This is a genomic window from Cryobacterium psychrotolerans (genome assembly GCF_900101115.1).
Lineage (GTDB): Bacteria > Actinomycetota > Actinomycetes > Actinomycetales > Microbacteriaceae > Cryobacterium > Cryobacterium psychrotolerans.
In genome coordinates this window covers 1-57,671 of record NZ_FNFU01000002.1, presented here as the reverse complement: position 1 = coordinate 57,671, position 57,671 = coordinate 1, and the positions used below count along the sequence as shown (strand labels likewise).

The following is a 57,671-nucleotide window of genomic DNA, read 5'->3' as shown; positions in this document are numbered from 1 at the left end:
GCGATCACCGTCTCCACTCCCAGGCGCCGGGGATACATGCCTCGGTACAGGCTCACGAGCTCGCGCACCGTGAAATCCTCGTCGAATCCCGCCTCCTGGAGCACGATTCCGATCCGTTCCCGGAAGTCCCGCCCGCCGGTCTGCGGATCGAAGCCCAGCACCCGAACGGTGCCGCCGTCGGGGCGGCGGTGTCCCTCCATGATTTCCACGGCTGTGGTCTTGCCGGCACCGTTCGGACCGAGAAGAGCGAAGATCTCGCCCTGTTCGATCGTGAACGACAAGTCATCGACCACCGTCACCCCGCCATACTGCTTCCGAAGACCGTCGACCTTGACCGCAAGCACGGCACCACTCCTCTGCGCTGACCCCTGTGTGCCCGATGTTAAACCCGGCGCCGGGGGGTCGATAGGTCTGGTTCCGCGGGCCTAGCGAAGACCGACAGTCGGGATTAAAATGATATCGAGAGCCCCGGCGGCAAAGGAGATGAGAATCGACTATGTGTGACCCGGGGCTCTCCTCATGCCTCCCGGCCTGAGCCTCAGCAGGATGCCTGGGGCTCAGCACGGATCTCCCACATGTGGATCACACACGCCTGGATCACACACGCATGGATTGCACACCCATGGATCCCGGCACACCGTCCCGATCTCTCGTCACGCGCAGCGCACGAGGCGAATGAGGGACTTCACGTAGTGACCACATTGACCCCCATGCAGGGGCCTGTCAAGGTGCCAATCGGGCTCAATATTTTGCCCCCTGTTTGGGGGTGCGCGCCTTCCGCACATCCGGCTAGCCTTGCGTTGCGTCGTACCCGAACGGCGCGAGCGCCCCGGCCACCCATCCCAGGCGCTCACCTTCTTCGAAGGAAAAATTGTGACTTTTGCGAACCCGAAATTGGCCTCTGCACACAACCGACGCATTGCGTCCGTCACGGCACTGGTGGTGGCGGTGACCGGCGTCCTGACGGTCGCCGAGGCGCCACCGGCCAGCGCAGACCCCGGCGGCATCGTAATCTCTGAGCTCAACTATCACGCCGGCTCCGACCTCGACACCGACGACTACCTGGAGTTGACCAACACGTCGACCACCGGAATCGACCTGTCGGGCTGGTCCTTCAGCGCCGGCATCACGGCGATACTCGCTGCGGGCAGCACCGTCCCGGCCGGCGGACGCTACGTCGTGGCCAAGGATGCGGTGCAGTTCCAGGCCACCTACGGCTTCGCCCCCGACGCGGTGTATGGCGGCAACCTGAGCAACGGCGGGGAAACGGTCACCCTCGTCGACGGCGCACTGGCCACGATCGACACCGTTACCTACGCCGATGTGGCCCCCTGGCCCTCGACCCCGGACGGCACCGGCCCTTCGCTCGAGCTGCGGGACCTCCTCTCTGAGAACACCATCGCCGCAGCCTGGGGCGCAAGCCTGGTCGCCGGCGGCACGCCCGGCGCCCTCAACTCGATCAACGGCACCGGACCGGCACCGGTCGTGACGGAGCTGGCGGCCACCCCGGCCCGGCCCGCCGCGAACCAGGCAGTCGTCGTCTCGGCCCGGCTCCAGGTCGGCTCCACCGCCTCGCTCACCTACAAGGTCATGTTCGGGAGCGACGTCGCCGTCGACTTCCTGGACAACGCGGCGAGCCCCGGGGGCGCCGGCGACGGCGTCTACGCGGCCACGATCCCCGGCCAGACCGCCGGCAAGCTGATCCGCTACCGCGTCGACGCCGCCTCCGGAGGCAAGGCCTACTCGGCCCCGGCGACGGGTGACTCCGTCCGCTACCGCGGGGTGGTCGTCCTGAACTCGGGCGTGACCAGCCAGCTGCCGGTGATCGAGTGGTTCATGGAGGATTCCGTTTACAACAACATCCTCGCCAACCACCGCCAGGACGATTTCCAGGGCGCGGCCGTCTGGGCCTACAACGGCCAGGTCATCGACGGCGTGCTGATGAACATCCGCGGAAACACCTCGCGCACCGCGGCGAAGGTCAACTGGAAGGTCGAGCTGCCCAAGGGGTACGACTTCAACCTCGGCGGCCAGCTGCCCTATCCCCTCGACGAGTTCGCGCTGCAGAACTACTCCGACAACTTCGCCGATGTCGGCTGGGCCACCGTCAATGCGGCCGGAGCGCGCGGCCTGAACATCATCCCGGTGCGCACGCAGCGCAACGGCTCCTTCTGGAGCCTCGGACGGATCATGGAGACCGAAGACGGCTCTTGGCGCGACGCCCAGGGCGTCGACAATTGGGCCATCTACAAGGGCGACGGCGGCAGCCTCTCCCGGACGTCGTCTCCGGCGGCCCTCGAGGCGTCCCTCTGGCTCGACAAGAAAGCCCGCAAGGACGAGGACTTCTCCGACGCCTGGGCGCTGACCAATGCAGTGGATGCGTCGGCCTCCGCCGCGCAACAGGCGTGGATCTACCAGAACGTCAACATCCCCGAACTCGTCAACTACATGGCGATCAACTCGATCATCCGCCACTCGGACAGCGGCTGGTACAACTGGTTCATCGCCAGGGACACCGAAGGGACCGGGCGCTGGGAGATGTGGCACTGGGACCTGAACTGGATCTTCACCACTCCGGCGAGGGACGGCAAGGGTCTCTTCCTCACGCCGGACACGAGCAACAGGTTCACCCAGGCCATGCTCAAGTACCCGGAGATCCGCGCCATGTTCTTCCGGCGGCTTCGCACCCTGTCCGACCAGTTCCTGACGACCGGGAAATACGAAGCCCAGTGGGACGCGATCTCGTCCCGCACGACGCCGGACTGGAACCTGGACAGGACCAAGTGGGGCGGATACACCCCGTCCTCGGCCCGGAGCGCGTTCATCGCGGGCCTGGCAGACCGGCGCAACGCCATCAACAACAACACCGGCTCCGGCAAGCCCGTGCCCACGTCCCAGTCCAGCACCGCCAACGTCGTGATCAATGAGATCCAGTACCACCCGACCGGCACCGGCGGGGAGTACATCGAACTCGCCAACCCGGGCACGACGGCGGTCGATATCTCGGGCTGGACGATCAACGCCGTGGGCCTCACGATCCAGGCCGGCACCGTCATCCCGGCCGGCGGCCGCGTGGTCTTCGTGGCCAATGACGCGGCGTTCCGCCAGCGCTACACCGCCGCCAACCGGTTCGTCGGCGGTGAGTTCACCGGAACGCTCGACGACTCCGGCGAAGCCGTCGTGCTGGAGCAGGGTACCCGCGTGGTCGACTCCGTCAGTTACTCGAACGTGGCGCCGTGGCCGACCGCGGCCGACGGCACCGGGCCCTCGCTCGAGCTGGCGTCGCCCACGGCCGACAACTCGGTACCGTCCAACTGGCGGGCACTCTCGACCACAGGCGGCACGCCCGGCCTGGCCAACACCACGGGCGGAGGGCCGGTCAACGCCGCTCCGACCGCGGCGTTCACGACCACGGCCAACCTGCTCACGGTCACCGTCAGCGGGTCGGGTTCCTCCGATCCGGACGGCACCATCGCCTCGTACGCCTGGAACTTCGGCGATGGCGCGACTGCGGCCGGCGTGAGCGCCAGCCACACCTACGCCGCCGCCGGAACGTACACGGTGACCCTGACGGTGACGGACAACGCCGGCGCGATCGGCACAACCAGCAAGACCGTCACCGTCGCCACCTCGCCTCCGCCACCGCCGCCGGCAGGCGACGTCCTGGCCCAGGATTCGTTCACCCGAACCGTCACCGGCGGCCTCGGCTCGGCCGAGGTCGGTGGCGCCTGGACGACGACCAGCGGACCTGCCTACGCGGTGTCCAGCGGCGCCGCTCGGGTGACGTCGTCCGCGGGGAGCAAGCGGAACGCCTACCTAAGCGGCGTGTCCTCGACTGACACGGAGCTGCGCGCGACGGCCAGCTTCGCCAGGCCGACGACCAGCAGCATCTATGTCGGCCTCGTCGGTCGTCGCGTGGGAACCTCGGAATACGGGGCTCGCGTGGTCATCGGGTCGAGCGGGAGCGTGGTGCTGCAACTGCAGCGCGACACCGACACGATCCTGAACGCAGCGACGGTTGCCGGGCTCACCTTCGCCTCCGGCGACACCCTCCAGTTCCGCCTGCAGGTGGTGGGCACCTCGCCGACCACCCTCCGGGCAAAGGTCTGGAAGGTGGGAACGACAGAGCCCTCGACCTGGCAGGTGACGGCGACCGACGCGACCGCCGCACTCCAGGCAGCCGGCTCGGTCGGCCTGTACAGCTACCTCAGCCGGACCGCTCTCCCCACCCCGGTCGTCGTCTCCTATGACGACCTGTGGGCCGGTCCCACCGGGTAGCCCGGGACCTGATCCGGACATGTCGGCCGCTTTCGCCATCCAGCCCCTGCTGGCGAAAGCGGCCGATGCCGGTGCAGCCGGGCCGCCGGCGCCTAACCTGTGGCCGACGGCGCCAGGAAATCCTCGAAGTGCACGACCGGTGACGCGTCGGGAGCGGGCCTCGAGAAGAGGTACCCCTGGCCGAAGCGGCAACCCATGGCCTGCAACAGCTCCAGTTGGCCGGTCGTTTCGATGCCCTCGGCGACGACGTCCAGCTTCAACGAGTCCGCCAACCGCACGACGCCCTCCACGATCGCCCGATCGTGCGCGGAGGTTTCGATATCGCGCACGAACGTCACATCGATCTTCAACAGGTCGACATCGAATTCCCGGAGGTGGGTGAACGACGAGTAGCCCGTGCCGAAGTCGTCGATGGCCAGGCGCACACCGATGCCGCGGAGTTCCTGGAACGTCCGGGCGGCCGAGCCGATCGCTTCCATCACGGCGCTTTCGGTCAGCTCCAGCCAGAGTTGGTTCGGAGCCAGCCCGGAGCTGCTGAGCGCCCGCTTGACCACCGCACCGAAGTCGTCTCGCACGAACTGGTGCGGAGACACATTGACGCTGACAGCCATACCGCGCTCCAGTACGGTGGCCGCCAGGCACGCCTGGCTCAGGATCGTGCTCCCGATCTGCTTGATCAGGCCAACCTCCTCGGCGATTGGGATGAATTCGACCGGCATCACCAGCCCGCGATCGGGCCGACGCCAGCGCGCCAGCGCTTCGGTGGCCACGACCTTGCGCTCCCGCAGGTCCACGATCGGCTGGTACCAGGTCTCGATCTGCCCCAGTTCGACCGCACTGCGCAGGGCGATCTCGGTGTCCAGTCGCCGGTCGATCCGACCACGCAGATCGTCGTCGAAGACCTCGAACCGAGCGCGCCCGCGGTCCTTCGCCAGGTACATGGCCTGGTCCGCGTTCCGCAGCAACGACTCGGGGTCGTCGTGGCCGACGCCGAAGGCGATGCCGATGCTCGCATCCACGGATGCGACGTGATCGCCGATCCGGATCGGCCGGGCGATGGACTTCTGGAGCGCATCCGCAAGCTGGGCGACATCCCGGCTGCTTTCGACGTCGGGGCAGATGACGACGAATTCGTCGCCTCCGATGCGGGCAACCGTGTCCGACGTCCGAACACCGTGGCGCAGCCTCTCCGCGACCTTGGACAAGACCGCATCGCCGGCGTGGTGCCCGAGGCTGTCATTGACGACCTTGAACCGATCCAGGTCGATGAACAACACGGCGACTCCCCGTCCGTGGCGCGCCGCCTGGAGGAGCGCCTGGGCAAGCCGGTCCAGCAGGAGCAGTCGGTTGGGCAGGTTCGTCAGCGGGTCGTGGAAGGCGAGGTGCTCCACGCGGGCCTCGGCCAGTCGGCGGGCCGTGATGTCCTCCAGCTGGTACAGGAGACCCGCCACGTGTTCGCCTTCGTGGATTTCGGCGACGCTGACCTTCACCCAGGTCTCCTCGGCGTCGCTGCGCCGCATCCGTCGATCCCCGCACTGCCGCGAGCCCTCCAGCGGACCGGCCGGCAGGGCATCCGGGCCGACGGTTTCGAGCGCCATGAACACCGTCTCGATGGGCTGGTCAAGCACTCCGCTCGACCGGCCCGTCAAGTCGAAAAGGCGCCGGTTGGCTTCCAGCACCCGGCCGTCGAGCCCCACGATGGCCGTTCCCAGCGGCGACCAGGCGAAGGCCGCCTCGAACCGCGCCCGGGCCGCCGACGCCGACTCCTCCGCGGCACGCAGGGCGGTCACGTCCGTGACGCTGGCCAGATGCCCGGTCACGATTCCCTGGTCACGAATCGGCGTGGATGTGAACTGCACCGAATTGACCTGTCCGTCCTGGGTGCGAAAACGCACAGTGGCCGAATAGGCGGCGCCGACGGCGCTGCTCTCAGACCACTCGGCGCGTACCCGATCGAGGTCGTCGGGGTGCAGCGCCGACATCCAACCGTCACCCAGGGACGCTTCAAGGGTCAGTCCGCTCACGCGCAGCCACTGGTCGTTTGCGGTCAGCAGCCCTCCCGCGGCGTCGAGCTGCACGATGCCCACCGGCGCGAGCCGAACGAGCGCCTCGAGTGCGTCGGCGGTCTTCGCGAGCTCCTGGGTTCGGACCGCGACCGTGGTTTCGAGCATGTGGTTCGTCTCGGCCAGCCTGGTCAGCGCGCCTTCACGTTGCCGGTCGAGTTCGCGAAGCCTCAAGGCCGCTATCCAAGTCAACGCGGAGCCCAGAATGGTCATGCTCAGGACAAGGACGGCGAAGGCGAAGGGAGTGTCGAACCAGCCCATGCGCTGCGCGGTCAAGAAGAGCCAGCCGAGGGCGAACGGACCAAGGATGAAGAAGGGAATCGCCGGACGAACCAGCCTTCCGGCGCTACCGCCGTCCCTCGCCAGCCCGGCCAAACCCGCGGATGGATGTTGAAGCAGGGTCGCCGCTGACAATACTCCGAGCTCGAGGGCAGTGAGCAGGGCCATGCTGGTGTAGCCGCCAACGGTATACAGCGAAGAAACGCCGTAGACGTAGCCGAGAATCGCGATTTGACTCACACACAAGGCGACGACCGCGAGGACGAGCGCCAACGTGCTCCGGGCAAGCCGGCTCGAAAGGACCGAGCCGCCCAGCACGAACAGCGAGAAGGCCGTGGACGGCGCCATCCTCAGCGCATCTCCGTTCAGCTCGATTCCCGGCAGCAGAGTATCGACGCCGAGCGACGTTCCCAGGGCGTACTCGGCGAGCGACAAACCGCCGATGGCGAGCACAGCCACACCGAGGACCGCGGTGAGACGTGGGCGGTCGAAAGCGACCAGCGCAATCGAGAGGAGCACGAGCGCGAACGCCGCGGTCGGGGCCACCAACAGGACCCCGGGCACCATGCTCGAAAGCATCGCGCCTCCCGTGGTGTACCACCCGTACAGGATGGCAAGCCCCGCCGCGCCGGCCAGGGCCGCTCCGATACGCCCGACCAGCTGCATGTCTTTCCCTTCTTACCGAAGGGGGGCAGACGTGCCGACCGACGCTAGAAGGGTACAGCCCCGGCGCGCCGGATCCGGGGGTACGAACTTCTGCCGGAGCGTGTCGATCCGCGAATTCTCGTGATTGGCAATTCACATTCGTTAAACTTGACTGAACCCAACTGAGGAGACGGCCGTGGCACTGGATGACGAGCGCTTCGCTTCGCTCCTGCGCGACCTCGAAGCGGAGAGCGATGACCTTGTCGCCGTTGCCTCCGGGCTGCCTGCCCCGCAGTGGGCTCTCGGCACGCCCGCCGAGAGCTGGAGCGTCCACGACCAGGTCGTGCACCTCGCCTACTTCGGCGATCTGGCGACGCTGGGCTTCACCGATCCGCACGCGTTCAGGGCGTCCACCGAAGCGCTCCGCGCTACCGGACCGGACTGGGTCGACCAGGTCAATGAACAGCGCAGGGCCCTCCCCCCTGAGGCGACGCTGCGCTGGTTCGCGGACAGCCGTGCCACGCTCGGCCGCGTGCTCGCCAAGGTCGGCCCGGGTGCGCGCACTGCGTGGTTCGGCCCCTCGATGAGCGCCGCCTCGTGCGCCACCGCCCGGCTCATGGAAACGTGGGCGCACGGCCAGGACATCTATGACGCGCTCGGGCTGGAGCATCCGCTCACCGATCGCGTGCGTCACGTGTGCCACCTCGGCGTGATCACCCGCGAATTCGCATTCACCCAGCGCGGCCTGCAGGCGCCGCGGGTGGCTGTGCGGCTCGAGCTCATCGCCCCGAGCGGAGAATGCTGGACCTGGGGTCCGGCCGATGCCGCGGACCGGGTCACCGGCACCGCCAACGACTTCGCGCTGGTGGTAACCCAGCGGCGACATCGCGCGGACACGTCCCTCCGCGCCACGCCGGGCACGGCGGAGGAGTGGCTCAGGGTCGCCCAGGCCTTCGCGGGAGCGGCCGGCACCGGCCGCTCGCCGGGCACGTTCCGCGGTCAGCACACCGGCCAATCCGCCGCGGACGAAGGCTGGCAATGACAGACCCCCGGCCCAAGTCGCCCAAGGGCGCCGACCGGCGCGAGCTGATCCTGCGCTCAGCCGCCGACCTCATGGCGGAGCGCGGCTATTCGGCGGTCAGCATGGCGCAGATCGGGGCCGCCGCGGGGATCGTCGGGTCAGGCGTCTACCGCCACTTCGACTCGAAGGCCACCATCCTCGGCGTGCTGCTCGAGCGCGTCATCGATGCGATGCACTCGGGCACGCGCGACATCATTGGCGCGACGGAGGACGGTCCGGACCGACTCGACGCGATGATCCGCAAGCAGACCGAAATCGTGGTCGAGAACCGGTCGTTGGTCGCCGTGTACCTGCGCGACTCCGGCAACCTGCCGGCCGACGACCTGCGCCGGCTCCGACTGCAGCAGCGCGAACTGATCGGCGAATGGATGCGTGTCTGCGCGGCGATCTCGCCCGGGTCGAGCGAGCCGGAACTGCGCATGGTCGTGCAGGGCGTGCTCGCCCTGATCAACTCGATCTGCACGTACGACAACCGGCTGCCCGCCGACCGCATCGTGGCCGCGATCACCGAAATGGCCAGTTCGGCGCTCAGGACGGGCGTTCCCGTTCCCTAAAACCGAAGCGCAGACATCCGCCGCAGGTTGAGTTGCGGAGAAAGTACCCTCAATTTCACAACGAAGGGTCGATCTCCGCGACTCAACCCGGGGGCGAGTCCAGGGTCAGCAGGGTCAGTAGGACTTCGGCAGTCCGAGGCTGTGCTGCGCGATGTAGTTGAGGATCATCTCGCGGCTCACCGGGGCGATGCGCAGCAGTCGCGCGAGACCCCAGTAGGGCAGGAGCCCGTATTCCTGGGCGAGGCCGTTGCCGCCCATGGTCTGGATGGCCGCGTCGATGGCGGCCAGGGCTGCCTCCGCCGCCGCGTACTTGGCCGTGTTCGACGCCTCGCCGGCCGGCAGGCCCTGGTCGTGCAGCCAGGCGGCCTTGCGCATCATCAGCGCGGCGAGCTCGGTCTCCATGCTTGCCTTGGCGAGGGGATGCGCCAGGCCCTGGTGGGTTCCGAGCGGAGCCCCCCAGACCTCGCGTTCGCTGGCGTACTTCGACGCCTGCGTGAGCGCGAATCGCGCGATGCCGATGCACAGCGCGGCGCCGGTGATGCGCTCGGGGTTGAGTCCGTGGAAGACCTGCTCGAAGCCCTTCCCCTCCTCGCCGACGAGGGCGTCGGCCCCGACGCGCACGTCATCGAAGAAGAGCGTGTACTGCTTCTCCGGAAGCATGACGTCCATCTCGATCCGCGTCTTGTCGAGCCCGGGCGTGCCGACAGGCACGATGAACAGCGACATAAGCGGTTTGCCGTCGTCCTTGCGGCCGGTGCGGGCGACCACGAGCACGGCGTCGGACTCGTCGACGCCGGAGATGTAGTACTTCGAGCCGGAGAGGACCCAGTCGTCGCCGTCGCGGCGAGCGGTGGTGGAGATCAAGTGCGTGTTAGAACCGGCATCCGGCTCGGTGATGGCGAACGCCATCTTCGACGTGCCGTCCGCAAGACCGGGCAGCCAGGCCTGGCGCTGGTCATCGGTTCCGAATTCCGTGATGACCTCGGCCGAGATGGCTGCCGAGACGAGGATCAGGAGGAGCGGGACACCCTGGGCGGCACTCTCCTCGGCGACGAGCGCGAGCTCGAGCATTCCGGCTCCGCCTCCGCCGAACGCTTCGGGGATGTTGACGCCGATGAGACCGGCCTCACCCAGCGCCTGCCAGACCTCGTCGCAGGGCTCGCGATTCTTGGAGTGCTCCGCGTAGTAGGCGCCGCCATACGGCTTGACGATGCTGGCGACCGCAGCCTTGAGGTCAGCATGCTCATCTGAGAGGGAAAAATCCACGTCGACTCCAATTGTGATTCTAAATTCACTTATCGGCAATACTACCTCAGGGAAGCTCGATCGCGGGCTACCGGTTCGTGAAGGCGGGTGGCCGCTTCTCGATGAAGGCGTTCATGCCCTCCTTCTGGTCGGCTGTCGCGAAGGTGGAGTGGAAGACCCGCCGCTCGAAGCGGATGCCCCCCTCGAGCAGCGTCTCGTAGGCCGCGTTGACGACCTCCTTGGCCATCATCGCCACCGGGAGCGACATGCCCGCGATGGTCGCCGCGGTCGCCATGGCCTCGTCGAGGAGATCGTCGGCGGGGATGATCCGCGACACCAGGCCGGCGCGCTCCGCTTCCACGGCGTCGATGGTGCGGCCGGTGAGTAGCATCTCCATCGCCTTCGCCTTGCCGACGGCACGCGTGAGCCGCTGGGAACCCCCGATGCCGGGAATGACGCCCAGCTTGATCTCGGGCTGGCCGAACTTCGCAGTGTCCGCGGCGAGGATGAAGTCGCACATCATCGCGAGTTCGCAACCGCCGCCGAGTGCGTGCCCCGCGACCGCGGCCACCACGGGTGTCCGCACGGCCGTGAAGCGGTCCCAGCCGGCGAACCAGTCGGCCAGGTACATCTCGACGAACGACTTCGTCGCCATCTCCTTGATGTCCGCCCCGGCCGCGAACGCCCGTGCCGACCCGGTGACCACGATGGCGCCGATCTCCGGGTCGCGGTCGAGCGCGGTCGCGGCGGCGACGACATCCTGCAGCATGCCGAGGTTGAGGGCGTTGAGCGCCTCCGGGCGGTTGAGCGTGATCAGGCCCACCCGGCCGCGGCGCTCGAGGATGATGTTGTCGTACTCGGTCATGCCGAGACCTCCAGGTTCGAGTTGTGACGAATTGTGTTGATGATGGCCGAGAAGTCGAGGCCGGCCCCGCCCTCGTCGGCGAAGCGGCGGTAGATCGAGGCTGCGAGCGGGCCGAGCTGGGCCGCGGTCCCTGTGGCTTCGAGCGCGTTCAGCGCGAGCCCGAGGTCCTTGGCCATGAGCGCGCCGGCAAACCCGGGCTGGTAGTCGCGATTGGCCGGACTTGTCGGGACCGGGCCGGGCACCGGGCAATTCGTGGTGAGCGCCCAGCACTGTCCGGATGCCGCGCTGGCGACATCGAAGAGCGCCTGGTGTGTGAGCCCCAGCTTCTCCCCCAGCACGAAGGCCTCACTCACGGCGATCATCGACACGCCGAGGATCAGGTTGTTGCAGATCTTCGCGGCCTGCCCCGCCCCTGAGCCGCCGCAGTGCACGATGCGCGCGCCCATCCGGGCGAGGATCGGCTCCGCCGCCTGGAAGTCCGCGTCGCCCGCGCCGACCATGAAGGTGAGTGTGCCGGCCTGGGCCCCACCGACGCCGCCGGAGACGGGGGCGTCGAGTGCGCGGTGGCCGGCGGCCTGCGCCAGCGCCTGTGCCGCGCGGGCGTCGTCCACGTCAATCGTGGAGGAATCGATGAAGAGCGTTCCCGGATCGGCCGCCGAGAGGAGCCCGTCCCGGTAGGCCGCCAGCACGTGGGCGCCGCTCGGCAGCATGGTGATGACGACCTCGGCGCCGGCCACCGCCTCGGCCGCGGATGCCGGGACCGTGACGCCGTTGTCGCGGGCGTGGTCGAGGGCCGCCGGAACGAGGTCGTAACCGGACACCTGGTGGCCCGCGCGCACGAGGTTGGCGGCCATGGGGCCACCCATGTTCCCCAGCCCGATGAAGGCGATTTTCGTCATGACCTGCTCCTGTCTGCGCCGCCCGCTGGGGCAATCGTGTGTGCTGAAAGCCCGAGTTCCCGCGGCCCGAGGCTCGCGAAATAGCTCTCGACGACCGCGCGGTCCACCTCCGGCAGGGTTGCCGGTGACCACCGCGGGTTGCGGTCCTTGTCGATGACCTGCGCCCGCACTCCCTCCATGAACTCACTGCTCGCGGCGAGCCGCACGGTGACCCGGTACTCCTGGTTCAGTGCCTCCTCGACGCTGCCGAGCCGGCGCGCGCGGCGCAGCGACTCGAGGGTGATGCACACGGCGGTGGGCGATTTCGCGACCAGCACGGATGCCGCGGCGCGGGCATCCGGGTGGTCAGACGCCTGCAGCCGGGCGACGATCTCGGAGGCGTCGTCGGCGGAGTAGCACTCGTCGATCCACGCGCGCTGCCCGGCCAGCGCCGACGGCGGAGCGGCGCCGGCGAACCGGGCGATGGCATCGGCGGCCGGGACGGTTTCGAGTTCCCGGGCCAGCAGGACGAGGTCCTCGCTGGGCACGAAGTGGTCGGCGAGGCCGAGCTCGAGGGCGTCGGCCCCGGTGAACATCCCGCCGGTCAGGGCGACGTGGGTGCCCAGCTCGCCCGGCGCGCGGGCGAGCAGGTACGTGCCGCCCACATCCGGGGCGAAGCCGATGCCCACCTCGGGCATGCCGATCCGGGTGCGCTCCGTGACGATCCGCGCGGAGCCGTGGGCCGAGACCCCGACTCCCCCGCCGAGCACGATGCCGTCCATGAATGCCACGTACGGCTTGGGGTAGCTCGCGATCTTCGCGTTGACGACGTACTCGTCCGCCCAGAAGCTCGCGGCTTCCCCGCCACCCTCCTGCGCGTCGTTGTAGATCGCAACGATGTCTCCGCCGGCGCACAGGCCGCGTTCGCCCGCGCCCGAAATGAGCACGGTCTGCACCTCGTCGTCGTGTTCCCACTCGTTGAGCGCCTCGCCGATGGCCTGGAGCATCGCGTGGGTCAGGGCGTTCAGCGTCGCCGGCCGGTTGAGCACGATGTGCCCGAGCCTGCCGGTGCGGGTGAGAAGGATCTCGTCGTTTGGGCTGGTCATTTGGCCTCCGTCAGGCTGCGGCCCACGATGAGTCGCATGATCTCGTTCGTCCCCTCGAGGATCTGGTGCACGCGCAGGTCGCGCACAATCCGCTCGATGCCGTAGTCCGCGAGGTAGCCGTAGCCGCCGTGGAGCTGGAGGGCGGAATTGGCGACGGTGAAGCCGGCATCCGTCGCGACGCGTTTCGCCATCGCGCAGAGCTTCACACTGTCGGCGTCACCGCGGTCCAGGGACTCGGCGGCGCGGGCCAGCAGGGTACGCGCCGATTCCAGGGCCGTGTCCATGTCGGCCAGTTCGAACAGGAGGGCCTCCTGCTTGATCAGCGGTCCGCCGAAGGCGGTGCGGTCCCTGAGGTACGCGACCGTGCGGTCGAGGGCGGCCTGGCCGCCGCCGACCGAACACGCCCCGATGTTGAGGCGCCCGCCGTTGAGTCCGCCCATGGCGATGCCGAACCCGTCACCCTCCTGGGAGAGGAGATGTGCCGCCGGGACGCGCACATCCTCGAACACGACCTGCCGTGTCGGCTGGGCGTGCCAGCCCATCTTCTTCTCCAGCGGACCGAAGGACAGGCCCGGTGCGCCGGCCTCCACGACGATCGCACTGATCCCCTGGCTGCCGGCGTCACCGGTGCGGGCCATGACCACGTAGAAGCTCGACACACCGGCGCCGGAGATGAACTGCTTGACCCCGTTGATGACGTAGTCGTCGCCGTCACGCACCATTCGTGTGGTGAGCGCCGCGGCGTCGGACCCTGCTCCGGGCTCGGTGAGGCAGTAGCTGCCCAGCGCCTCCATGCTCACCAGCTGCGGCACCCACTCCGCGCGCTGGGCTTCGCCGGCGAAGCTGTCGATCATCCAGGTGACCATGTTGTGGATCGAGATGTAGGCGGCGATGGTGGTGTCGCCCTTGGCGAGTTCCTCGAAGATGAGAATGGAGTCGGCCCGGCTCAGTCCTGAGCCGCCGAACTCCTCGCTTGCGTAGATCCCGCCCATCCCCAGCTCGCCGGCACGGCGCAGAATGTCCACCGGGAAGTGGTGCGTCTCGTCCCATTCGGCCGCGTTCGGAACCAGCGATTCGGTCGCGAATTGGCGAACCATCTGCACGATCGATCGTTGATCCTCGGTTAGTGCGTACATTCGTCAGCCCCTCCGTTGGTGCGCGAGAATCAACCTACTAGGACATCCGACGCATCGGTTGGCCACTTCTTGGACCATATAGGCTGGGACCGTTCCGCCCACTTTCAACGAGGAAAACGGAGAGTGTGATGAAGATCGCAGTGCTCGTTAAAGAAGTTCCCGACACGTGGGGAGACCGCCGCATCGACCCGTCGACGAAGCGGGTGGACCGCAAGGGCGACCTGGTGATCGACGAGATCAATGAGAAGTCCGTCGAGGCTGCGCTCCTCGTCAAGGAGGCGAATGCGGGCAGCGAGGTCACCGTGGTCACCATGGGTCCGTCGAGCGCCCTGGCCGCGATTCGCAAGGCCCTCGCCATGGGCGCCGACAACGGCATCCACATCGTCGATGACGGCCTCGTCGGCTCCGACGCCATGCAGACCTCCGCAGCGCTGGCTGCGGCCCTCCGCCCGGGAGGCTTCGAGCTCATCATCACCGGCAACGAGTCGACCGACGGGCGCACGGCAGCCGTCCCCGCGATGCTCGCCGAGCGCCTCGGTCTCGCCCAGCTCACCTTCCTGCGCACCCTCAGCGTCACCGGAGACGGCGTCACCGGCGAACGGATGACCGACGAGGGTCACCTCGACGTGCGCGCGTCCCTGCCCGCCCTGGTCTCGGTCACCGAACAGATCGCCGAGGCGCGTTTCCCGAACTTCCGCGGCATCATGGCCGCCAAGAAGAAGAAGGTCGAGTCACTCGGCCTCGCCGGCCTCGGCCTTCCGGCAGACGAGACGGGTGCCGAAAATTCCTGGTCCGTGGTCGAGGATGTCGCCCCCCGACCGGCCAGGTCCGGCGGCACCATCGTGAAAGACGACGGCACGGCCGGCACGCAGCTCGCAGACTTCCTCGCCGCGGCGAAACTGATCTAGGAAGAAAAGACATGGCATACGCACTCGTTCTTGTTGAACTCGCCAACGGCCGGCCGGCTGCGAGCACGGGCGAACTCCTCGCCGCCGCGGCCAGGCTCGGCGAGCCGGCCGCCGTCATCGTCGTCGAACCGGGGACCGCGGGAGAGGTTGCCGAAAGCCTCGGCGCGCTCGGCGCCGGCACCGTCTTCGTTGCCTCGATCGAGAACGCCGACACGCTGCTGGTGACCCCGCAGGTCGCGGCACTGCAGGCCGCGGTCCTGGCCGCCGGCGAGGTGTCCGCCGTCCTCGTCGGCAACTCCATCGACAGCCGGGAGGCCGCCGCGCGGCTGGCCGTGCGGATCGGCGGCGCCTTCCAGAGCGACGCCGTCGACGTCACGGCCGGAGCCGCCGGAATCCTCGTCACCCAGCAGGCATTCGGCGGTTCGTTCACCGTGACCGCCCGCGCCGCGAAGGGCACCCCGGTCATCTCACTGCGGCAGGGGTCGGTCGACGGCACCGCCCCGGCGGCCGCGGGCGCCATCCACGAACTCGAGGTGACGGGCGACACCGCCGTCGGCGCACAGGTGACCGCGCGCCACGAGCAGACCCAGGCTTCCGAGCGCCCGTCGCTCCAGACCGCGGACATCGTGGTCTCGGGCGGCCGCGGGCTGGGCTCGAGGGAGAAGTTCGTGCTCGTCGAGGAACTGGCCGACGCACTGGGCGCAGCCGTCGGCGCGTCGCGCGCCGCCGTCGACGCCGGCTACTGCGAGCACAACATGCAGGTCGGCCAGACCGGTGTGACCGTGTCGCCCAACCTGTACATCGCCGTCGGCATCTCCGGCGCCATCCAGCACCGCGCCGGCATGCAGAGCGCCAAGACCATCGTCGCGATCAACAAGGACGCCGACTCCCCCATCTTCGATGTCGCGGACTTCGGAGTCGTCGGCGACCTCTTCACCGTCGTGCCGCAGCTCATCGAGGCCGTCAAGGCGAGGAAGAGCTAAGTTGACCTCTGTCCTGACCGGCTTCACGAAGAGCCGGTGGTTCAAGCTCGTCTGGATCGTGCCGGCGATCCTCCTCGGACTCTTCCTGGTCGTCCTGGCGGCCAGGATGATCCGGGAACTGCCCGCCGTGGCGTCCTTCATGACCGAGTACCCCGGCGAATCGGAGCTGCCGGAGTCCGCCCCGGTCGGTTTCCCGGCCTGGCTCGGCTGGCAGCACTTCCTGAACGCGTTCTTCATCCTGCTGATCATTCGGACCGGCTGGCAGATCCGCACCACGAAGCGCACCGCCGCGTACTGGACCCGCAACAACACGGGGTTGCTGCGCACGAAGAACCCGCCCGTGCGGATTGCACTCCACGTCTGGTTCCACCTCAGCCTCGACACCCTCTGGGTGCTCAACGGGGTGATTTTCTACGTGCTGATCTTCGCGACCGGCCAGTGGATGCGGATCGTCCCGCTCAGCTGGGACGTGTTCCCGAACGCGGTATCCGTGGCCATCCAGTACGCGTCGCTCAACTGGCCGACCGAGAACGGCTGGGTCAACTACAACGCCCTGCAGCTGCTGGCCTACTTCATCACGGTGTTCATCGCGGCGCCGCTCGCCCTGATCACCGGCATCCGGATGGCTCCGGGCCTGGCCGGTCGCTTCGCCCGCCTCGACCGGGTGTTCCCCCTGCCGCTCGCCCGGGCCGTGCACTTCCCGGTGATGCTCTGGTTCGTGGGGTTCATCATCGTCCACGTCACCCTCGTGCTCGCGACGGGGGCCCTGCGCAACCTCAACCACATGTATGCCGCCCGGGATGACCTGAGCTGGTGGGGCTTCGGCATCTTCGCGATCTCCCTGGTCGTGATGGCGGTCGCCTGGATTGCCGCGAGGCCCTCTATCCTCAGTTCGCTCGCCGGCCTGACCGGCTCCGTGCGGCGCTAACCGTTCTTTCTGGCCCGGCTCGGCTGCACCCGGGTCGGCTCCCCCGGCATCTTCGGAAAGTCGGGCGGGAAGGGCAGTTCACCGAGCCCGCCCGCGACATCCCGCTCCCACCAGCGCAGCAGCTCGTCGATCGTGCCGGGGTGCTCGTGCATGGTCGCCCACGGGTCTCCGGTGGTTGCCAGCCGCGCGGGCACGGTGGCGATCGTGAAGGTCCGGGGGTCGGTCGTCTCCAGCTCATCCCACTCGATCGGGCAGGAGACGGGCGCGTGCGCCAGCGCCCGCGGACTGTACGCGCCCGCCATCGTGCGGTCCCGGTTGGCCTGGTTGAAGTCGACGAATATCCGCTCGCCTCTCTCCTCCTTCCACCACGATGTCGTGACCTTGTCGGGCATCCGTCGTTCGAGCTCGCGGGCTGCGGCGATCACCCCGTGACGCACGTCCAAAAATTCCCGCGCCGGCTCGATCGGCGCGAACACGTGCAGGCCGCGGCTCCCGGACGTCTTGATGAACGCGGTGAGACCGGCCTCCGCGAGCACCGCGCGAAGCTCGAGCGCGGCGGGGACCGCATCGTCGAAGTCGGTGCCCGGCTGCGGGTCGAGGTCGATGCGCAGTTGGTCGGGGTTGTCGGTGTTCTCGGCGCGGGATGGCCAGGGGTGGAACACGACGGTGTTCATCTGCACCGCCCAGACTGCGGCCGCCGGTTCGTCGATGACGAGCTGCGGATGCGACCGGCCGCTCGGATAGACGACCATCACCGACCGCACGTACTCCGGCGCGCCCTTCGGCGGATTCTTGGAGAAATACTGCTCACCGTCGATGCCGTCGGGGAACCGTTGCAGGGAGAGGGGACGATCGCCGTTCGCGGCGACGAAGGCTTCCCCCACGTCCACGATGTAGCGGGCGAGGTCGAGCTTGGTGATCCCGCTGTCCGGCCAGAGAACGCGTCCTGGACTCGAGATCCGCACCTCACGCCCGCCGTGCGGCCCGGGAACAGGGAGGACAACCGCTTCGCTCGCCATGCGGACAACATACCCAGGGGACGTCGATGCGTCGCCCCCTGGCCCGGTGATCTACTGGCGAACCAGCCCGCCGCCGGCACTGATCAGAACGCTGACCTTCTTGCCATCGACCGTGAAATCGACGATTGTCGAGGTCCCTGACGCCCGCACTTTGTACATCACGACGCCCGTGGCGCTGACCGGTGCGATGACGGACAGGATCGACGCACGGGTGCCCTGGCGCGCGAACATGGCTGTCGGAGCGGCCTTGCGGTGGAAGATGTCCGGATACTGCCAGCCCAGGATCGGTGAGGTCTGCGCGCGCTTGACCAGGATCGCTCCCCGAGGCAGCTCCTGCTTGTACGGGATCTGGAACAGGATCGTCCGCATGGAGTCGCCGGGAGCGGCCGCGATGGCCGTCGTCCGGGAGTAGACGGTGGCTTTTTGGTCCGCCGGCAGGTTCCAGAGCGTCTGGAATTGCTGCCAGGTCTGGGAGGTCGCGCGGTCCAGGGTCACCACGAGGTCGGGGTCCTTCAACACCAGGACGCCGCGGGTGCGCGAGACCCCGACACCTGGTTGGTCGCGGAACTCGAAGAAATCGGACGTGTCCTTGATCAGGTAGCGCGTCAGGTCGGTGTTGATCGGCATCACTGCGGCCTTCGGGGTCGTCATCGAGCTATGCGCGGTCGTGCCCCTCGCCCAGGCACGCCAGGAGTCGTTCTGGTAGCCGGCGTGGCCGCCGTCCACCAGGATGGTGCGCCCGCGCGCGGTGTAGGTCAGCGCCATGTGGTCATTGTGGCCGTGCACTGCCCGGGACCGGCCATACCGGATGCTGTAGGTGGATTCCTGCGCGAAGGGCTTCACCGTGCTGCCCCAGCCGGACCGGCCGAAGACGTACCCCCGTTTGTAGATCGCGACCCGTTGCCTGGGCGCCACGCCGCTGGTGCCCGCGGACGCGGCGTATTCCAGCGGAGTCCCCGGGTAGCCGATCGTCTTCACCTGCTCCGAATCGCCGATCTGGTGCAGGGTGCCGTTCGAGCTCGTGGCGTGGGCGATCCACGTCGCCAGGAGCGCCCGACGCGCGGAGATGGTCGCGCTCGGCACGGCGTTGCAGGCTAGCAGCACCTCCTCGACCCTCCCCCAGAGCCCGTAGTTCATCTGGGCGTATGCGGTCGACTGTTCATTCGTGGAGCCCTGAGAGTCGATCGCGGTCGTGATCGACGAGTCCAGGCGCGTCACGGCCAGGTTGCGGTAGTCGGCCCGGTTGAGCAGGCATCCCACACCGAACAAGACCATGCTCTCGTCCGTGCCGTGGTTCCAGGCCCCGCTCCAGTTGTTGATCAGGAACTTGGCGTGGTCGTGGAGCGAGGCGTTCAGCCAGGCGTAGGGCGTGGGGAGCACCGACACGCCGTAAGCGGCCAGGACGGACTGGCGCAGGCAGACGAGGACATTGGTCCGGTGCATGGTGGATTCCCAGGCGCCGATGTCGCTCTTCCAGGAGTAGGGATTGTCCTTGACCCAGTCCCTGGCGATTGCGGCAGTGTGCTCGAGGGTGACCAGATCGCCCTCTGAGCCGGCGGTAATGCCCTGTCCCAGCCAACGAAGGGAGTGCAGCCACATGTACCAGGACGGGTTCCTGTAGGGGTTGACCCTCCAGTTGACGTTGCCCGTGCCGTCGCCGACCCGATAGGGCGTGAACGGTCCCCAGGCGAACGTGTCAGCCATCAGGGCGCTGGGCGGATTCTTGGTGTCGATGCCGGCGTAGCCCGAACAGGTATAGGTTCCCGGGCCCAGCGCCCGCGTCTCGGTCGACCGTGAATCGACCGGCCCCGGCCCCGGATCGCTCGCGTCGGCGGCCGGGGGTCCGGTCGGTGCGACGTAGATCGGCCCGTCGAGGAACTGCGCCTCGGTCGGCTCGGGCAGCGGATCCTGCCCGGCTGCCGGTACGGAAGACCTCGTCGCGGAACCGGCCTGGGCGGTCGCGCTCGACAGGCCGGTCGCAGTGGTCGTGAGTGCCAGCACAGTCAGGGTCACGAGAACGCGACCCCCAAGCCGCCGCGAGCGGTTTCCCAGAGTACGTCGTGACATATATTGTGTCGCCGAGTCCGGAATCGGCGACCTCCCCCGACTGCAGCATAGGGCATCCGGCACCGCCGTGGAGCAGGCGGGCGGTCAGGCCTTTTTCACCACGCTGGACTTGAGCTGCAGGGCGACACCGTCGATCCGGCAGTCGATGTCGTGGTCGCCCACGCCGTCCACCAGCCGGATGCCGCGCACCTTCGTGCCCACCTTGATCACGGTGGAACTCCCCTTGGGCTTCAGGTCCTTGATCACGGTCACGTTGTCGCCGTCGGCCAGCGGCGTGCCATAGGCATCCGTGATGACGGTGTCCGCGGCCACTTCGGCTTCGGCCGGTTCCGGTGCCCACTCGTGCCCGCAGAGCGGGCAGACCAGAAGGGCCCCCATCTCGTAGGTGAGTTCGCTGGAACATTCAGGGCACGGAGGCAGGGAATCAGTCACCTTCCCAGAGTAGCGGGGGGCCCGGGACACGCAGCGAACGCCGGGTCATCCGTCGGCAGGTTCGCCGGCGATGTTGACCAGCCAGCTCACGCCGAACTTGTCCGTGCACATGCCAAAGGTGTCACCCCACGGCGCCTTCTCCAGGGGCATGGCGGCCGTGCCGCCATCGACGAGCTTGTCCCAGTAGCCGCGCAATTCGACCTCGTCGTCGCCGCTGAGGGACACCGCGTAGGTGTTCCCGGGCGTGAGTTCCATGCTGTTCGGCGTATCCGCCGCCATCAGGGCCAGGCCCCAGTCGGTCTTCAACTGGGAGTGCATGATCTTGTCCTGCTCGGCCGGGTCTTCGCTGGCGTGGTATTCGCCGAAGGTGCTGTGCGTCACCTCGCCGCCGAAGACGGACTGGTAGAAGTCCATGGCCTGCCTGGCCGTGTCGCGAAAGCTGAGGTAGGGATTGAGAACGGTGTGGGTCATGATCGAATCCTCATTCTTCTCGGTTGTCCGGTTTCTGAGTCGATTATCTGCTCGTCCGGGCGTCCCCGCGAGCCCCGGCCGCCGTCACGGCGGCCGGGGAATCACTCGGCCAGGCTGATCGTCACCTGGGGTGTTGTGATCAGGGTGTTGTGCACCGTGCAGTGCCCGGCGACGGCCAGGAGGGCGGCTCGGCGCTCGGCCGGCACGCCGTCCGGCAGCACGAGGCGCACCTCGATGCCGGACACCCGGGCGGGCCTGGACCCCATCTCGAAGCTGGTCTCAACGGCCAGCCCCTCGGTGGGCAGGTCGTGCCGGGCCAGGTAGCGGCGCGCGTAGAACGCGACGCACGACGCAAGGCTCGCGATGAACAGCTCTGTCGGCGTCGGGGCGGTGTCCTCCCCGCCGTCCTCACTGGGTTGATCGACGCGGACGACATGCCCGCGGATGCGAATGTCGAACTTATCCTCGCCGCGATGCTCGACTCGCATCGTTCGCGCGGCCGTGGCCGGCGCCGGCGCTGCCTCGCTCGCGCCCTGGGAGCGGCGCAGCCAGCGCAGGCTCTCCGTGTCACCGAGGAGTTCCAGCCGACGCCACAGCACGCTGCCGGGAACGGCCTGGCTGGCGTGGGCCCGGATCGCCACATTCTGACGTTGGCGCTCGACGCTCACCCGCACGTCGATGTCCTCGTCGGCGTGGCCGATGAACGAGGCGTCGAGCTCCTGGTTCAGTTGTTCCGCCACGACGGCCGGAAGAGTCCAGCCGAGGACCGGCAGGTTCAGGATCTCCGCCGCAGCCAGCGCCGCGGACGTTGCCGCCGCGTGGTCAGGGTGCCCGGTAACGCCGCTCGAGTCGAAGACCAGCAGCCCGTCCGCCCGGGCCGCCTCGGCTGCGCCGACGACGTCCGCGGCCACCTCGGTACGGCCCACCGTGCCCAGGGCGCCATCCGGATAGTGACAGAGAGTCGTTCGGCCGACGCCGAGCGCTGTGGCCGCAGCGTCGAGTTCCTCAGCGCGCACGGCTGACAGGTCGTCCGGGACACCCCGCAGCGTTGAGGCCTCCCCGTGGGTGAGGCAGAGCAGCTCCACCGTGGCGCCCGCGCGGGTGAACGCGGCCAGGACAGCGCCCAGGCCGAACGACTCGTCATCGGGATGCGCCACCACCGCAAGCACCGATTTCCACGCCGGCAGCTGGTCCGCGCTCTCGCCCGTGTTCCTCAGATTGTCAACGTTCATCGTGCTCCTTCACTCCGGGCGGCTTCGTCCCTCAACGCCCACCGGCATAGGGGGCCCCGGCGGGCGCCGAGACTCCTGCCAGCCTACTCAGACTCGAACGTACGCCCAGCCGTCGAATTGCCGTGCGGCCAGGTGCCCGACGGCAGCCGGGACAATCGACACGTCCCGGTACAGCTGGTCGGCTTCCAGCTCGGCCGAGCGCAGGCTGTTGCCGCAGGCCAGCACGCGCACGGCCTGCTCGGCCAGGGCCGACAGTTCGGGTTCGAGGACCGATCCGGCCCGCAGGAAGGCGACGCACGGACCCTGGACGACGAGTTCAATCTGCACGGCCGGCAGGGACGCCCGGGCATTCCGCGCGGCCCGGATTCCGGCCTGGATCCCCGCCGCGTCTGCGCCGCTGACGTGGAGGAGCATTCCCCTGTCGTTCATCGGTGGTCCTGTCCGGACCGCGCCCGCGTGCGCAGGTAGTAGATCCCGGCGACGACGACCAGGAGGGCGATCGCCGCCAGGCCGAAGAGCAGGTTGGACACCCCCGATGAGAGCGTCAGGACAAAGGATTCGGCGGCGAACTGATCGCCGATGGTCAGGAAGCCGCCGAGGCTCGCCGTGCCGTCGGTGAGCAGCAGCAGTACGCCGATCCCGATGGACAGCAGACCCGACACGATCAGCAACCACGAGTTCTGCCACCGTCCGACCTGGAGCATGCGCGGCCTCAACCAGCCGCGTTGGGTGATCTTCAGGCGGTCCCAGACGAGCGCGAGCAGGAACAGGGGGACGGTCATGCCGAGCGCGTAGACGGCCAGCAGAATTCCCCCATACGCGGCATTTCCGCCGATGGCGGCGACCGTGAGGACCGACCCGAGGATGGGGCCCGCGCATACCCCGGCGACACCGTAGACCGCTCCGAGCAGGAACACAGAGGCCGATGACGTGCCCTCTGCCGTTGCACCCCGGGTGAACGCGGGCATCCTGATACCGACGACCTGGATGATGCCCAGCCCGATGATGAGTGCCGCAGCGACCATCACCATCTCGGAGCGGTGCTGGAACAGGAACGCACCGAGCGTCCCGGCCAGGACGCCGATCGGCACGAGCGTGGTGATCAGCCCGAGGTAGAACAGGCCCGTGCGGCCCAGGAGCTTTGCGGGTGTTGAAAATGCGTAGGCGAAGAACGAGGGAAGGAGCATGACCGAGCACGGACTGAGCAGGGTCAGGACGCCGCCGATCAGGGCGCCCGCGTAGCCGATGTCCACTACTTCGCCGCTTCCTCGAGTTCGCGGTCTATGGCCTGGCGGAAGGCCGCCAGGGGCTGTGCTCCCGTGATGGGCGTGTCGTTGACCAGGAACAGGGGCGTTCCGGTCGCGCCAATCGACTGCGCCTCGGCCGTGTCGTCGGTGACGAGCTTCAGGAGTGCGGGGTCGCTCAGGTCGCTCTCGAACCGAGCCATGTCGGGCACGCCGACGTCGCGGCCGATTTGGAGCAGGCGCTCGCGCGGAAGGTCGATATGGGCTCTCTCCGGGGCGTCCTTGAAGATGGCGTCGGTGTACTCCCAGAAGAGGCCCTGGTTGCCGGCTGCCCGGCCGGCCACGGCCGCGTCGATGGATTGCTGCCCGAACACCGTGAGGTCACGCCATTCGAAGCGCACCTGCCCATTCGTCACGTACTCGTCCACGAGAAGCGGCATGGTGTCGCGCGCGAACACGGCGCAGAAGGGGCATCGATAGTCCGAGTACTCCACGATGACGACGGGTGCATCGGTGGCCCCGAGCGCGGTCGGATCACCCTCGATCCGACGCGACATGTCGATCAGCGTTTCGTCCGAGCCCTGCCCACTCGCGTCGCTCGCGGCCGGATCCGTCCCCGCCGTGCCGGACTGCGCCGCGAAGCCGACTCCGACCACGACCGCCAACCCGACAACTGCGAGGATGAGGTAGATGAGACCACGTCGCCGGGACCTGCCTGATGGCGTGCGCTTCGGTTGCTCAGACTCCATGGCTTGCGCCTTCCGGTTGATCGACGGGACTATTGCAATGTATATACATTTCACCGGAAAGGACAACCGTGTCAGGACATCGTGAGGCTGCTGCCAGGCTCCTCGCCGGCGACGGCGCGCACGACGCCGGCCCCCGGCCGCCGCTCTGGCGAAGGATCAGCGCCGATCTCGCGGCTCGCGTTGCCGAGGGAGAGTACGGCGACGGTTTTCCGGGCGAAGTCGAACTCGCCCAGACCTACGGCGTCAGCCGCGGCACGATCCGGAACGCCCTCCGACCCTTGCGGGAGACAGGGTCGGTCACCGCCCAACGCGGCAGGAAGCCTCGGGTGGTGATGGGTGGGCACGGGAGTGCCTTCGGACCCGTCTCCAGCCTGTTCGCGTCGGTGCAGGCATCCGGAATGACCCAGCGGAGCATTGTGCTTGCGCGCCGGGTCGTCACCGATCCGACCACCGCCGCGCTCTTGAGCCTGCCGCCGACGGAGGAGTTGCTCTTCTTGTCGCGTTTGCGACTCGCCGACGAGCAGCCGCTCGCGGTCGACAACGTGTGGCTCCCGGCCCGGCGGGTCGCTGCCCTGCTCGAGGTCGACTTCGCCGACACCGCGTTGTACAAGGAACTGCGGGAACGCTGTGGAATCACGCTGGACGGCGGCCAGGAAGAGCTTCGCGCGGACACCGCGACGGCAGTGGACGCCGAACGCCTCGGCTGCGCCGTCGGCGCCCCGATGTTTCGGATCCAGAGGATCGGCTACCACCAGGGAACCGCGATCGAACTGCGCTGCAGCCATATCCTGGGCGACCGATATGCCGTGACGGCCACCTTCGGCGACGGAGTGCCCGCCGCCTGACCCGCCTCGGCGCCCGCCTGGAACGAGCGGGCGTAGTCTGCGAAGAAATGACCGAGAAAAGCGCCGCTCGTTTCGCTCCGGTGACGCACACCAGCGATTCGATCCCGCACGCCACCACCCATCGGCGGCGCCTGCGTCGGATCGATTCCCTGGCGGGCCTGGCCTGGTTCTCGGTCGCTGTCGTACTGGCCCTCTTCCTGGCGGATGGCGGCGTGTCGTACTTCACGAACCTCCGCGACATCCCGACCGGAGCGGGCATCGTCGCGGGCCTCGTGGCCGGCGATCTCCTTCTCATCATGCTTCTCCTTGCGGCTCGCCAGGATCCGGTGACCCAGGCCATCGCCATGATCACCACCATGCAGGACATGCCGCAGGCCTTCATCGCCCTCGCCCTCTTCGTGCTCGTGGTCACGACATCGCTCGTGATCGTGCGCCACCGACTGCCGAACTTTGGCTGGTACTCCGTGCACCTGCTGGCCTATGCGGCCGTGCTGCTCGCTCTCCCCCATCAGTTCGCGCAGGGGGAACTCTGTGCGCGGGTCCGGCTAGTCCGCGGGATCGGCGACGGCACCGGGCTGTTCGGCGGCCAGCTGATCCAGGGCATCAATCCCGCCGGCAAGGTATCCCGCCCAGCTCGGGCCGGTGCGTCCGGGCGCGCCGGTCTCCGCCGCCCAGCGGGCACGGGTGTCCGCGAGGACCAGCCGGCTGCCGGATTCATCGTCCGGCACAACGGGCAGGCGTCGGATGGCCCGTCGCACCTCGGCCAGGGCCGCCGCCATCCCCTCGTAGTACTTCGTGGCGGGCACCGGCGCCCCCCTGGAGAGAGAACAAAGCGACTGGCCGCCAGTACTGGCGGCCAGTCGCTCGAGCGCCTCGCTTTCGCGGGCGCGGATGGATGCGTTGAGCATCCTCTTACTTCTTAGTTGCAGGTGCAGCGCTGGGCGGGCGGAACGTCAGCCATGACGCTGGCGACGTGCTCGCCGCATCCGGCCCAGGTGATTTTGGCGCAAACATTGCAACGGACGGGACTGCACATAGGTTTCTCCTTCAGTGGTCTAACGGTCAAGACAATCATACCCCCCGGGGTATCAAATAGCCAGCGACACGGCCGGCCTGGCTCGGCAACGGGCCGCTGCGTGCTAACGTCGAGGCCTACCTTAGGAGTGCTGTGCTAACAGCTTCGTCGATCCCTGTGCGTGCACGCACCCCCCTCCTGTCCTCGCTGGCGAGGGCTTCCGTCCTTGTCGCGGCGCTTGCCATCGCTGTCGTGGGCCTCACCCTCGCTCCTTCGGAGAAAGCGTCCGCACAGGACTTCGCCCAGTGCGACAGCGTCAACAACACCCCGGGCCTGGAACTCATCTGCGACGTGACCGTGGAGAACAACCTGAACCTGACCACCGGGGTGGACAGCTCCACTGTCACGACCACGGTGTGCGAAGGGGCCAATGGGGCGTCCAAGTGCGGCCCTGCCTCAACCGAGTCCTTCGACACACTCACCAGCAACGTCAGCCAGTGCAACTACGCTCTGAACGGCGGCGGCGGCAACCTGGATTGCACCGTGACCGTGGTCAACAACATCACCGGTGCGGCTGAGAAGGACCAGGCTCCGACCGGCGCAACGGTCAACCAGTGTGTCGGCTCCGCAACCGGCGGCGGCACGGCGATGATCTGCGACCCGTTCCCGGCCGCAACATCCAGCGCGACGATCACGCAGTGCAACGATTCCGCAATCGGCGGCGGCGGCGCGACCGGCGTCATCTGCACCGTGCACCCGTCAACCCAGAGCGCGCTGCTGCCGGTCACGATCAACCAGTGCAACAACTCGGCCAACGGCGGCGGAGCCAGCGTCACCTGCGATGCGACGCTGACGAACAACTTCCTCAGCGGGGCAGCGACTCCCGAGGAGACCACTCCGGTCGCGCCGGTCGCGCCGCTGAAGAACACCCTGCACGACTCCCTGACGGACGGATTCGGCCTGCCCGGCACCAACGGCAGCCAGGGAACGTTCCTCCTCGGAGGCGGCGTCCTCATGCTGCTCGCCGGCGGCCTGCTGACCGCAGCGTTCGCTACCCGCAAGGCTGGCGCTCGTCGCTAGAAAAGCCCTGCTCGTCGGCACGGCGGCGCTGCTCTGTGCAGTAGCCGTCGGCTGGCTTGGCTTCAGCCTGGCGAACACGGATGCGGGGACTCCCGCCCCCGTCCGCCGGACCCCCGTCGCGGCGGCGCCCTCGGCGTCGCCCACGGGGTCGCCCACGGCAGCCCCTGCCGCCGACCTCGTCATCGCCGCCTCGGCGCCTCTGCGACTCCGCGTCCCCGCCATCGGAGTGGACGGCGCCGTGTCGGAGTATTCCCAGCAGATGATCGACGACCGCGGGGGCTTCGATCCGCCCGAGCTTTCGACCATCTCGTGGGACACGACCATCACCGGCGGAACCGCGGGAACGGACTCGATCAACACGGTCTACCTGTACGGACATTCCTGGGTCGACGAGGCCGTCTTCAACGGCATCAGAGTAATGAAGGCCGGAGACGTTGCGGGCATCGACACCGCCAACGGCACCCTGTGTTACGTCACGCAGAAGACACTCACGCTCAACAAGGCGGAGTACAAGAACAACGACGAGATGACGGATGCGATCCCCAACCGCCTGGTGCTCGTGAGCTGCTACCGACCCGTCGGCTACGATCCGAATTCCGCCACAGTGGAGAACGTCGTGGCCGTGCTGCAACTCGACCAGGCCGCGACCAGCTCCGGCTGCTGACCCTGCTCGGAGCTGACGCAATCACGTCGATTTCAGTCATCTCGATACCCCATGGGGTATAGTCGGCGGAGACAGCTTGACGAAAGGAACATCGGATGTGCCGAGCAGTAACGTGTAAGAAGTGTGGCAAGACGACCTGGGCGGGCTGCGGTCAGCATGTCGACCAGGTCATGCGAGGCGTGTCCAGCGCGCAGAGGTGCCGCGGGCACGAGAATGACCCCGCGCCTGCCGGAAACTTCTTCACCCGGCTGTTCTCCCGCTGAGTCCTCCGGCCGCCACTGCGGCCCGGATCAACGAAAAGCCGGGAACATACCATCAAGGTATGTTCCTGGCTTTTCGTTTCCCCTCTCGGTCTACGCCGCCAGGGGCATCCGTTCCGTGCCCGCGTCGATGCGCAGCGAGTCACCGTCGACGGAGACCGTGACCTGCCCGCCCTCCTGCAGCTCGGAAGCGACCAGGAGATCGGCGATCCGGTCGTCCAGCTCGCGCTGGATCACCCGGCGCAGGGGCCGGGCCCCGTACTCCGGTTCGTAGCCGCGGTCGGCGATCCAGTCGACCGCATCATCGTTCACCGTGAGGCCGATGCCCTGGGACTGGAGGCGCGATTCGGTCTGGCCCAGCAGCAGCCGCACGATCCGGTGCAACTGCTCCCGGTCGAGCTTGCGGAAGAGGACGATCTCATCGATCCGGTTGAGGAACTCCGGCCGCATGGCCTCGCGGAGCTTGCCCATGACCCGGTCGCGCAGCGCCTTCTCAGAACCGAAACCGTTCCCGGCGCCGTCGGTTTCCGTGGTGAAACCGAGGGCGCCGCTCCGACTCGCGAGGAACTCCGACCCGATGTTCGAGGTCATGATCACCACCGTGTTGCGGAAGTCCACCGTGCGCCCCTGCCCATCGGTCAGGCGCCCGTCATCGAGCACCTGCAGCAGCAGGTTGAACACGTCGGGGTGCGCCTTTTCCACTTCGTCGAGCAACACGACCGAGTACGGGTTGCGCCGCACGCGTTCGGTGAGCTGCCCGGCCTCGTCGTAGCCAACGTACCCGGGAGGAGCCCCGACGAGCCGGCTCACGGTGTGCCGTTCGCCGAATTCGCTCATATCGAAGCGCAGCATCGCATTCTCGTCGCCGAACAACGATTCGGCCAGGGCCTTGGCGAGCTCGGTCTTGCCGACGCCGGTCGGTCCGAGGAACAGGAAGCTTCCGACGGGCCTGCGGGCGTCTCCCATGCCGGTGCGGTTGCGCCGCACGGCCTTGGCGATCACCGTCACCGCGTCATCCTGACCGATGACCCGCTCGTGCAGGTCGTCTTCCAGCCGGCCCAGGCGTTCGCGGTCGCCCGCGGTGAGCCGGCTGGCCGGGATGCCCGTGGCCCGGGCGATGATCTCGGCGATCTGCGCGTCTCCGACGACCGCCGGTCCAATCCCGGTCGGTGGCGCCTGGGAGTCCGAGGCATCCGCGACAGGTGCCGACTCGGCGGACGCGATCTTCCCCTGGACGCCCTCCATTTCGTCGCGCAGCCGCGACGCCTCTTCATAGTGCTCCGCAGCGACGGCTGCGCTCTTGGCTGTCTCGAGGGCCGCGAGTTGCTCGCGCAACGCGGCCGGATCGACGCGCACGCCCCGCTTCAGCCGCAGGCGCGCGCCGGCCTGGTCGATGAGGTCGATGGCCTTGTCCGGCAGGAAGCGGTCGGTGATGTAGCGCGCCGACATCTCGACCGCGGCACGGATCGCCTCGGCGGTGTACAGAACACCGTGGTGCTGCTCGTAACGGCCCTGCAGCCCGGCGAGGATCTGCACGGCATCCTCGATGCTCGGCTCCCCCACCCGTACCGGCTGGAAGCGTCGTTCCAGCGCCGGGTCCTTCTCGACCTTGCGGTATTCCTTCAGGGTGGTGGCCCCGACCACGTGCAGTTCTCCGCGGGCCAGGCGCGGCTTCAGGATGTTGCCGGCATCCATGCCGCCCTCGCCGGCGCCGCCGGCACCGACGACGGTGTGCAGTTCGTCGATGAACACGATGAGTTCGTCCGTGCGAGCGCTGATCTCATCCATCAGGCCGGTCAGGCGTTCTTCGAAATCGCCGCGGTAGCGGGTACCGGCGACCATGGCGGCAAGGTCGAGCGCGATCACACGCTTTCCCCGCAGCTGTTCGGGGACCTGGCCGTCGACGATCGCCTGCGCGAGGCCTTCGACGATGGCGGTCTTGCCCACGCCGGCCTCGCCGATCAGCACCGGGTTGTTCTTGGTGCGCCGCGAGAGGATCTCGATGGTCTGCTCAATCTCATCCGAGCGGCCGATCACCGGGTCGAGTTCGCCCGCGCGGGCCCGCGCGGTGAGGTCCGTGCCGTAGCTGTCGAGCATCGGCGTGTCGGAGTTCTCGGATGCCGCCGGCCGGCTCGTGACCGTGTCACCCGCCTGGTCCTCGCCCGCGCCCGCCTGCAGCGATTCCGGCGTCACCCCGGCGGCGGCCAGGACCTGCCCCGCGGGCGCATCCTGGTTCACGACGAATGCGTAGAACAGGTGCTCGGGGTCGATGTAGGTCGAGCCGAAGGCGCGCGCGACCTGGTGGGCATCAAGCAGTGCGCGCTGGGCCGAGTGCGTGAGCGACGGCGCGGCCGCCGACCGCTGGGCCGACGTTTCCGGCAGACGCTGCTCGACTGCCTTCGCTATGGCCGCGGGGTCCGCCCCGGTGCGCCGGATGGCGTCGGAGGCGGGCGTCTGCGGGGCCATGACCCTGAGGATGTGCAGGGCGTCGACGTCGGGGTGGCCGTGGTCGATCGCGAATTGGGCGGCCTGGGCGAGCACCTCGTGCGTGCGGCGGCTGAGCAGCCGGGTGATGTCGATGGGACGCCCGGACTGAGCCGCGGGCTGACCCTGAAGGTAGCGGGCGATGAATTCGTCGAACGAACCCTCGCCTGACCCTGCCGGACCGAAGAATATGGGCATCTGACCTCCTGGGACGTGAAACTTGAGTTGCCTTGACTCAAGTTAACGTCGCAGGCGGCGTTTCATTCCCGACGCACAATCCTCCGGAACCCGGGACGTGGTTGGACCGGCGGGCCCGGCAAATGAGAAATCGCCCCCGAGCATCCTCGGGGGCGACTTCGCTCATGCTGTGGCGCCTAGGCGATCACCGCTTCGTTCATGCGTGCTCTCATCCCCTGCGCGAGAGTCTCCGCGGCTCGCGTGAACGAGGAGAAGTAGGTCCTTTCCCGCCACCGGTCGAGGCTCATCACCTCGAAAAAGGCTCCAACTTGCCGGATGAAGCCGAGAATCGCCGCAGGAGTCTGCTCCGCAACGCCCTGGGCGCTCACTCGCCATTCGGTCGGGGAGATCTCCACGATTTCAAGATCAGATCCGTTCGCAAAAACATTGCCATCCATGACGCCTCCGGTTTGTTGGTGAAATCAAGTACACAAGATGCCGATGAGGCGAACAAGGGGCTTGACGATGGCGTCACGATCCCCCAAGGTGAGATTTGCTCGCACACTGATGGGGCGCTGGACTCGCGATCCCGGAGCCCTCGAAACGGATGGAGGACCGGGTCATGGCTGCATCCTGGCCCACGTCGATGCGGCCGATCCTCACCGTCACCGTGAACCCGGCCCTCGACGTCAGCACCTCCATCGACGAGGTGACCAACGACCAGAAGCTGCGCTGCGGCCCGACCCGACTCGACCCGGGCGGCGGCGGGGTCAACGTGGCCCGGGTGGTGCAGCGGCTCGGCGGGCAGGCGCTCGCGGTCTATGCCGTGGGCGGTCCCACCGGGGAGGCCTACCGCCAGCTGATCGAAGCCGAACGAGTGCCGGCGGTGGCGGTGCCGATAGCCGGGAGCACGCGAGAGAGCTTCACGGTGGACGAGTCGTCCACGGACAAGCAGTATCGCTTCGTGCTGCAGGGGCCCGAGCTGAGTGAAGCCGAGTGGCGTGCCTGCCTGGCGGCCGTCGAGGAGGCGATCCCGGCGGCCGGGTACGTGGTCGCCAGCGGCAGCCTGCCGCCGGGGGTTCCCCACGATTTCTACGCGCGGGTGGCCAGCCTGGCTCGCGCACGCGATGCGCGATGCCTGGTGGATGCCTCCGGTCCGGCGCTGGCCGAAGCCCTCGCGGAAGGAGTGTTCCTGGTCAAACCCAGCCGGCGCGAACTGGCTGAGCACATGGGTGCGCCGCTCGACTCCGAGCAGAGCCAGGTCGAGGCGGCTTCCGCCCTCGTCGCCCAGGGTTCGGCGGAATTCGTCGCCCTCTCGCTGGGTGCGGCGGGAGCCGTGCTCGCCTCGTCAACCGGGATCCTCCGTCTCCCCGTGCCGCGCGTGCGCGTGCGGAGCACCGTGGGGGCCGGCGACAGTTTCGTCGGCGCGTTCGTGCTGCGGATGGCGCAGGGTCATGAGCCGGATTCGGCCTTCCGCTCTGCCGTTGCCGCCGGAACGGCCACCACGATGACGCCGGGAACCGAACTGTGCCACCGGGACGACGTCGAACGCCTGGAAGCGGAACTCGCTGCCCTGGCGGATCGGACGGCCCAGTCGGTCTAGAAACCGGCCGGCAGCGGCCCGTCGGAGACCAGGTACAGGCGTTGCGTTGACCGGGTCATCGCCACGTACAGGGCGCCGGCGCCGCGCTCGGATGCCGCGACGATGGCCGTCGGATCGACCACGATCACCGCATCGAACTCGAGCCCCTTGGCGTCCCGCGGGGTGAGCAGCGCGATGTCGCGCGTGAGGCCGGCCGGCCCGCGGCCCACCAGGCCGTCGAATTCGGCGGCCAGCGCTTCGTGCAGGGCATCGATGGCGGCGTCGACGACGATCACCGCGAGGGTCCCGCCGGCCTCGAGGGCGCGGTCGCGACGGATGGCCTCGGCGACATCCGTCACCGTCTCCACCGGCCATTCGCTCGCGCGCACCGCGCGGGACGGCGTGATCGGCAGGTCGTGCGCCATCGCCACGGTCTCGGCGACCTGGGCGATCTGGCTCGGGGTCCGGTAGTTCACGGTGAGCTCCTCGAGACGCCAGCGGTCGGCTTCGAGCGACGACTGCAGGACGGGTCTGAGCGCGTCCTTCCAGCTGCCGGCCGACGCCGCCGACGCCGCCTGGGCGATGTCGCCGACGATCGTGAACGACCGGAGCGGACCGCGGCGCAAGACAAGCCGCCACTGCATCGGAGAGAGCTCCTGGGCTTCGTCGATCACGACATGGCCGTAGGTCCAGCTGCGGTCCAGCGCGGCGCGTTCCGCCGTCGTCGCCCGATCGCCCAGTTCGGCGAAGTTGTCGGCGAGCGCCTTCGCGTTGACGAGCCCCTTCACCTTCATGTTCGAGATGGCCAGTTCGGCGTTCTCGATGTCGCGCGCCCGCTGTTCCTTTTGCGCTCGCTTCGCGGCCGCGTCGACGACGTTGTACTCGCCGAGATACTCGGCCGCCTCGTCGAGCAGGGGGATGTCGGCGATCGTGAACTCGGCGTCGCGGGGGCGTTGCAGGAGCGCGCGCTGCTCGGGCTTCCAGCGCGGGGTCAGCTGGGCGAGCCACTGCGGGCGTGCGTACAGGTCCTGCAGCAGCTTCTCCGGCGTGAGCGGCAGCCAGGCCGTGTTCAGGGCCACCCGCACGTCGTCGGCCAGGCGGAGGTCCTCGCGCAGCATGGGCAGGTCTGTGTCGTCCATCGACCGGCCCTGCGCCTGCAGCTGCGCGAGCCACTCGCGAGAGAGGGCGTTCAGCGCGCTCTTCACGAAGGCGACGCGGGCTTCGTTGTGCGGCTTGCCGCCCACCCGGGCGCGATGGATGGCGTTCTCGATCAGCTGCGGCTGCAGGGTCAGCCGGTCGCCGTTGACGATGAGCTGCTGCGGGGCTGCGGGCACACGCTGGCGGGATCTCACCGCGCGGGCGATGAGATCCGCCATGAAGGTCTGGCCCTTGAGTGCGGCCACGGCCGGGGCGTCCTCGCGGGTCGCCTCGACGCCGGGGTAGAGCTGGCCGACCGAGGCCAGTACCACGCCGGTTTCGCCCAGCGACGGCAGGACGGCCTCGATGTACTGCAGGAAGGACGGGGACGGGCCGACGATGAGCACACCGGAGTTCTTCAGACGATCGCGGTGCGTGTAGAGCAGGTACGCCGCGCGGTGCAGGGCCACGGCGGTCTTGCCGGTGCCGGGCCCCCCTTGCACGACGAGGACACCCTTGAGGTCGGAGCGGATGATCCGGTCCTGCTCGGCCTGGATGGTGGAGACGATGTCGGACATGTGCCCGGTGCGCTGCGCGGTCAGGGCGGCGAGCAGGGCACCCTCGCCCTGGTGGTTCGAAGCCGCATCGCGCTCCAGCAGCTCGGCGTCGAGGATCTCGTCTTCGATCCGGATGATCCGGCGCCCCTTGGACAGCAGGTGGCGGCGGGCCCGTGCCCCGAGCGGCGTCGCGGCGGTGGCCTGGTAGAACGCGCTCGCCTGCGGCACGCGCCAGTCCAGGAGCAGGGGGCTCAGGTCTTCGTCGCGCAGGCCGACCCGTCCGATGTAGCGGTAGACCGGTTCGCCGCTCTCGTCGGGTGCGGTCTCCAGCCGGCCGAAGGCGAGGCGGTCGTCCACCTCGCGCAGCTGCACGATCCGGTCTTCATACAGGCGGGCGAACGTGTCGCGCTCGGAACGAGACTGGTGGTTGCCGCCGACATTGAGCATGCGCACGGCCGTGAGCTGCTGCTCGGCCTCACGCTGCAACGCGTCCAGCCGCGCGTACAGCGTCGCGACATAGTCCTGTTCCCGCTGCAGTTCCTGGTCGACCACTCACACACCCCTTCAAATCCAACCTTTGAGTTTACTCGCCTTCGCGCCGAACCCCGGACAGCCCCTCTGCGGGCCGGGTGATTCACACCCCCATCGGTTAAGATTCCCGGGTGCTCCACTCCCCAGCTCCCTTGCGCATCGCACTCGTCAGCCTGCACACCTCGCCGGCCGCCGAGCCCGGCTCGGGCGATGCCGGCGGCATGAATGTCGTCGTGCGCCACCAGGCCGAGGCGATGGCGTCGCTGGGTCACACCGTCGACATCCTCACCCGCCGTTCGTCGTTCGAGGCGCCGGGCGACCAGCAGCTCACGCCCGGGGTCACGCTGCGCTTCCTCGACGCGGGACCGGCCGAACCGGTGGCCAAGGGCGACCATGAGGCGTTCATCGATGAGTTCCGGATACGCATGGCCGCGCTGGGACCGTACGACCTCATCCACTCGCACCACTGGTTCTCGGGCATGGCGGCGCTCCCCCTCGCCCGCCAACTCGGGATTCCGCATGTGCAGAGCTTTCACAGCATTGCCGCCGACGAGTCGACGCCGCTGTCCTGGGGCGAACGCGCGGAATCCGCGGGGCGCATGATGGGTGAGGCCTGGCTGGCCCGGGAGTCGGATGCCGTCGTGGCGATCAGCGACGCAGAGGCGGCGACCGTCGTGGAACGCCTCGGCGGCGAAGCGGATCGCATCGCGGTCGTGCCGCCCGGGGTGGACGGCACGCTGTTCCGCCCGGCAGTCGAACCGTCGCACGGCCGCGGCTACGCCGTCGTCGCCGCGCGCCTGCAGCCGTTGAAGGGCCTTGACCTCGCGATCGAAGCGATCGCGGCAGTGCCGGAGCCTCTCCGGCCCGAACTCGTCATCGCCGGCGACGCCTCGTCCGATTTCGACGGCTACGTGGAGGAGCTCCGGGCGCTCGCCGCCGGCCGCGGGATCGGGGCCGGGGTGCGCTTCGTCGGCCCGCAGCCCCGCACCGACCTCGCGGCGCTGCTGCGCGGCGCCCGCGTGGTGCTCATCCCCTCGCACTCTGAGACGTTCGGGCTCGTTGCCCTGGAAGGCGCGGCGAGTGGCGTGCCCGTCGTCGCCGCGGCATCCGGGGGCCTGCGGGAAGCCGTCGTCAACGGCGAGACGGGCCTGGTCGTCGAGTCGCGCGACCCCGCCGCGTGGGCCGAGGCCATCACCAGGATCCTGGCGGACCCGGGGCTGGCCCGGCGGCTGTCCCTGGCCGCCCGCGACCGCGCCGAACACTTCGACTGGCTGCGTTCCGCCGAAGGCCTGCTGACCGTGTACGCCGCCCTCCTCCGGCCGGGTCCGACCAGCGTGCGGCACACGCTCGCCCGCGCATGAGCATTCTCGACGCCGCGCCGTCGGTTCTGTTCGTGCACGCGCATCCCGACGACGAGACGATTTCAACGGGGGTGCTCATCGCCGAGCTGGTCACGCGCGGCACCAGGGTTTCGCTGCTGACCGCAACGCGAGGCGAACGAGGCGAAGTGGTGCGGGGGCCGCTGTCGGCCCTCGCGGGCACGGATGCGCTCACCCGAGAACGCGAACGCGAACTGCAGCGTGCCGCGGACACCCTCGGCATCGCCCGGCGGTTCTGGCTCGGCGATCCTCCGGCGCGCGCGGACGGCCTCGCGCCTCGACGCTACCGCGATTCGGGAATGACCTGGATCCGACCCGGACTCGCCGGAGCCGCGGAGGACACCGACGACGACGCCCTGGTGCGAACGGCGCTGGGCGAGGTGACGGATGATGTCGCCGCCCTCATCGCGCACCTGCGCCCGACACTGGTGATCAGCTACGACAGCGGCGGAGGCTACGGCCACCCCGACCACGTGCGCATGCACGAGGCCGCGCTGGCGGCCGCCCGAGCCCACGGCACCCCGTTCGCCGAAATCGTGCACACCCCCGGCCTCGAAACCGAGTGGTTCGGCCTCGACGCGCACGTCGGAACCGTGACGGCGGCCTTGCGGTGCCACGCCAGCCAGCTCACCGTCCACGGTTCCGACATCGTGCACTCCGGAGGGCAGAGGGAGCCGATCACGACATCCGTCGGCTTGCGCCTGCTCTGAGTTAGTCGGTGTCGATGTTAGTCGGTGTCGATCGGCTAGTCGGTGTCGCTGGTGCGGCGTTGGGCGCGCTGCTCTGCGGGCGCCATCGCGTCACTCGTCAGGGTCCGTTCCGCGGCCAGTGCAACCGCCACCAGCACAACGGCGCTCACCAGGTGCAGGTAGTGGTCGGCCGTGTTCAGGGCGAGGACGTTCATCGTCGTGTCCACAATGAAGAACCCGACGATGCCGACGACGAGAAGCAGCGCACCGACCGTGCCGTTGGCGATCTTCGCCGCCATCACTCCGGCCAGTCCAGCGATCAGCAGGGCGGCACCCAGGATCAGGTGGGCCACGTTGAGCAGCGGGTTGACCTCGAAGACCCCGATGAGCAATTCGCCGGACGTCGTCATGAATCCGACGGTGCTGGTCACCGTGAAGCCCCACAGGCCGACCAGGATATAGACCGCTCCGAAGATGATCCCGAGGATGCGGTTCGGGGATTTAAACATGAGGTGCCTCCTATCAAAGTCACGATGGATTCGTGAATATTCCGAGGAACACCCCCAGCATTCTCTCGGTTTGCGCGCCCCGCAAGCCCCCTGGCGACGATGCGTCCCGGCCGCAATGCGGCCGGCGTCAGTACTCGTTGTGGGCTGTGCCGTTCCGGGCGGAATGCGCCGCCTTCAGCAGGGCCAGGTTCACAAGCTTGAACACCTCGATGCGCTCGGCACGTCGCTCTTCGTAGTCGGGATCCCGCCGATCGATGGCCAGCCGGATGAGCCGTGCGGACACTGCGTCACGGATCTCCGCGCTGGCGGCCTGTCGGGCATCCTCAACGATGCGGGCGACCTGGGCGTCATCGGCGGCCACGGCGTCCAGGGCGAGGGCGAGCTTCTTGTGCACACGGCGCCGAAGCGCGAATTGACTGATGTCGGCTCGCTCGTCTTCGGTGAGCAGGTGCACCCGCCCGGACCGGGCGAGCACCTTCCTGAGCCCGCGCACGCGTTTGCCGTACTCCTCGTTCTGGCGTGCGAGCACGTGCAGTTCGTGCTGCGCCGCCCGGGCATACCTGGCCGGATCGTAGTCGTTGTGCTCGCGCAGGGCACCGACGATGATGGCGTTCTTCACCGCCATGCGCACCGCGGAAATCGCGATGAGCAGGCCTTCGTCGACAATGCGTCTGACGGGCGGCGGGGCGGCTTTCGAATGTGTCATCGGCAGGTCTCACCCGATCCTACTGCGCCGACACGGTGGGATTCAGTCCGGGGCGGGGACCCTCGCCAGCCGTCGTTGGCGTCGGACCACCGCGATGAGCAGCACCAGGGCGACCGCCTGCGCCGGCACCGTGATCAGGCTCAACTGCGCCGCATCCGGGTAGAGCGCGCCCGCGAACGCGGCGCCCGCGAAGGCGCCGGCGCCCTGGAACACCGCGAACACCCCGTACGCGGTGCCGCGCCGAGGCGAGGGCACCAGATCGGCCACCAGCGCCTTCACCGTCGAGTCCTGGACGCCCATGGCCGCACCCCAGAGAACCACACCGAGCAGCGCCCCCGCCAGTGTCGGGGAGAGCGAGAGCGCCGGGACCCCCGCCACGAGGAACGGGACAACGAGCAGCACCGCTCCACCGATGTGGTCGTAGGCCCAGCCGCTGCCGAGGGCCGCCGCCGCGGCGGCGAGCGTACCGGCCGCGAACACCAGCGGCACAGCGGCGAGCTCGACCAGGTCCGAGTCGATGAGATGGAACGAGATGACGCCGAAGCCCACCAGCCCGAACATGATCAATCCGGTCGAGACGGAGAAGAGCAGGAAGGTGAGCGGCAGGCCGTCCTGCCCGGCGCTCCCGACGGGTGCCGCGGCCCCGCCACGCACCGTGGCCTCGGTTTCGTCCTCCCGCCCGGCAACCGCAGTCTCGTCGGAGACCTGTCCGGGCTCGTACACGCTCGGGTCCGGCACCCGGCTTCGCATCCACAACAACATTGCGAACGCGAGCACTGCGGGAATCGATAGCGCCGCGAACGCGGGCCAGAGGCTCCCGGTCGTGGCGATGAGAGCGGCGACGAGCAGTGGGCCGCCGAAAGCGCCGAGCTGGTCGAACAGCTTGTGCACGGCGAACCCGCGCCCGCGGCCGACGGCGCCGGCCGCGAAGCCGAGCAGGACCGTCTTGGCCGGGGTGCGCACAGCCTTGCCCGTGCGCTCGAGCAGGATGAGCGTGGCGGCCACCGAGAGCCCGATCGCGCCCAGGAACGGGGTGAACGCGAGGAGGGGCACACTCAGCCCGGTCACGGCGTATCCGACGATCGTGAAACCCCAGTATCGGCCGGTGCGATCGACCAGGGGGCCGGTGGCCAGCCGCAGGGTGTAACCGAGGGCCTCGGCCGCGCCGGTCACCAGGCCAACGACCAGGGCCGTGGCCCCGAGCTCGCCGAGCAACGGGCCGGCAACGGAGCGCGCGCCGTCGGCGACCACGTCGACCATGAGGCTGATCGCGCCGAATCCGACCACAACCTGCCAGGCCGTCCACTGCGGGGCTCCCGACTTCACTCGAGGCCTCCGTCCGCCCGGCAAAATGCGCATGCGCATCCTACTCCGGGCAATCATGCGACAGGGGCGGCGAGGCCGGTCGGCCTCGCCGCCCCTGTCGGCGGATCGTTCAGCGCTAGTCGCGGGTGATCTTCCAGATGCCGTCGGCCAGCTCCTTGTCGGGGTGCTGCACCGACACGAACAGCTCCTTCGGGTTCTTGCCGAAGTAGATGCCGGTGGTCTCGGCGTGCTCATCCTTCAGCGAGGCGAAGAGTTCGACGCTGTCGGCCGAGCCGTCCTTGTCCAGGTCCTTGCCGGCCCGGTAGACGTCGCTGAAATCGTTGTCCTCGACGATCCAGAGCGCACCGTCGGGGCCGGCGGCCAGGTTGTCGGGGCTGTTGAGCCCGGTCACGCCGGCTGCCTTGTTCTCGACCGGGACGTTGACGCCGGCCTGCACGAAGCTGCTCACGGTGAGCTTCTTCAGGTCGATCGCAACCACGCGGTCCTCGGACGTGTTCGCCACGTAGAGGGTCTGGCCGATGACCTGCACGTCCTCCGGGCGACCGAACTCGGTTGCGTTCGCGGCGTTCGACGCGGCATCCCCGTCGGTGCGGACCAGGTTCTGGTCGAGCGCGACCCACTCGAACGCGCCCACCTTGTCGGCAAACGTCGCAGAGTTCCACTTCTGGGCCGCATCCGTCAAGCCGGTGAGCTTGAGGGCGTACAGGCGGCCCTGCGAGAGGTCACCGCGGGTCGTGGGCACGAACTTGTAGATCGACCCGCCGTTGAGTTCGTCGATGACGAAAACCGAGCCGTCGGACGCGACACCGATGCCCTCGTGACGCAGGGCTCCGAGTTCGCCGCGCTCTTCGATTCGATCGACCTTGGTCGGGTCCTCCTTGTCGAGGAACACCTCGAAGACCCTGCCTCCCTCGGTCTCCTCGGTGACGAGAAGGCTGCCCCAGGGGGTCCAGACGATGCCGTCGAGACGGTTCCAGTCCGCGCGCTGGGCGATGACCTTCGATTTGCCGGTCGTGAGGTCGGTCACCCCGACCGCGCCGTTCGCGCTCACCTCGTAGGTGTTGAACAGGTAGCGGCCGGCCTCGGGTCCGGTCTCGTTCTGGGTGTTCATGTCGTGCAGGTCGTCGACGCCCGGGTAGACATCCAGCCCGGTCTCGTCGCTGACGAGGCTCTGGCTGTAGCCCTCCGGAACGACGTACGGCTCGGTCCAGTCGGAGCTCGCCTGGCCGTAGGCGGATCCGGCGATGGGGGTGAAATCGATTGGGCCGCTCGCGGCGAACGCTGCGGGGGCAGTGAAGCCGATGATGGCAACGGTCGCGAGGGCACTGACGGCAATCTTCTTGCGCAAGGCGCTACTCCTTTGAGAGGGGATGGATGCAACGCCCTCGAAGCTATTCGCGCAATCTGTCGTGCCGGGGTCGGTGGGCAGCCATCACGTGGCGCGGGAGTGAACACGAGGTGACCTGCGGCGAGCCTTGTACACCTCGAACCACGCCACCCCCGCGAAACCGGCGACGAGGGCGACCGCCCAGTCCCCGAGCCCGATCGGGCCGAGGTTGAAGGCGTCCCTGAGCGCCGGAACGAGCAACACCAGCGCCAGGAGCGCGCCGGCTCCCAGCAGAATCCACTTCACCGCCCGGTTGCGGCGCTCCCTGACGGTTCGCCAGATGGACAGGGTCCACGACCGGTTCACCAGGATGAGCGCCAGGTTGCCGATCACGAGGGTGGCGAAGGTCACCGAGCGCACGACGTCGTCGGGGCGGTCCCCGAGCACGGCCCACAGGTAGACGGCCAGCACCGCCAGGAGGGAGGTCACGCCCTGCACGGTGGCAATCGTGAGTACGCGCCGGCCGAACATGGGCTCGCCGAGGCCGCGCGGTTTCTGCTCCATCACCGCCGGGTCCGCCTGCTCCGCCTCGAACACCACCGAACAGGCCGGGTCGATGATCAGCTCGAGGAAGGCGATCAGCACCGGCAGGAGCACCAGTGGCCAGCCCTCGCCGGCGAAAACCGGAATCAGCGCCATGCCGATGATCGGAACATGCACGGCGATGATGTACGACATCGCCTTGCGCAGATTGTCGAAGATGCCGCGGCCCTGACGGATGCCTCCGGCGATCGAGGCGAAGTCGTCGTCGGTGATCACCAGCGCCGCTGACTCGCGGGCGACATCCGTGCCCCGGGCGCCCATCGCGATGCCGATGTCGGCTGCGCGCAAAGCCGGCGCGTCGTTCACCCCGTCACCGGTCATCCCGACGACCTCTCCGTTGGCCTTGAGCGCACGGATCAGCTGCAGCTTCTGCTCGGGGACCATCCGGGCGAACACGCTGACTGTGCGGATGCGACGGGCCAGCTCGGCCTCGTCCAGCTGCCGCAGCTCCGGCCCGGTGATGCAGCCCTGCGCGTGGTCCAGGCCGATCTCCCGCGCGATCGCCAGCGCCGTGCCCGGGTAGTCCCCCGTGATCATCACGGTGCGCACACCCGCAGCGGCGAGCTCCGCGACGGCCTCCGGCACGCCGGGTCGAACCGGGTCGTGCAGTCCGGCGAGGCCCAGGTATTCGAACTCGAAGTCGTGCTGCTGCACGGGGAGTTCGCTCGGGCCGCTGAAGCGGGCCCGGGCCACTGCGAGTACCCGCTGGCCGTTGGCCGCCGCAGCTTCGACCTGGTCGAGGAGCGCGGCCAGCCGCTCATCATCGAAGTGGCACAGGTCTGCGATGGCCTCGGGAGCGCCCTTCGCCGCGACCACGTACTCAGTGGGCCCGGCGTTGGTTTGCCCGGCATCGGTGCCGCCGGGCGCCCGCCACACGTGGGAGAGCGCCAGGAGGTTCTCGGTCAGCGGGTATTCCCGCACCAGGTCCCAGCCCGCGTGGGTGTGCGGGGTGTCGACGAGCACGGTTTCGGCCAGGTCCTGGAAGGCCCGATCCATCGGGTCGAAGGGGTCGATCGGCGAGGCGAGCTGGGCGAACTCCACGAGGGTGTGGAAGCGCTCGGGAAGGATCGGCCCGTCAAGCCGGTAAGCCGCCCCGTCCACGATCAGCTCGCGCACGGTCATGGTGTTCATGGTGAGCGTGCCGGTCTTGTCGACGCAGATGACCGTCGCCGAACCGAGGGTCTCGATCACGGCCGATCGGCGGGTGAGCACATGCTTCTTCGACATGCGCCAGGCGCCGACGGCCAGGAAGATCGTGAGCACGACCGGGAACTCCTCGGGAAGCATCGCCATGGCCGTCGCGATGCCGGCCAGCAGCCCTTCGAGCCAGTCGCCCCGGGTAAGACCGTAGATCACGGCGACGGCTGTCGCGGCGAGGAGCCCGATGACCGCGATGACCCGCACAAGCCGGTCGATCTCCCGCTGCAGCGGCGTGGGCTCCGTTTTGATCGTGCGCAGGGCCGTGCCGATGCGGCCCAACTCGGTGTTCGCCCCCGTTCCCAACACCTGCGCGACTGCACGCCCTTTCAGCACGAGCGTGCCCGAGAACACCCACGGGGTGGCGTCTCCGCCCGGCGCTCCCATCGCCGCGGCCGACGGGTCGGCGCCGAGGGCCGTCTTCCGCACCGGGACGGATTCGCCGGTGAGGGCGGATTCATTGACGGAGACGTTGACGCAGTCGAAAAGCACCGCATCGGCGGGAACCCGGTCGCCTTCAGAGAGCAGAACGAGGTCGCCGCGCACGACGTCGCGCCCGGCAATGCGCGTCTGCTCGCCGTCGCGGATGACCAGTGCACGCGGCGAGGAGAGGTCTCGCAGCGCCGCGAGAGCGTTCTCGGTCTTGCGCTCCTGATAGATGGAGATCGAGATCACGACGATGACGAACGACATCAGGATGACGCCGTCGAGCGGCTCGGCGAGGAGGAAGTTGATCGTGCCTGCGCCGAGCAGCAACAGCAGCATCGGCTGCCGGATCACCGCCCAGGCCTGCTGCACCAGGTTGCGCGGCCTGGCCGTGGGCAACTCGTTCGGGCCGTCGGCGGCCAGGCGCCGCTCGGCCTCAGTCGCGGTGAGCCCGAGCAGGGCGAGTGGCTGTGCCGGTCCGGTCATCGCCGCCACCCCTTCTTCGGCGCAGCGAACGAGTTGCCTGCCGTGCGCCCATCGTAGCCAGCCACGCGCACCGAGCTCAGGAATCCTGAGCTTCCTGTTCTCCACATCAGGCACTTGACCGGGTTATTCACTGGTTGAGCAACAGGCCTCATAATGTCGGTGGTTGCCCGTAATGTGACTGTCATGACAGCTTCGTTGATCGCCCAGCAGGAGGCCCGCGGTGTGCGTTTCGACGCCATCGCGGCCGCCGACCGGCAGATCGCGCAGGCGTTCGCGCGTCGCGCCGAACTGGTCGACGAGGCCCGCCGTTACGGCGCGGCCACCGCCGTTACGGCGCGGCCACCGCCGGGGACGCGCCCCGCGTTCCCGGGTCGCGCTGGGACGCCGCCACAGTGGCGGAACGCGAATTCGTCAGCGAACTGGCATGCACCCTCCGGGTGCCGCAGCGCACGGCCCAGACGCTGATTGCCGAAAGCCGCGCCCTCACCGAAGACCTGCCGGCCACCCGCGAAGCACTACAGAACGGAGAGATCACTTACCGTCACGCGCAGGTCCTGATCGGGCAGGCCTGGACGGTCCCCGACGAGGCCAAGGCGGCCTTCGAGGCGTCGCTGCTGCGCTCCGCGGGGCGGCTCACCGCGGCCAAGCTCAAGTACAACGCCCGGAAGCTGCGGGAGCGGCTGCACCCCGAGACGATCACCGCCCGGCACGAGCGATCCGTCGCGGACCGCGCGACGTACTTCCAGGCCGAAGCGGACGGGATGGCCTCACTCGTACTCTACGACAGCGTCGACCGGGTACAGTCCGCGTACGACCGGGTCACCACCGCGGCACTGAGCTTGCAGGGGCCCGACGAACCCCGCACGCTCACCCAGCTGCGAACGGATGTCCTCACCGACCTCCTGATCGACGGGGTCACCCCCTCCGGCCTCGGCAAGGGGATCCGCGCCACGGTCAACGTGACCGTCCCGGTCCTGACCCTGATGGGCCGCTCAGAGGAGGCCGGCCACCTCGAGGGCTACGGTCCGATCGATCCGGACACGGCACGGCGACTGGCCTCGGGAGCACCGAGCTTCACCCGGTTGCTCGTCCATCCGGAAACGGGGGTGGTGCTCTCGGTCGGCCGCACAAGCTACAAGGTCCCGAAAGATCTCAAACGCTGGCTCCGCATCCGAGACGAAACCTGTAGATTCCCCGGCTGCAACCGGGCCGCCGCCCACTCCGATCTCGACCATTCGCTCGACTGGCAGTTCCAGGGCAGAACGGCCCACGACAACCTCGCCCACCTCTGCCCCGGTTGCCACTCACTTAAGAGCGAGACCGGGTGGCGTCTGGAGCACCTGGGCGACGGACGGCTCGAATGGACCTCACCCACCGGACGCAGCTTCACCAGCGAACCAGGCACGGACCTGGCGACCGACCAGCCGAGGTAGCCTGCCATCTCCTTGCGAACAATGAACTTCGGGTCTAGACCGTGAGTCATAGGACAACGTTGACGACCATTGCCTGACATGTCCCTTGACAAGGTGTCCGGGAAAGGACCTCGTGATGCCGAGTCACCGGCCATCCAGTAGCCAGCTGCCAGGTTCCTGACGTGTTCGCGTCCGTGGATCCTGTGTGCACACGCCGTCCTTTCGATCCCCCTGCAATCGCAACCAGAGGAAGGAAAGATGATGTTGAAACGTAAGACGATCACAGCACGAGGCGTCGGAACCACCTTCGTTGCAGTCCTCGGCATCGTGGCGCTGGCCGCGTGTACAACGCCGAGCACGTCGCCCGGCCCGAGCGACACGGGCGGCGGGGGCGACGTTCCGGAGTTGAACGCGGAGTCGTTCACACCCGACTTCTCGGCCATGGAAGAGCTCAAGGGGCTTGCCTCAGAGGGCAAGGGCCTGATCGGCGTGCTGCTGCCCGACACGACGACCTCGGCGCGGTACGTGACGTTCGACGCCCCCTACCTGAAGCAGGCGTTTGAAGCCGCGGGGCTGGACTCCACCCAGTTCAAGATCGACAATGCGCAGGGCAGCGCGAGCACGATGCAGACGCAGGCCGAAGCCGACATCACGGCCGGGGCATCCGTTCTGCTCGTCGACGCGCTCGACTCCGGCTCGGGCGCAGCCATCGAGGCTGCCGCCACGGCCCGCGGCGTCAAGGTGATCGACTACGACCGCCTCGTCAAGGGCGGCGCAGAGGACCGCATCTATGTCAGCTTCGACAACGTCAAGGTCGGCCAGCTGATCGGTGAGGGCGAGGTGAGCTGCATTGAAGAATGGAAGGTTGAAAAGCCGAACATCCTGATCATGAACGGCGACCCGACCGATAACAACGCGAAGCTGTTCGCCGAGGGTTACAACGGCGTGCTGAAGCCCAAGTTCGACAGCGGCGACTACATCAAGGCCGGCGAGCCCGCCGGCACCTGGACGCCGTCAGTGGCGCAGACCACGTTCGCCCAGCAGTACACCGCCAACCCGAAGATCAACGCGGTCGTCACACCCAATGACGACAACGCCAACGCGGTGATCGCCTACCTGCAGAGCAAGAAGATCCCCGCGAAGACGTTCCCGACCACGGGGCAGGATGCGTCCCTGTCCGGTCTGCAGAACATCCTCAAGGGCTACCAATGCGGCACGGTGTACAAGCCGATCTACCTGGAGGCCCAGGCCGCAGCCGCCGCCGCGATCTACCTGCGGGCGGGCAAGGAAGTGCCTGAGGGTCTGGTGAACGGCACCACAACGGACGACACAGCGGGGACCGACGTGTCCTCGGTGCTTCTGACCCCGGTCTGGGTCACCGCCGAGAACATGGCCGACACCGTTGTCAAGGACGGAGCAGTGAGCGTGTCTGACCTGTGCATCGCACAGGTGAAGGATGCGTGCACGGAGGCCGGTATCAAATAGCACCCACCGGTGAACCCGGCCGCCCCCGGCTCTGACCCGGGAGCGGCCGGGCCACCGGCACGAACTGCTCGCCACACGAACTGCTCGCCACACGAACTGCTCACCAGAGGACAATCGTGATTGCTGACCTGCAGTCGCCTTCGGCGGAACCCGACCCACCGGGCTCCGGCCCGCTGCTGCGCCTCGCGAGCATCGACAAGAACTTCGGGCCGGTGCAGGCGCTGGCCGACGTCACCTTTGAGGTGCCGGCCGGGCTGGTGACCGCGATTGCCGGCGACAACGGCGCGGGCAAGTCGGTGCTGATCAAGTGCATCGCCGGCATCTACGCTCCCGATGACGGCGAGCTCCTCTGGGAGGGCAAGACCGTGCGGTTGAGCTCGCCGCACGAGGCCGCCGAACTGGGCATCGAGACGGTGTACCAGGATCTGGCCCTGTGCGACAACCTCGACATCGTGCAGAACATGTTCCTCGGCCGAGAGCGCCGGCGACACTTTCTGCTCGATGAGGAGAGCATGGAGATCGCGGCCCGCGAGACCCTCAGCAGCCTGGCCGTGACGAGCGTCCGGTCGATCAGGCAGCCCGTCGCGTCTCTCTCGGGTGGGCAGCGCCAGTCCGTGGCGATCGCGAAGTCGGTGCTGTGGAACTCGAAGCTCGTCATCATGGACGAGCCGACCGCTGCTCTCGGCGTCGCCCAGACCGAGGTCGTGCTCACCCTGATTCGCCAGCTCGCCGACCGTGGCCTCGCCGTCATCGTCATCTCACACAACATGAACGACGTCTTCCGGGTCGCCGATCGCATCGCCGTGCTCCGCCTCGGTCGGCTGGTTGAGGTCCAGCCCGCTGCGCAACTCGACCGGCAGATCGTGGTCGACCTGATGACCACAGGCGCGTCGGACCGGGTCCGGCCGGCAGCCGCACCGCGCGCGCAACCGGAGCATTCGATACCGGCCCCGTCGAAGACGGCTCCGGCGGCCGTCGGCCTTCCCCGGGAGGAGCCCACGACCGCAGCAGCCACTGCGGCCGGTCACAAGACCGCGCTCGCCCTGAATCCGAATATCGCCACGTCCTTGCCCGAATACGTCCGTGGGGCAATGTCCCGGGTTCGCGGCGGCGAAAGCGGTGTGCTGCCGGTACTCGGGGGCCTGCTGCTCATCTCCATCCTGTTCCAGTCCCTCAACCCGAACTTCCTGACCCCCGGCAACATGGTGAACCTGCTCATCCAGGGCTCCGTGTTCATGCTGCTGGCGATGGGCCAGGTCTTCGTGCTGCTGCTCGGCGAGATCGACCTGTCCATCGGCTATGTCGGCGGGGTGGGCGGCGTCATCATGGCCGAACTGCTTCGAGAGTCGATGGGCTGGCCGTGGTGGGCGGCGATCGCCGCCGGTTTGCTCACCTGCGCCGCGATCGGGGTGCTGCACGGAACGATCATCACCCGGCTCGGGCTGCCGTCGTTCGTCGTGACGCTCGCCGGGCAGCTCGGCTGGCTGGGCGTGATGCTGATGATCCTGGGCAGCGGCGGCGTCGTGACCATCAACGACGACGTCATCAACAACATCGCCAGCGGCAACCTCAGCCCGCTCACCAGCTGGATCGTGATGCTCGTCATCGCCGGTGTGTTCAGCGCATGGACCTGGCTGCGCGACGCCCGCCGGCGGAAGAGCGGACTGGTCGCACCGCCGGCCAGCGTCAGCGCCCTGAAGATCGCGGCCGCGCTCGCCGCCGGTGTGGCCATCGTGCTGCTCTGCAACACCAACCGCGGCACGCTGGTCGAAATTCGCGGCGTTCCCTGGGTGCTGCTCGTGGTCCTCGGTGTGCTCGCGGCCTGGACGCTGCTGCTCGGCCGCACCCGGTTCGGCCGCTACGTCTACGCCATCGGCGGCAATGCCGAGGCCGCTCGTCGCGGCGGAGTGAACCTGGCACGCATCCGCACACTCGCCTTCATGCTCGCCTCGTTCACCGCCGGTATCGCCGGCATCGTTTATGCGTCCCGGCTGCGCTCGGTGTCAACCTCGTACGACGGCGGCACGCTGGTGCTCTACGCGGTGGCGGCAGCCGTCATCGGCGGCACCAGCCTCTTTGGGGGGCGAGGCAAGGTGCTGCACGGCGTGCTGGGCGGGCTGGTGATCGCGGCGATCGACAACGGCATGGGCCTGCAGGGCTACAGCGCGCCGGCCAAGTACGTGGTCACCGCCCTGGTGCTCGTCGCCGCGGTGACGATCGACGCGGTCGCCCGCCGCGGCCGAGGCCGAACCTGAACAGGCCCGCGAACACCCGACCCGCTAGTGAGCGGGCCGGGCAGTCCGGTTAGTACCAGCCCACCGATTCGGAGTGGTCCCAGGCGGCACAGGGTGTGCCGTAGCGGTCCGCGATGTATCCCAGGCCCCAGGTGATCTGCGTGGCGGCGCTGGTCTGCCAGTCGGAGCCGGCGGTGGCCATCTTGCTGCCCGGCAGCGCCTGCGGGATACCCGTGGCTCCGCTCGAGGAGTTATAGGCATTCACATCCCAGCCGGACTCCCTGTCCCAGAGAGGCACGAGGCAGCCGAACTGGTCGGCACCCCAGCCATATTTGGAGGCCATCAGGTCTCGGGCGATGGCCTGCGCGCCGCTGGGATTGGTCGGAGCGGACGGGCGAGACGTGGAGGCAGCCGGTGCTGCGGGAACGGCTTCGGCCGCTTTCGCCGCGGCCGCCTGTGCTGCGGCCGCTTCTGCGGCGGCTTTCGCGGCCGCTTCGGCAGCGGATTTCTGCGCGGCCGTGCGGTCGACCACGGCCGTCGCGGCCGTCAGCGTCGCGGTTTCGGCTTTGGTGTTGTCGACGAGCTCGAAGATCTGCTCCGGGTAGAGCTTCGGGAAGTAGGCGAGCGAGGCGACGGACGCGGTCAGCGCCGTGGCATCCGACTTGCCCTTCGCCGCGGTCATCGCGCTCTTGGCAATGGTCAGCGTGGCGGTGGCGCTCTTCTCGGCGTGGGCACGCAGCACGCCGTCATAGGAATCCAGCTGCTCGGCGTGGGACCCGGTGCTTGCCGCGAGGGCCGCCGTGGCGGCGATGCTCTCGCTTTGCGCCGCAAGCGCGGGCTGCAGCACGAGGCCGTTTCCGACGAGTGCGCCGACGGCGATGATGGCGCCGGCCAGCACGGTGCCGCGGCGGGTGCGGCGGAGGCGGGTGCTCCTGCGATTTTTGCGGGTTTTGCGGGTTTCGGTGACGCTGGCGGACTTTCGGGCAGACCAAGGAAATGAGTTTTGCATGACTTTCACAGAGCGAACCGGCTCGTGCTCGGGTGGCCAGGCGGTTCTTGTTAGACGATCCACGGGCGGGGCTCCGCGCGGGCGAAGTTCCAATTATGCAAAGCGTTTCTGCACGTGTCCCCCTGTTTTTCTGTGAATGTCCTCCCAAAACGCGGGCATCGCGGGCAACCGTCACGTTCGACTTCGGTCGCGCGAACCCGCTGCACCCGGCCGGTCTGCGGGAGCGCACGGCGCGGCGATGCCTATGCTGGAAGGGATATGAGGCTCTTCCTGATCCGCCACGGCCAGACTCCAGCCAACGTTCTCGGCCAGCTGGACACGGCGCACCCGGGCCCCGGCCTGACCGAGCTTGGGGCGCGCCAGGCGGCCGTGATTCCGGATGTCCTTCGCGAGGAGCCGATCGACGCCATCTTCGCGTCGACGCTCCAGCGCACGCAGCTCACCGCGAAGCCGCTGGCGACCGACCGGCGCCTCGAGGTTCGGGTGGCCGACGGACTGCACGAGATCGAAGCCGGTGCCCTCGAGGGCCTCAGCGACCGGGCATCCGTTCGCACCTACATGGAAACGGTCTTCGCGTGGGGCGCCGGCAATCTCGACGCCAGGATGCCCGGCGCCCTGGACGGGCACGCCTTCTTCGCTCGGTTCGACGCCGACATCGCCAGCGCGGCATCCGACGCCCGGACCGCGGCCGTCTTCTTCCACGGGGCTGCGATCCGCGTCTGGACGGCGGCCCGCGCCCAGAACATGCCGCCGATGTTCGCCGGAACGAACGACCTCGTCAACACGGGAGTGGTGGAGCTGACCGGCTCGCCGCAGGCGGGCTGGACGCTCGTCGCCTGGGCCGGCCGCCAGGTGGATCCTATTCTTCGGTGAGCCGGGATACCCGCAGGGTGACGATCTGGAAGGCGCGGAGGACGAGTCGCACGTCGGCGCCCGCTGCCGCCCTTACCGCAACCGGAGCGACCGGCCGCTCAAGCAGGTCGGTCTCGACGATCCGCGTCGCCGGGAAACCGAGGCTGACGCTGCCCTCGGCCCGGGCTCCGCGCGCTTCGTACAGTCGCACGATGACGTCGCCGGACCTGTCCTCCGCGAGTTTGACCGCCTCGACCACAATCGAGGGGCAATCGCTCACCACGACGGGTGCCACGGACGTTCCGCTCACGTCGCGGAGCGGAAGGTTGATGCGGTAGCCCTGCTCGGCCGCGCCGAGCACGTCGGGCGTCATGCTGATCGACGTGCGCAGCACGTGCACCCCCTGGTCTGCGGCGGGGTCGGGGAACGTCGGCGCGCGCAGCAGGGACTCGCGCACCGTCGTCGTGGTGCCGCCGCCGGTGCTGCTCCGGCTGATGTCGTGACCGTACGTGGAGTCGTTGGCGACGGCCACTCCGAAGCCGGGCTCCCCCACGAACACCCACCGGTGGGCGCAGGTCTCGAAGCGGGCCGCATCCCACGACGTGTTCTCATGGGTCGGCCGGTAAATGTGGCCGAACTGGATTTCGGAGGCTGCCCGGTCGGCGTGCACATCCAGCGGAAAGGCCAGCTTCAGGAACTTCTGCCGTTCGTGCCAGTCCACCGTGGTGACGATCTCGAGCGCGGTCTGGTCTCCGGCCAGGGTCAGTTCCTGGGACACGGTCGAGGACCCGAAGTGGCGACTGACGCGCACGGTCGCGTGTCCAGCGTGCCCCGACACCAGTTCCACCGAGTCGGCCTCCAGCAGATCGACGCCGTTGCGCTGGTAGTGATCGTCGATGTCCCACGCGTCCCACTGCGTCGGCGTGTCCCTGAAGAGCTGGAGAACGTTGCCGGGCTTTCCCTCCGGCACAGCCTCCCTCCCGGTCCCGAGGTCCACGAGGGACACGAGCAGTCCGCGGGCGTCGATCGCCACCCGGATCGCGTCGTTCTCGAGCACGAACCCGCCGTCCCGGGCGTCGACGCGAACTCCCCCGGATGTTCCGCGCGGGCCGGCCGACAGGGCGGCCACCCCGCACACCGGGAACGGCGACGCGTTGAAGCTGACCGGCATGGCGCCGATGGACCCCGGCGCATCCGGGCCTGCGGCATTCTGGCGGTTCAATGCGGCGAGCGCCCGGGAAATCAGGTCTTCCAGCTCCACCCGCACGCCGGCGTACGCGGCCTCGGCCTCCTGGTGCACCCAGGCGATGGAACTGCCGGGGAGGATGTCGTGGAACTGGTTCACCAGCACGGTGCGCCAGGCAGCCTCGAGCCGATCGTAGGGGTAGACAGCCCCCGTGCGCAGGGTCGCCGTCGTCGCCCACAGCTCGGCCTCCCGCAGCAGGTGCTCGCTCCGCCGGTTGCCGGCCTTCGTGTTGGCCTGCGAGGTGTACGTGCCGCGGTGGAATTCGAGGTAGAGCTCGCCGGACCACACCGGCGGGGCCTGGTAGCTCGCTTGCGCCTCTTCGAAGAACGCCCGCGGCGTGGCCATCCGCACGGTGGGCGAACCCTCCAATGACTTCGTTCGCTCGGCGGCCGCGAGCATCTCGCGTGTCGGTCCTCCCCCGCCGTCGCCATAGCCGAACGGCACCAGAGACAGGTTCGAGGCGCCCTTCTCGGCGTACTGGCGTTGCGCCCGGGCAAGGTCCTGACCGGAGAGCACCGAGTTGTACGTGTCGACCGGCGGGAAGTGGGTGAAGACGCGGGTGCCGTCGATGCCTTCCCAGTAGAACGTGTGGTGGGGCATCGTGTTGGTTTCGTTCCAGCTGATCTTCTGCGTCAGGAAGTACTTCGACCCGGCGGCGGCAACGATCTGAGGGAATGCTGCCGTGTACCCGAACGAGTCCGGCAGCCACACCTCCAGCGGTTCGATGCCGAACTCGCGCAGGAAGAACGCCTTGCCGGCGATCAGCTGGCGGGCGAGCGCCTCGCCGCCGGGCATGTTGGTGTCCGATTCCACCCACATGCCGCCGACCGGCACGAATCGGCCCTCGATCACCCGCTCGCGGATGCGCTCGAACAGTTGGGGGTAGTGCTCCTTCATCCAGGCGTACTGCTGCGCGGAGGAACACGCGAAAATGAATTCCGGGTTCTCGTCCATGAGCGCAAGCACGTTCGAGAAGGTGCGGGCGCACTTGCGAATGGTCTCCCGCACCGGCCAGAGCCAGGCCGAGTCGATGTGAGCGTGCCCGACGGCGACGATCCGATGGGCGCTCGCGTAGGCGGGCTGGGCGAGCACCGGGGCCAGGATGGCGCGGCCGAGGCCTGCCGTGCCGCTCACGTCGTCCGGGTCCATCCGGTCGGTCACCGTCTCGAGCGCCCGGAGGATGTCCGCGGTGCGGGGAAGGTCGGCGCTTAGCTCCTCCATCAGGCCGAACAACGTCCAGATGTCCTGTTGGAGGTGCCAGACCCGGGTGTCGAGCAGGGCAGCATCCATGCGGCGCAGCCGGTAGATCGGCGCTGTCCCCGCCGTGGCCTTATCGCCAACGGGAGTGGGCCGGAACTTCCAGTTGCTGCCGACATCCGGGTTGGAAGCGGCTTCCACATACACGTCCACGACACCGCCCGGGCCGAGCGGCAGCGGTACGTAGCTGTTGCAGGGCTCGATCGCCTTCAGGATGCTCCCCGCCGGGTCGAAGACCAGCCCCTCGGCCTGGAACCCGGGCTGGCCGGAGAGGAACCCGAGGTCGACGAGCAGCTCCGTGCGGGTGTCGAGGCCGCCCCATCGGGACCATTCCTCGGGAACCGTGCCCGTGACGTGGAACCAGGTCGTGCCCCACGGATTCCCCCACCTTCGCCCCACCGCGAACGGCGTGAACGCCTGGTGCCGGGCCTCCGCGAAGGGCACCGGCTCATCCGGCACTTCCCAGGCCGACACCACGAGGGGTGCGGACGCGCGGTAGACGGCGGGAGCCACCCGCTCACTGACAAAGCGACGGATGCGGGCCCGGATGAGGGTCGAGTTGTCGTGCACGGCGGGCTCCTTGCGATGGGACTCCGTGTGGCGGGTGTCAGGCCCCAATGAACACGAAGATGAACCCGACCGCAAGACCCTGCCCATTCGACACGGGGCGGCCTCGCAGCGCATGCTGGGGAGCATGCAATACACATCCCTCGGCCGCTCCGGCCTGAACGTCTCCCGACTGTGCCTCGGCACCATGAACTTCGGTGGCTGGGCCCCGGAACCCGACGCGCACGCCATCATGGACGCCGCCCACGGTTACGGCATCAACTACTTCGACACGGCCAACGTCTACGGCGACAGCGCCGGCAAGGGCGGCACGGAGACCATCATCGGCAATTGGTTCGCCCAGGGTGGTCAGCGCCGCGAACGCACGGTGCTCGCGACCAAGCTGTACGGAACGATGACCGACTGGCCCAACGACGGCAGGCTGTCCGCGCTCAACATCCGCCGGGCCCTCGACGCCAGCCTGACCAGGCTCCAGACCGACTACATCGACGTCTACCAGTTCCACCACATCGACCGGGAGACGCCGTGGGATGAGATCTGGCAGGCCATGGAAACGGCCGTCGCGCAGGGCAAGATCCTCTACGCCGGAAGCAGTAACTTCGCCGGCTGGCACATTGCCACCGCCCAGGAGGAGGCCCGGCGTCGCAACTTCACCGGGCTGGTCAGTGAGCAGTCGATCTACAACCTGCTGACCCGCGACATCGAGCTGGAGGTCATCCCCGCCGCGGTGAGCAACGGGCTCGGCATCATCCCCTGGTCGCCGTTGAACGGCGGACTGCTCGGCGGTGTCCTCCGCAAGGAAGGCGAGGGCAAGCGCCGCCTGGAAGGCAAGGTGGCAGAGGCTCTCGCGACCCACCGCGACGCGATCGAGACGTACGAGAGCTTCGCCGAGGAACTCGGCCACCCGCCCGGCGACGTCGCACTGGCCTGGCTGCTCCACCAGCCGGCCGTCACCGCACCGATCGTGGGGCCACGCACGACCGATCAGTTGGCCGCTGCCGTGCGATCGCTGGACGTCACCCTCGACGCGGATGCCCTCGGCCGCCTCGACGAGATCTTCCCCGGCCGAAAGACCGCGCCCGAGCACTACGCCTGGTAGCCGTTCACGGTGAGTTGCGGAGAAAGTACCCTCAATTCCGAAACGAAGGTACTTTGTCCGCGACTCAGTGCCCGAGGCGACTCAGCCCCGAGGTGGCTTCGGCCGCACGAGTGCGTGGCTCTCGCGCAGTAGTTGCTCGACCAGCTCGTCCGGGGGCGCGCCCTCGCCCTCGCCGCCCAGCACGATCGTGATCCAGTGCTTCTTGTTGAGGTGGTAGCCGGGCGTGATCTGCCCGGGGAACTCCTCCCGGAGCGCACGGCTGTCCTCCGGGTCGCATTTCAGCGAGACGGTGAGCGGCTCCGCGGCCAGGGCGGTGAGGGCGAAGATCTTGCCGTTACCGCTCGTCTTGAACACGCTCGCTTCCTCGCCGAACGGGAACGTTTCGATCGCCTGCGGCAGGCTCAGGCAGAACTCGACGAGGGCATCCGGGGTCATGGAGTCGAGCCTGGCTGGTCGCGCCGGCTGTCGCGCGGGTCAGGTCGAGAGGGCGGGCGCAGCCGGCCGGCGCCGGGCACGAAGCGGCCGACGCGAGCCCCGTAGTCGCGATAATCCGGATGCTCGGCCACGAGCATCCGCTCCTCCCACCGCGTCTTGGCCGCCAGCAGCAGCACGAGGGCAAGCCAGGCCAGGATGTGCCACACCGACGCGCCGAACAGCGCGAGGCCGAGCCCGCCGGTCATCAGCCCCGTGTAGATCGGATTCCGGATGCGGCCGTACACACCGCTGGTGACCAGCAGGGCGTGCTCCCTGGGGATCGGACTGGCCGTCAACGCCGGCCCCAGGCCCCTCAGCCCCAGGACGGCGAGGATCGCACCGGCGAGGCCGAGCACGATCGCGGCGGCGAGGACGCCGGCGTTGACGCTCCACAGCGACCCGTGGGGCAGGAGGACGAGCGCGGCGAGCAGCAGGAGCTGCACCGACACCAGGCCGATCGCGAGTGCACGTTTCATGGCTCGAGGCTATGCCTCCGGGACCAATCCGGTGCGGAGGCTCACGCCGGCGAGCAGGAACCAGATCGGCAGGGACACCCAACCGAGCAAACCTAAGGCGACGCCGAGGGTCCAGAACGGGGACTCGGTGCCGGGCTGCAGGAGAAGTCCGATCGCGATGATGGTCAGTCCGCCGAGCAGTGCGGCTCCCGCCGCGATCGCGAAAGTGCCGAGCCCGCGCGGATACCCGTCGATGCGCCCCAGCAGCCGATTGGCGAGGATCAGCCAGAGCGCCTGCACAGTGAGGGCGACGATCGACAGGGTCGCGGCACTGGCGAAGTCGATGGCGTCGAACAGGAGGAGGGTCGATCCGAGCGTGCCCGTAGTGCACGCGAGCAGCACGACGCGCCACCACAACGGCGACTCCAGCAGGCGTGCGAATCGCCACAATACCGGAAGGATCAGCAGGTTGAACTCGGCCGCGGTCAGCTCGCTGATCTGCCTGAACACGCGCGGACCGGCCGTGTCCGCTTCACGGGCGTAGACCAGGCCCAGGGCGATGACACAGCCCAGCCCAGCCCGACGGTCCCGGCAGCGAAGGCGAAGAACGCCACCCTCCGGTCGGTCAGTCCGGCCGCCGTCACTGGGGAATCCGGCTTGACCGTCATGGCGCCGAGGATACCCCGCTTCGGGTCGGCGTGACCGGGAGATCCGCGCGTCAGCGGCCCTCTGCTGCGAGGACCGTGATCAAGCGTTCCAGGCGCACGATGCCGGTGAAACGGCCGGCATTGTCGGTGGCGAGGAGCGGCTCGAAGCGGACGCCCGGATCGCGCGTCATCGCCCGGCCGAGGGCATCCGTCACCGGGGTCTCGAGGTTGACCCGCAGGCCGGGGCTGACCACCCCGAGATGCGACGCGTCGGCCTCGAGCACGGCAAGGGGGCGGCTGTGCTCGTCGAGCAACACGACGGCGCGGAGTTTGGGGTCGGACACGAAGGCAGCCGACGCATCGGACACGCTCGTGGCCGTGGGCACGATCTCGAGGAAGTCGCGGATGACGCGGGTCTTGCCCGGCACTACTCGCGTCGCCAGGCGAATCGCCACATCCTCGTCGATCCCCACCCAGGCCGGGGCCGGCCTGGCCAGGCAGTATCCCTGCACAAGGGGAATGCCGAGCGCGACCAGCGTGTCGAGTTCCTCGAGCCGCTCGACTCCTTCGGCCAGCAGCCACGCATCGACGCGGCCGGCGAACGTTCCCAGCATCTCGACGAGGGCGCGTTTGGCCTCGTCCCGGTCGACGTCCTGCACGATCGCGCGGTCCAGCTTGATCAGCGAGGGCCGGAGGGAGAGCAGGTGTCGCAGCCCGGCGTATCCGGCGCCGGCGTCGTCGACAGCGATCAGGGCGCCGGCTGAGCGCAGGAGGTCGAGGTCGGGTTCGAGGGCCAGGTACGACTCGATCGGCGCCTGCTCGGTCAGCTCGACGATGAGTCCGCCGAGGTCACCCTCGTCGCGCCAGACGCTGCGCTCACTCTCACGGGGCAGCAGATCCGGCGACACGTTGACCGTGAGGAAGCAGTTCGTCGGCATCGTCGGGCGCGCCCGCAACGCGGTGCGCAGGGCCATGACTTCCAGGTCTTCGGCCATACCGTGCGTCCGAGCCGCCCGGAACCAGGTCTCGGGGTTGCGCTCGGAGTAGCCGGAGAACCGGGTCAGGGCCTCGTAGCCGACGACCGAGCCCCGAGCCGTGTCGACGATCGGCTGGTAGAGCGTCGAGATGCCCTCACCGCGGCAGGCAGCAGCCAGCATCTCGGCCCAGTCGGGCCGGGCGGATCCCACGCCGGCGTCCGGATGTCCCGCCGACACTAGACGACCGGTGCGATTGCCGCCCGCACGGCCTGGGCCATCGTCGATGACACCTCGACCAGGCCGTGAGTCGAGGCAGCATGCGCTGCGACCTGGAACATGATCTCGTCCTCGGTGGTGCACACCCAGCGAGCTTCACAACCGGGCACGACATCTCAGCACGCAAATGACTTCATAGCTCCCGGCACTAGGGCGTGTCTCCTAATTCGTGTAACCAGATGGTGATGGCACGGAGGACGACGCCTCCGCGGTAGGTGAGGGCGAGTTTGTCGTAGCGAGTGGCGAGGCCGCGCCACTGCTTGAACGTGTTGAATGAGCGTTCGACGACGTTGCGACGCTTGTACGCCTCCTTGTCTAGGCCGATGGTCCGGCCGCCGTTTCGGCCGCGTCGTTTCCGGTTCGCGACTTGGTCGGAGCGTTCCGGGATCACGGCTTGGATGCCGCGGGTGCGCAGCAACTCCCGGTTCGCCTTGGACGAATACGCCTTGTCGCCCAGCATCCGGTTGGGCCGGGTCCGTGCCCTGCCCGGCCCGATTCGGGCCACGCGGAGTGAATCCATGAGTTCCGGGAACATCGG

Annotated in this window: 50 protein-coding genes and 1 pseudogene (1 of these 51 running past the window's edge); 19 read left to right on the top strand and 32 right to left on the bottom strand. The window is 68.4% G+C overall.

Annotation, left to right across the window (positions count from 1 at the left end):
* On the bottom strand, positions 1-344 hold the start of the coding sequence (locus BLQ39_RS01860) for an ABC transporter ATP-binding protein (protein ID WP_092321394.1). It extends 598 nt beyond the left edge of the window; 344 of the gene's 942 nt are visible here — the first part of the coding sequence; it begins with the start codon at positions 342-344; its stop codon lies beyond the left edge, outside the window.
* 529 nt (positions 345-873) lie between these two features.
* Here BLQ39_RS01860 and BLQ39_RS01855 point away from each other — a divergent pair.
* On the top strand, positions 874-4,278 hold the full coding sequence (locus BLQ39_RS01855; protein WP_134574516.1) for a lamin tail domain-containing protein: 3,405 nt from the start codon (positions 874-876) through the stop codon (positions 4,276-4,278).
* Positions 4,279-4,370: 92 nt separating this feature from the next.
* On the opposite strand, the gene BLQ39_RS01850 is transcribed toward BLQ39_RS01855, so the two are convergent.
* Positions 4,371-7,286 carry a putative bifunctional diguanylate cyclase/phosphodiesterase gene (locus BLQ39_RS01850; RefSeq protein ID WP_092321392.1) on the bottom strand — a complete coding sequence of 972 codons (2,916 nt, stop codon included), beginning with the start codon at positions 7,284-7,286 and terminating at the stop codon, positions 4,371-4,373.
* A 175-nt stretch (positions 7,287-7,461) separates the two neighbouring features.
* On the opposite strand from BLQ39_RS01850, the gene BLQ39_RS01845 reads away from it, so the two are divergent.
* Complete coding sequence (locus BLQ39_RS01845; RefSeq protein ID WP_092321391.1) at positions 7,462-8,307, top strand: TIGR03084 family metal-binding protein; 846 nt, start codon at positions 7,462-7,464, stop codon at positions 8,305-8,307.
* A complete protein-coding gene (locus BLQ39_RS01840) occupies positions 8,304-8,900 on the top strand; it encodes a TetR/AcrR family transcriptional regulator (RefSeq protein WP_092321390.1) in 597 nt (198 codons plus the stop codon). Before BLQ39_RS01845 ends, BLQ39_RS01840 begins: the two co-directional genes overlap by 4 nt.
* A 114-nt stretch (positions 8,901-9,014) precedes the next feature.
* On the opposite strand, the gene BLQ39_RS01835 is transcribed toward BLQ39_RS01840, so the two are convergent.
* From BLQ39_RS01835 to BLQ39_RS01815, 5 genes are all read right to left on the bottom strand, one after another.
* Positions 9,015-10,166 (bottom strand): acyl-CoA dehydrogenase family protein, encoded by a 1,152-nt coding sequence (locus BLQ39_RS01835; protein ID WP_092321389.1) that lies wholly within the window; start codon positions 10,164-10,166, stop codon positions 9,015-9,017.
* A gap of 67 nt (positions 10,167-10,233) precedes the next feature.
* Complete coding sequence (locus tag BLQ39_RS01830; RefSeq protein WP_092321388.1) at positions 10,234-11,010, bottom strand: enoyl-CoA hydratase; 777 nt, start codon at positions 11,008-11,010, stop codon at positions 10,234-10,236.
* A complete protein-coding gene (mmsB, locus tag BLQ39_RS01825; RefSeq protein WP_092321387.1) occupies positions 11,007-11,909 on the bottom strand; it encodes a 3-hydroxyisobutyrate dehydrogenase in 903 nt (300 codons plus the stop codon). The genes BLQ39_RS01830 and mmsB overlap by 4 nt, the downstream gene beginning before the upstream one ends.
* Positions 11,906-12,994, bottom strand: a complete 1,089-nt coding sequence (locus tag BLQ39_RS01820) for an enoyl-CoA hydratase/isomerase family protein (RefSeq protein WP_092321386.1) — start codon at positions 12,992-12,994, stop codon at positions 11,906-11,908. The genes mmsB and BLQ39_RS01820 overlap by 4 nt, the downstream gene beginning before the upstream one ends.
* Complete coding sequence (locus BLQ39_RS01815; RefSeq protein ID WP_092321385.1) at positions 12,991-14,130, bottom strand: acyl-CoA dehydrogenase family protein; 1,140 nt, start codon at positions 14,128-14,130, stop codon at positions 12,991-12,993. The genes BLQ39_RS01820 and BLQ39_RS01815 overlap by 4 nt, the downstream gene beginning before the upstream one ends.
* 128 nt (positions 14,131-14,258) lie before the next feature.
* Between BLQ39_RS01815 and BLQ39_RS01810 the strand changes: the two genes are divergently transcribed.
* The 3 genes from BLQ39_RS01810 to BLQ39_RS01800 are packed head-to-tail and all read left to right on the top strand — an operon-like array spanning position 14,259 to position 16,949.
* The gene (locus BLQ39_RS01810; protein WP_092321384.1) at positions 14,259-15,038 is read left to right on the top strand and encodes an electron transfer flavoprotein subunit beta/FixA family protein; all 780 of its coding nucleotides are present in this window, start codon (positions 14,259-14,261) and stop codon (positions 15,036-15,038) included.
* Positions 15,039-15,049: 11 nt separating this feature from the next.
* Positions 15,050-16,021 (top strand): electron transfer flavoprotein subunit alpha/FixB family protein, encoded by a 972-nt coding sequence (locus BLQ39_RS01805; protein WP_092321383.1) that lies wholly within the window; start codon positions 15,050-15,052, stop codon positions 16,019-16,021.
* 1 nt (position 16,022) lies between these two features.
* Entirely contained in the window at positions 16,023-16,949 is a 927-nt protein-coding gene (locus BLQ39_RS01800) for a cytochrome b/b6 domain-containing protein (protein ID WP_241982769.1), read from the top strand.
* On the opposite strand, the gene ligD is transcribed toward BLQ39_RS01800, so the two are convergent.
* From ligD to BLQ39_RS01755, 8 genes are all read right to left on the bottom strand, one after another.
* Positions 16,946-17,968: a non-homologous end-joining DNA ligase gene (gene ligD / locus BLQ39_RS01795; RefSeq protein WP_092321381.1), complete on the bottom strand. Its 1,023-nt coding sequence runs from the start codon at positions 17,966-17,968 to the stop codon at positions 16,946-16,948. The two genes, BLQ39_RS01800 and ligD, sit on opposite strands and share 4 nt — an antisense overlap.
* Positions 17,969-18,019: 51 nt before the next feature.
* Positions 18,020-19,981 carry a heparinase II/III domain-containing protein gene (locus tag BLQ39_RS01790; protein ID WP_198417061.1) on the bottom strand — a complete coding sequence of 654 codons (1,962 nt, stop codon included), beginning with the start codon at positions 19,979-19,981 and terminating at the stop codon, positions 18,020-18,022.
* A gap of 138 nt (positions 19,982-20,119) precedes the next feature.
* A complete protein-coding gene (locus BLQ39_RS01785; protein ID WP_092321379.1) occupies positions 20,120-20,467 on the bottom strand; it encodes a zinc ribbon domain-containing protein YjdM in 348 nt (115 codons plus the stop codon).
* A 45-nt stretch (positions 20,468-20,512) separates the two neighbouring features.
* Positions 20,513-20,938, bottom strand: coding sequence for a VOC family protein (locus BLQ39_RS01780; RefSeq protein WP_092321378.1), 426 nt, complete (start codon positions 20,936-20,938; stop codon positions 20,513-20,515).
* A gap of 101 nt (positions 20,939-21,039) precedes the next feature.
* Positions 21,040-22,170: a PIG-L family deacetylase gene (locus tag BLQ39_RS16050; protein WP_241982770.1), complete on the bottom strand. Its 1,131-nt coding sequence runs from the start codon at positions 22,168-22,170 to the stop codon at positions 21,040-21,042.
* An 87-nt stretch (positions 22,171-22,257) separates the two neighbouring features.
* Positions 22,258-22,599 carry a DsrE family protein gene (locus BLQ39_RS01765; RefSeq protein WP_092321377.1) on the bottom strand — a complete coding sequence of 114 codons (342 nt, stop codon included), beginning with the start codon at positions 22,597-22,599 and terminating at the stop codon, positions 22,258-22,260.
* The gene (locus BLQ39_RS01760) at positions 22,596-23,423 is read right to left on the bottom strand and encodes a cytochrome c biogenesis CcdA family protein (RefSeq protein ID WP_092321376.1); all 828 of its coding nucleotides are present in this window, start codon (positions 23,421-23,423) and stop codon (positions 22,596-22,598) included. The genes BLQ39_RS01765 and BLQ39_RS01760 overlap by 4 nt, the downstream gene beginning before the upstream one ends.
* Entirely contained in the window at positions 23,423-24,163 is a 741-nt protein-coding gene (locus BLQ39_RS01755) for a DsbA family protein (protein ID WP_092321375.1), read from the bottom strand. Before BLQ39_RS01755 ends, BLQ39_RS01760 begins: the two co-directional genes overlap by 1 nt.
* A gap of 68 nt (positions 24,164-24,231) precedes the next feature.
* On the opposite strand from BLQ39_RS01755, the gene BLQ39_RS01750 reads away from it, so the two are divergent.
* Both BLQ39_RS01750 and BLQ39_RS01745 read left to right on the top strand, forming a co-directional pair.
* Positions 24,232-25,008, top strand: a complete 777-nt coding sequence (locus BLQ39_RS01750) for a GntR family transcriptional regulator (protein ID WP_092321374.1) — start codon at positions 24,232-24,234, stop codon at positions 25,006-25,008.
* A gap of 47 nt (positions 25,009-25,055) precedes the next feature.
* The gene (locus tag BLQ39_RS01745; protein WP_092321373.1) at positions 25,056-25,931 is read left to right on the top strand and encodes a hypothetical protein; all 876 of its coding nucleotides are present in this window, start codon (positions 25,056-25,058) and stop codon (positions 25,929-25,931) included.
* On the opposite strand, the gene BLQ39_RS16330 is transcribed toward BLQ39_RS01745, so the two are convergent.
* Positions 25,928-26,044: a DUF8730 family Cys-rich protein gene (locus BLQ39_RS16330; protein ID WP_501037279.1), complete on the bottom strand. Its 117-nt coding sequence runs from the start codon at positions 26,042-26,044 to the stop codon at positions 25,928-25,930. The two genes, BLQ39_RS01745 and BLQ39_RS16330, sit on opposite strands and share 4 nt — an antisense overlap.
* A 156-nt stretch (positions 26,045-26,200) precedes the next feature.
* Between BLQ39_RS16330 and BLQ39_RS01740 the strand changes: the two genes are divergently transcribed.
* From BLQ39_RS01740 to BLQ39_RS16325, 3 genes are all read left to right on the top strand, one after another.
* Positions 26,201-27,103 (top strand): hypothetical protein, encoded by a 903-nt coding sequence (locus BLQ39_RS01740; RefSeq protein WP_092321372.1) that lies wholly within the window; start codon positions 26,201-26,203, stop codon positions 27,101-27,103.
* Positions 27,087-27,767, top strand: coding sequence for a class F sortase (locus tag BLQ39_RS15740; protein ID WP_092321371.1), 681 nt, complete (start codon positions 27,087-27,089; stop codon positions 27,765-27,767). Before BLQ39_RS01740 ends, BLQ39_RS15740 begins: the two co-directional genes overlap by 17 nt.
* A gap of 95 nt (positions 27,768-27,862) precedes the next feature.
* A complete protein-coding gene (locus BLQ39_RS16325; RefSeq protein ID WP_092321370.1) occupies positions 27,863-28,030 on the top strand; it encodes a DUF8730 family Cys-rich protein in 168 nt (55 codons plus the stop codon).
* Positions 28,031-28,120: 90 nt separating this feature from the next.
* Here the strand turns inward: BLQ39_RS16325 and BLQ39_RS01725 are convergent, their stop codons facing one another.
* Together BLQ39_RS01725 and BLQ39_RS01720 are read right to left on the bottom strand one after the other, a co-directional pair.
* A complete protein-coding gene (locus BLQ39_RS01725; RefSeq protein WP_092321369.1) occupies positions 28,121-30,709 on the bottom strand; it encodes an ATP-dependent Clp protease ATP-binding subunit in 2,589 nt (862 codons plus the stop codon).
* A gap of 176 nt (positions 30,710-30,885) precedes the next feature.
* The gene (locus BLQ39_RS01720; protein ID WP_135109217.1) at positions 30,886-31,104 is read right to left on the bottom strand and encodes a hypothetical protein; all 219 of its coding nucleotides are present in this window, start codon (positions 31,102-31,104) and stop codon (positions 30,886-30,888) included.
* A gap of 206 nt (positions 31,105-31,310) precedes the next feature.
* On the opposite strand from BLQ39_RS01720, the gene BLQ39_RS01715 reads away from it, so the two are divergent.
* Positions 31,311-32,291 (top strand): 1-phosphofructokinase family hexose kinase, encoded by a 981-nt coding sequence (locus tag BLQ39_RS01715; RefSeq protein WP_198417060.1) that lies wholly within the window; start codon positions 31,311-31,313, stop codon positions 32,289-32,291.
* Here BLQ39_RS01715 and BLQ39_RS01710 read toward each other — a convergent pair.
* Entirely contained in the window at positions 32,288-34,516 is a 2,229-nt protein-coding gene (locus tag BLQ39_RS01710; RefSeq protein ID WP_092321367.1) for a HelD family protein, read from the bottom strand. The two genes, BLQ39_RS01715 and BLQ39_RS01710, sit on opposite strands and share 4 nt — an antisense overlap.
* A 110-nt stretch (positions 34,517-34,626) precedes the next feature.
* Between BLQ39_RS01710 and BLQ39_RS01705 the strand changes: the two genes are divergently transcribed.
* Entirely contained in the window at positions 34,627-35,856 is a 1,230-nt protein-coding gene (locus BLQ39_RS01705; RefSeq protein WP_241986893.1) for a glycosyltransferase, read from the top strand.
* Positions 35,853-36,584, top strand: a complete 732-nt coding sequence (locus tag BLQ39_RS01700) for a PIG-L family deacetylase (protein WP_092321366.1) — start codon at positions 35,853-35,855, stop codon at positions 36,582-36,584. The genes BLQ39_RS01705 and BLQ39_RS01700 overlap by 4 nt, the downstream gene beginning before the upstream one ends.
* A 35-nt stretch (positions 36,585-36,619) precedes the next feature.
* On the opposite strand, the gene BLQ39_RS01695 is transcribed toward BLQ39_RS01700, so the two are convergent.
* The 5 genes from BLQ39_RS01695 to BLQ39_RS01675 all read right to left on the bottom strand — a co-directional run bounded on the left by BLQ39_RS01695 (position 36,620) and on the right by BLQ39_RS01675 (position 43,143).
* On the bottom strand, positions 36,620-37,072 hold the full coding sequence (locus BLQ39_RS01695) for a DUF4383 domain-containing protein (protein ID WP_092321365.1): 453 nt from the start codon (positions 37,070-37,072) through the stop codon (positions 36,620-36,622).
* A 127-nt stretch (positions 37,073-37,199) separates the two neighbouring features.
* The gene (locus tag BLQ39_RS01690; RefSeq protein ID WP_092321364.1) at positions 37,200-37,778 is read right to left on the bottom strand and encodes a hypothetical protein; all 579 of its coding nucleotides are present in this window, start codon (positions 37,776-37,778) and stop codon (positions 37,200-37,202) included.
* Between the two features lie 42 nt (positions 37,779-37,820).
* Positions 37,821-39,104 carry an MFS transporter gene (locus tag BLQ39_RS01685; protein ID WP_241982772.1) on the bottom strand — a complete coding sequence of 428 codons (1,284 nt, stop codon included), beginning with the start codon at positions 39,102-39,104 and terminating at the stop codon, positions 37,821-37,823.
* Between the two features lie 115 nt (positions 39,105-39,219).
* Complete coding sequence (locus BLQ39_RS01680; RefSeq protein WP_092321362.1) at positions 39,220-40,452, bottom strand: alkaline phosphatase PhoX; 1,233 nt, start codon at positions 40,450-40,452, stop codon at positions 39,220-39,222.
* 84 nt (positions 40,453-40,536) lie between these two features.
* Complete coding sequence (locus BLQ39_RS01675) at positions 40,537-43,143, bottom strand: cation-translocating P-type ATPase (RefSeq protein ID WP_092321361.1); 2,607 nt, start codon at positions 43,141-43,143, stop codon at positions 40,537-40,539.
* Between the two features lie 332 nt (positions 43,144-43,475).
* Between BLQ39_RS01675 and BLQ39_RS01670 the strand changes: the two are divergent.
* The 3 genes and pseudogenes from BLQ39_RS01670 to BLQ39_RS01660 form a co-directional block, all read left to right on the top strand.
* Positions 43,476-44,576, top strand: a pseudogene (locus BLQ39_RS01670) (HNH endonuclease signature motif containing protein); the annotation flags it as partial.
* A 237-nt stretch (positions 44,577-44,813) separates the two neighbouring features.
* Positions 44,814-46,040, top strand: a complete 1,227-nt coding sequence (locus BLQ39_RS01665; RefSeq protein WP_092321359.1) for a sugar ABC transporter substrate-binding protein — start codon at positions 44,814-44,816, stop codon at positions 46,038-46,040.
* 116 nt (positions 46,041-46,156) lie between these two features.
* Complete coding sequence (locus tag BLQ39_RS01660) at positions 46,157-48,295, top strand: ABC transporter permease subunit (protein ID WP_092321358.1); 2,139 nt, start codon at positions 46,157-46,159, stop codon at positions 48,293-48,295.
* A gap of 49 nt (positions 48,296-48,344) precedes the next feature.
* Here BLQ39_RS01660 and BLQ39_RS16045 read toward each other — a convergent pair whose 3' ends face one another.
* Positions 48,345-49,283, bottom strand: a complete 939-nt coding sequence (locus BLQ39_RS16045) for an aggregation-promoting factor C-terminal-like domain-containing protein (RefSeq protein ID WP_241982797.1) — start codon at positions 49,281-49,283, stop codon at positions 48,345-48,347.
* Positions 49,284-49,541: 258 nt separating this feature from the next.
* On the opposite strand from BLQ39_RS16045, the gene BLQ39_RS01650 reads away from it, so the two are divergent.
* A complete protein-coding gene (locus tag BLQ39_RS01650) occupies positions 49,542-50,156 on the top strand; it encodes a histidine phosphatase family protein (protein ID WP_092321357.1) in 615 nt (204 codons plus the stop codon).
* Here BLQ39_RS01650 and BLQ39_RS01645 read toward each other — a convergent pair.
* The gene (locus tag BLQ39_RS01645; protein ID WP_241986892.1) at positions 50,143-53,208 is read right to left on the bottom strand and encodes an alpha-mannosidase; all 3,066 of its coding nucleotides are present in this window, start codon (positions 53,206-53,208) and stop codon (positions 50,143-50,145) included. The genes BLQ39_RS01650 and BLQ39_RS01645 overlap by 14 nt on opposite strands.
* 124 nt (positions 53,209-53,332) lie before the next feature.
* Here BLQ39_RS01645 and BLQ39_RS01640 point away from each other — a divergent pair, with 124 nt between their 5' ends.
* Positions 53,333-54,304: an aldo/keto reductase gene (locus BLQ39_RS01640; protein WP_092321681.1), complete on the top strand. Its 972-nt coding sequence runs from the start codon at positions 53,333-53,335 to the stop codon at positions 54,302-54,304.
* An 81-nt stretch (positions 54,305-54,385) separates the two neighbouring features.
* On the opposite strand, the gene BLQ39_RS01635 is transcribed toward BLQ39_RS01640, so the two are convergent.
* From BLQ39_RS01635 to BLQ39_RS01610, 6 genes are all read right to left on the bottom strand, one after another.
* On the bottom strand, positions 54,386-54,739 hold the full coding sequence (locus BLQ39_RS01635; RefSeq protein ID WP_092321355.1) for an MmcQ/YjbR family DNA-binding protein: 354 nt from the start codon (positions 54,737-54,739) through the stop codon (positions 54,386-54,388).
* Entirely contained in the window at positions 54,736-55,254 is a 519-nt protein-coding gene (locus BLQ39_RS01630; protein WP_092321354.1) for a methyltransferase family protein, read from the bottom strand. Before BLQ39_RS01630 ends, BLQ39_RS01635 begins: the two co-directional genes overlap by 4 nt.
* Positions 55,255-55,263: 9 nt before the next feature.
* The gene (locus BLQ39_RS01625) at positions 55,264-55,743 is read right to left on the bottom strand and encodes a hypothetical protein (RefSeq protein WP_092321353.1); all 480 of its coding nucleotides are present in this window, start codon (positions 55,741-55,743) and stop codon (positions 55,264-55,266) included.
* A 208-nt stretch (positions 55,744-55,951) separates the two neighbouring features.
* Positions 55,952-57,094 carry an EAL domain-containing protein gene (locus tag BLQ39_RS01620; protein ID WP_241986891.1) on the bottom strand — a complete coding sequence of 381 codons (1,143 nt, stop codon included), beginning with the start codon at positions 57,092-57,094 and terminating at the stop codon, positions 55,952-55,954.
* The gene (locus BLQ39_RS01615) at positions 57,094-57,243 is read right to left on the bottom strand and encodes a DUF1059 domain-containing protein (RefSeq protein ID WP_256332671.1); all 150 of its coding nucleotides are present in this window, start codon (positions 57,241-57,243) and stop codon (positions 57,094-57,096) included. The genes BLQ39_RS01620 and BLQ39_RS01615 overlap by 1 nt, the downstream gene beginning before the upstream one ends.
* Positions 57,244-57,281: 38 nt before the next feature.
* The coding region (locus tag BLQ39_RS01610; RefSeq protein ID WP_143006455.1) for a transposase at positions 57,282-57,671 on the bottom strand (390 nt) is incomplete at its 5' end.

Excerpts from the sequence above, each read along its gene's own strand:
- BLQ39_RS01850 (WP_092321392.1), bottom strand. The coding sequence starts at position 7,286 with ATGCAGCTGGTCGGGCGTATCGGAGCGGCCCTGGCCGGCGCGGCGGGG.
- BLQ39_RS01840 (WP_092321390.1), top strand. The coding sequence starts at position 8,304 with ATGACAGACCCCCGGCCCAAGTCGCCCAAGGGCGCCGACCGGCGCGAG.
- BLQ39_RS01830 (WP_092321388.1), bottom strand. The coding sequence starts at position 11,010 with ATGACCGAGTACGACAACATCATCCTCGAGCGCCGCGGCCGGGTGGGC.
- mmsB (WP_092321387.1), bottom strand. The coding sequence starts at position 11,909 with ATGACGAAAATCGCCTTCATCGGGCTGGGGAACATGGGTGGCCCCATG.
- BLQ39_RS01820 (WP_092321386.1), bottom strand. The coding sequence starts at position 12,994 with ATGACCAGCCCAAACGACGAGATCCTTCTCACCCGCACCGGCAGGCTC.
- BLQ39_RS01815 (WP_092321385.1), bottom strand. The coding sequence starts at position 14,130 with ATGTACGCACTAACCGAGGATCAACGATCGATCGTGCAGATGGTTCGC.
- BLQ39_RS01810 (WP_092321384.1), top strand. The coding sequence starts at position 14,259 with ATGAAGATCGCAGTGCTCGTTAAAGAAGTTCCCGACACGTGGGGAGAC.
- BLQ39_RS01805 (WP_092321383.1), top strand. The coding sequence starts at position 15,050 with ATGGCATACGCACTCGTTCTTGTTGAACTCGCCAACGGCCGGCCGGCT.
- ligD (WP_092321381.1), bottom strand. The coding sequence starts at position 17,968 with ATGGCGAGCGAAGCGGTTGTCCTCCCTGTTCCCGGGCCGCACGGCGGG.
- BLQ39_RS01780 (WP_092321378.1), bottom strand. The coding sequence starts at position 20,938 with ATGACCCACACCGTTCTCAATCCCTACCTCAGCTTTCGCGACACGGCC.
- BLQ39_RS16050 (WP_241982770.1), bottom strand. The coding sequence starts at position 22,170 with ATGAACGTTGACAATCTGAGGAACACGGGCGAGAGCGCGGACCAGCTG.
- BLQ39_RS01765 (WP_092321377.1), bottom strand. The coding sequence starts at position 22,599 with ATGAACGACAGGGGAATGCTCCTCCACGTCAGCGGCGCAGACGCGGCG.
- BLQ39_RS01755 (WP_092321375.1), bottom strand. The coding sequence starts at position 24,163 with ATGGAGTCTGAGCAACCGAAGCGCACGCCATCAGGCAGGTCCCGGCGA.
- BLQ39_RS01745 (WP_092321373.1), top strand. The coding sequence starts at position 25,056 with ATGACCGAGAAAAGCGCCGCTCGTTTCGCTCCGGTGACGCACACCAGC.
- BLQ39_RS16330 (WP_501037279.1), bottom strand. The coding sequence starts at position 26,044 with ATGTGCAGTCCCGTCCGTTGCAATGTTTGCGCCAAAATCACCTGGGCC.
- BLQ39_RS16325 (WP_092321370.1), top strand. The coding sequence starts at position 27,863 with ATGTGCCGAGCAGTAACGTGTAAGAAGTGTGGCAAGACGACCTGGGCG.
- BLQ39_RS01725 (WP_092321369.1), bottom strand. The coding sequence starts at position 30,709 with ATGCCCATATTCTTCGGTCCGGCAGGGTCAGGCGAGGGTTCGTTCGAC.
- BLQ39_RS01715 (WP_198417060.1), top strand. The coding sequence starts at position 31,311 with ATGGCTGCATCCTGGCCCACGTCGATGCGGCCGATCCTCACCGTCACC.
- BLQ39_RS01700 (WP_092321366.1), top strand. The coding sequence starts at position 35,853 with ATGAGCATTCTCGACGCCGCGCCGTCGGTTCTGTTCGTGCACGCGCAT.
- BLQ39_RS01695 (WP_092321365.1), bottom strand. The coding sequence starts at position 37,072 with ATGTTTAAATCCCCGAACCGCATCCTCGGGATCATCTTCGGAGCGGTC.
- BLQ39_RS01690 (WP_092321364.1), bottom strand. The coding sequence starts at position 37,778 with ATGACACATTCGAAAGCCGCCCCGCCGCCCGTCAGACGCATTGTCGAC.
- BLQ39_RS01675 (WP_092321361.1), bottom strand. The coding sequence starts at position 43,143 with ATGACCGGACCGGCACAGCCACTCGCCCTGCTCGGGCTCACCGCGACT.
- BLQ39_RS01665 (WP_092321359.1), top strand. The coding sequence starts at position 44,814 with ATGATGTTGAAACGTAAGACGATCACAGCACGAGGCGTCGGAACCACC.
- BLQ39_RS16045 (WP_241982797.1), bottom strand. The coding sequence starts at position 49,283 with ATGCAAAACTCATTTCCTTGGTCTGCCCGAAAGTCCGCCAGCGTCACC.
- BLQ39_RS01650 (WP_092321357.1), top strand. The coding sequence starts at position 49,542 with ATGAGGCTCTTCCTGATCCGCCACGGCCAGACTCCAGCCAACGTTCTC.
- BLQ39_RS01640 (WP_092321681.1), top strand. The coding sequence starts at position 53,333 with ATGCAATACACATCCCTCGGCCGCTCCGGCCTGAACGTCTCCCGACTG.
- BLQ39_RS01635 (WP_092321355.1), bottom strand. The coding sequence starts at position 54,739 with ATGACCCCGGATGCCCTCGTCGAGTTCTGCCTGAGCCTGCCGCAGGCG.
- BLQ39_RS01630 (WP_092321354.1), bottom strand. The coding sequence starts at position 55,254 with ATGAAACGTGCACTCGCGATCGGCCTGGTGTCGGTGCAGCTCCTGCTG.